The 50,785-nt window shown below is 62.5% G+C and carries 52 protein-coding genes; 18 read left to right on the top strand and 34 right to left on the bottom strand.

All coding sequences use genetic code 11. The features are described 5' to 3' along the window. Nucleotides 1-256 precede the first annotated feature (256 nt). Nucleotides 257-937 carry a response regulator transcription factor gene (locus tag NKH28_RS21945; protein ID WP_352980394.1) on the bottom strand — a complete coding sequence of 227 codons (681 nt, stop codon included), beginning with the start codon at nt 935-937 and terminating at the stop codon, nt 257-259. Continuing rightward, nucleotides 915-2,519 (bottom strand): sensor histidine kinase, encoded by a 1,605-nt coding sequence (locus NKH28_RS21940; protein ID WP_352980393.1) that lies wholly within the window; start codon nt 2,517-2,519, stop codon nt 915-917. The genes NKH28_RS21945 and NKH28_RS21940 overlap by 23 nt, the downstream gene beginning before the upstream one ends. Before the next feature lie 208 nt (nt 2,520-2,727). Here NKH28_RS21940 and NKH28_RS21935 point away from each other — a divergent pair, with 208 nt between their 5' ends. Both NKH28_RS21935 and NKH28_RS21930 read left to right on the top strand, forming a co-directional pair. Further along, nucleotides 2,728-4,152, top strand: a complete 1,425-nt coding sequence (locus tag NKH28_RS21935) for an SLC13 family permease (protein WP_352980392.1) — start codon at nt 2,728-2,730, stop codon at nt 4,150-4,152. A gap of 1 nt (nt 4,153) precedes the next feature. After that, nucleotides 4,154-5,344, top strand: coding sequence for a glycerate kinase family protein (locus NKH28_RS21930; protein ID WP_352980391.1), 1,191 nt, complete (start codon nt 4,154-4,156; stop codon nt 5,342-5,344). 123 nt (nt 5,345-5,467) lie between these two features. Here NKH28_RS21930 and NKH28_RS21925 read toward each other — a convergent pair whose 3' ends face one another. Continuing rightward, a complete protein-coding gene (locus tag NKH28_RS21925; RefSeq protein ID WP_352980390.1) occupies nt 5,468-6,718 on the bottom strand; it encodes an MFS transporter in 1,251 nt (416 codons plus the stop codon). Between the two features lie 128 nt (nt 6,719-6,846). Between NKH28_RS21925 and NKH28_RS21920 the strand changes: the two genes are divergently transcribed. Further along, nucleotides 6,847-7,728, top strand: a complete 882-nt coding sequence (locus NKH28_RS21920) for an AraC family transcriptional regulator (RefSeq protein WP_352980389.1) — start codon at nt 6,847-6,849, stop codon at nt 7,726-7,728. 99 nt (nt 7,729-7,827) lie between these two features. Here the strand turns inward: NKH28_RS21920 and NKH28_RS21915 are convergent, their stop codons facing one another. The 6 genes from NKH28_RS21915 to lgt form a co-directional block, all read right to left on the bottom strand. Next, nucleotides 7,828-8,763 (bottom strand): ribose-phosphate pyrophosphokinase, encoded by a 936-nt coding sequence (locus tag NKH28_RS21915; protein WP_023678427.1) that lies wholly within the window; start codon nt 8,761-8,763, stop codon nt 7,828-7,830. 251 nt (nt 8,764-9,014) lie between these two features. Then, nucleotides 9,015-9,635 (bottom strand): hypothetical protein, encoded by a 621-nt coding sequence (locus tag NKH28_RS21910; RefSeq protein WP_023678426.1) that lies wholly within the window; start codon nt 9,633-9,635, stop codon nt 9,015-9,017. Between the two features lie 54 nt (nt 9,636-9,689). Beyond that, the gene (locus NKH28_RS21905; protein ID WP_023678425.1) at nt 9,690-10,841 is read right to left on the bottom strand and encodes a M24 family metallopeptidase; all 1,152 of its coding nucleotides are present in this window, start codon (nt 10,839-10,841) and stop codon (nt 9,690-9,692) included. Next, nucleotides 10,841-11,629, bottom strand: a complete 789-nt coding sequence (gene pgeF, locus NKH28_RS21900) for a peptidoglycan editing factor PgeF (RefSeq protein WP_352833448.1) — start codon at nt 11,627-11,629, stop codon at nt 10,841-10,843. Before pgeF ends, NKH28_RS21905 begins: the two co-directional genes overlap by 1 nt. 138 nt (nt 11,630-11,767) lie before the next feature. Next, complete coding sequence (locus NKH28_RS21895) at nt 11,768-12,856, bottom strand: class I SAM-dependent methyltransferase (RefSeq protein WP_352469753.1); 1,089 nt, start codon at nt 12,854-12,856, stop codon at nt 11,768-11,770. Next, a complete protein-coding gene (gene lgt, locus NKH28_RS21890; protein WP_352980388.1) occupies nt 12,853-13,704 on the bottom strand; it encodes a prolipoprotein diacylglyceryl transferase in 852 nt (283 codons plus the stop codon). The genes NKH28_RS21895 and lgt overlap by 4 nt, the downstream gene beginning before the upstream one ends. A gap of 131 nt (nt 13,705-13,835) precedes the next feature. Here lgt and NKH28_RS21885 point away from each other — a divergent pair, with 131 nt between their 5' ends. From NKH28_RS21885 to NKH28_RS21875, 3 genes are all read left to right on the top strand, one after another. Beyond that, on the top strand, nt 13,836-14,138 hold the full coding sequence (locus NKH28_RS21885; protein WP_352469829.1) for an accessory factor UbiK family protein: 303 nt from the start codon (nt 13,836-13,838) through the stop codon (nt 14,136-14,138). Between the two features lie 331 nt (nt 14,139-14,469). Then, complete coding sequence (locus NKH28_RS21880; protein ID WP_023678420.1) at nt 14,470-14,970, top strand: type III secretion system chaperone family protein; 501 nt, start codon at nt 14,470-14,472, stop codon at nt 14,968-14,970. Between the two features lie 6 nt (nt 14,971-14,976). Then, nucleotides 14,977-15,336: a tRNA-binding protein gene (locus NKH28_RS21875; protein ID WP_352980387.1), complete on the top strand. Its 360-nt coding sequence runs from the start codon at nt 14,977-14,979 to the stop codon at nt 15,334-15,336. 12 nt (nt 15,337-15,348) lie between these two features. On the opposite strand, the gene NKH28_RS21870 is transcribed toward NKH28_RS21875, so the two are convergent. The 4 genes from NKH28_RS21870 to NKH28_RS21855 all read right to left on the bottom strand — a co-directional run bounded on the left by NKH28_RS21870 (nt 15,349) and on the right by NKH28_RS21855 (nt 19,276). Next, nucleotides 15,349-16,371: a glycosyltransferase family 4 protein gene (locus NKH28_RS21870; protein ID WP_352980386.1), complete on the bottom strand. Its 1,023-nt coding sequence runs from the start codon at nt 16,369-16,371 to the stop codon at nt 15,349-15,351. Between the two features lie 205 nt (nt 16,372-16,576). After that, nucleotides 16,577-17,992 (bottom strand): ATP-binding protein, encoded by a 1,416-nt coding sequence (locus NKH28_RS21865; RefSeq protein ID WP_352541020.1) that lies wholly within the window; start codon nt 17,990-17,992, stop codon nt 16,577-16,579. Nucleotides 17,993-18,042: 50 nt separating this feature from the next. Then, nucleotides 18,043-18,762: a response regulator gene (locus NKH28_RS21860; RefSeq protein WP_023678415.1), complete on the bottom strand. Its 720-nt coding sequence runs from the start codon at nt 18,760-18,762 to the stop codon at nt 18,043-18,045. After that, a complete protein-coding gene (locus tag NKH28_RS21855; protein WP_352456926.1) occupies nt 18,749-19,276 on the bottom strand; it encodes a MarR family winged helix-turn-helix transcriptional regulator in 528 nt (175 codons plus the stop codon). The genes NKH28_RS21860 and NKH28_RS21855 overlap by 14 nt, the downstream gene beginning before the upstream one ends. A 249-nt stretch (nt 19,277-19,525) precedes the next feature. Between NKH28_RS21855 and NKH28_RS21850 the strand changes: the two genes are divergently transcribed. The 3 genes from NKH28_RS21850 to NKH28_RS21840 all read left to right on the top strand — a co-directional run bounded on the left by NKH28_RS21850 (nt 19,526) and on the right by NKH28_RS21840 (nt 21,694). Next, entirely contained in the window at nt 19,526-20,419 is an 894-nt protein-coding gene (locus tag NKH28_RS21850) for a branched-chain amino acid aminotransferase (protein WP_352450493.1), read from the top strand. Nucleotides 20,420-20,564: 145 nt separating this feature from the next. Then, nucleotides 20,565-20,876 (top strand): hypothetical protein, encoded by a 312-nt coding sequence (locus NKH28_RS21845; RefSeq protein WP_352450492.1) that lies wholly within the window; start codon nt 20,565-20,567, stop codon nt 20,874-20,876. 176 nt (nt 20,877-21,052) lie between these two features. Then, nucleotides 21,053-21,694 (top strand): MBL fold metallo-hydrolase, encoded by a 642-nt coding sequence (locus tag NKH28_RS21840; RefSeq protein WP_352450491.1) that lies wholly within the window; start codon nt 21,053-21,055, stop codon nt 21,692-21,694. A gap of 69 nt (nt 21,695-21,763) precedes the next feature. Here the strand turns inward: NKH28_RS21840 and NKH28_RS21835 are convergent, their stop codons facing one another. The 3 genes from NKH28_RS21835 to NKH28_RS21825 all read right to left on the bottom strand — a co-directional run bounded on the left by NKH28_RS21835 (nt 21,764) and on the right by NKH28_RS21825 (nt 23,020). Beyond that, complete coding sequence (locus NKH28_RS21835) at nt 21,764-22,174, bottom strand: BA14K family protein (RefSeq protein WP_023678410.1); 411 nt, start codon at nt 22,172-22,174, stop codon at nt 21,764-21,766. Nucleotides 22,175-22,365: 191 nt separating this feature from the next. Then, a complete protein-coding gene (locus NKH28_RS21830) occupies nt 22,366-22,578 on the bottom strand; it encodes a cold-shock protein (RefSeq protein WP_006202521.1) in 213 nt (70 codons plus the stop codon). 229 nt (nt 22,579-22,807) lie between these two features. Continuing rightward, the gene (locus tag NKH28_RS21825; RefSeq protein WP_006202520.1) at nt 22,808-23,020 is read right to left on the bottom strand and encodes a cold-shock protein; all 213 of its coding nucleotides are present in this window, start codon (nt 23,018-23,020) and stop codon (nt 22,808-22,810) included. A gap of 490 nt (nt 23,021-23,510) precedes the next feature. Here NKH28_RS21825 and NKH28_RS21820 point away from each other — a divergent pair, with 490 nt between their 5' ends. Continuing rightward, nucleotides 23,511-23,912, top strand: coding sequence for a Kazal-type serine protease inhibitor family protein (locus NKH28_RS21820; protein ID WP_023678409.1), 402 nt, complete (start codon nt 23,511-23,513; stop codon nt 23,910-23,912). 127 nt (nt 23,913-24,039) lie between these two features. On the opposite strand, the gene NKH28_RS21815 is transcribed toward NKH28_RS21820, so the two are convergent. After that, nucleotides 24,040-24,285 carry a hypothetical protein gene (locus NKH28_RS21815; RefSeq protein ID WP_023678408.1) on the bottom strand — a complete coding sequence of 82 codons (246 nt, stop codon included), beginning with the start codon at nt 24,283-24,285 and terminating at the stop codon, nt 24,040-24,042. Next, nucleotides 24,282-24,548: a hypothetical protein gene (locus tag NKH28_RS21810; protein WP_352469759.1), complete on the bottom strand. Its 267-nt coding sequence runs from the start codon at nt 24,546-24,548 to the stop codon at nt 24,282-24,284. Before NKH28_RS21810 ends, NKH28_RS21815 begins: the two co-directional genes overlap by 4 nt. A 368-nt stretch (nt 24,549-24,916) precedes the next feature. Here NKH28_RS21810 and NKH28_RS21805 point away from each other — a divergent pair, with 368 nt between their 5' ends. The 3 genes from NKH28_RS21805 to NKH28_RS21795 all read left to right on the top strand — a co-directional run bounded on the left by NKH28_RS21805 (nt 24,917) and on the right by NKH28_RS21795 (nt 27,213). Beyond that, complete coding sequence (locus NKH28_RS21805; protein WP_023678406.1) at nt 24,917-25,099, top strand: hypothetical protein; 183 nt, start codon at nt 24,917-24,919, stop codon at nt 25,097-25,099. Between the two features lie 10 nt (nt 25,100-25,109). Further along, nucleotides 25,110-25,376: a DUF1488 family protein gene (locus NKH28_RS21800; protein ID WP_352683477.1), complete on the top strand. Its 267-nt coding sequence runs from the start codon at nt 25,110-25,112 to the stop codon at nt 25,374-25,376. Between the two features lie 181 nt (nt 25,377-25,557). After that, on the top strand, nt 25,558-27,213 hold the full coding sequence (locus NKH28_RS21795; RefSeq protein WP_352770945.1) for a tetratricopeptide repeat-containing sulfotransferase family protein: 1,656 nt from the start codon (nt 25,558-25,560) through the stop codon (nt 27,211-27,213). Here the strand turns inward: NKH28_RS21795 and NKH28_RS21790 are convergent. The 6 genes from NKH28_RS21790 to NKH28_RS21765 all read right to left on the bottom strand — a co-directional run bounded on the left by NKH28_RS21790 (nt 27,200) and on the right by NKH28_RS21765 (nt 35,083). Then, the gene (locus NKH28_RS21790; protein ID WP_352683481.1) at nt 27,200-27,553 is read right to left on the bottom strand and encodes a DUF1428 domain-containing protein; all 354 of its coding nucleotides are present in this window, start codon (nt 27,551-27,553) and stop codon (nt 27,200-27,202) included. The genes NKH28_RS21795 and NKH28_RS21790 overlap by 14 nt on opposite strands. Before the next feature lie 77 nt (nt 27,554-27,630). Then, nucleotides 27,631-28,059: a VOC family protein gene (locus NKH28_RS21785; protein WP_352541022.1), complete on the bottom strand. Its 429-nt coding sequence runs from the start codon at nt 28,057-28,059 to the stop codon at nt 27,631-27,633. A gap of 127 nt (nt 28,060-28,186) precedes the next feature. Then, complete coding sequence (locus tag NKH28_RS21780) at nt 28,187-28,387, bottom strand: hypothetical protein (protein WP_352816210.1); 201 nt, start codon at nt 28,385-28,387, stop codon at nt 28,187-28,189. Nucleotides 28,388-28,462: 75 nt separating this feature from the next. Then, nucleotides 28,463-29,992: an ABC-F family ATP-binding cassette domain-containing protein gene (locus NKH28_RS21775; RefSeq protein ID WP_352980385.1), complete on the bottom strand. Its 1,530-nt coding sequence runs from the start codon at nt 29,990-29,992 to the stop codon at nt 28,463-28,465. Between the two features lie 432 nt (nt 29,993-30,424). Continuing rightward, entirely contained in the window at nt 30,425-33,715 is a 3,291-nt protein-coding gene (gene uvrB / locus NKH28_RS21770; RefSeq protein ID WP_352850323.1) for an excinuclease ABC subunit UvrB, read from the bottom strand. A 114-nt stretch (nt 33,716-33,829) separates the two neighbouring features. After that, nucleotides 33,830-35,083 (bottom strand): hypothetical protein, encoded by a 1,254-nt coding sequence (locus NKH28_RS21765; protein ID WP_352980384.1) that lies wholly within the window; start codon nt 35,081-35,083, stop codon nt 33,830-33,832. 141 nt (nt 35,084-35,224) lie between these two features. Here NKH28_RS21765 and NKH28_RS21760 point away from each other — a divergent pair, with 141 nt between their 5' ends. Continuing rightward, nucleotides 35,225-36,265: a CapA family protein gene (locus tag NKH28_RS21760; protein WP_352980383.1), complete on the top strand. Its 1,041-nt coding sequence runs from the start codon at nt 35,225-35,227 to the stop codon at nt 36,263-36,265. A 712-nt stretch (nt 36,266-36,977) separates the two neighbouring features. Then, nucleotides 36,978-37,307, top strand: coding sequence for a hypothetical protein (locus NKH28_RS21755; RefSeq protein ID WP_352980382.1), 330 nt, complete (start codon nt 36,978-36,980; stop codon nt 37,305-37,307). A gap of 26 nt (nt 37,308-37,333) precedes the next feature. Here NKH28_RS21755 and NKH28_RS21750 read toward each other — a convergent pair whose 3' ends face one another. After that, on the bottom strand, nt 37,334-37,819 hold the full coding sequence (locus NKH28_RS21750) for a YegJ family protein (protein ID WP_352980381.1): 486 nt from the start codon (nt 37,817-37,819) through the stop codon (nt 37,334-37,336). A 119-nt stretch (nt 37,820-37,938) separates the two neighbouring features. Between NKH28_RS21750 and NKH28_RS21745 the strand changes: the two genes are divergently transcribed. Further along, nucleotides 37,939-39,561: an FAD-binding protein gene (locus NKH28_RS21745; protein ID WP_352980380.1), complete on the top strand. Its 1,623-nt coding sequence runs from the start codon at nt 37,939-37,941 to the stop codon at nt 39,559-39,561. Nucleotides 39,562-39,569: 8 nt separating this feature from the next. On the opposite strand, the gene NKH28_RS21740 is transcribed toward NKH28_RS21745, so the two are convergent. The 3 genes from NKH28_RS21740 to NKH28_RS21730 form a co-directional block, all read right to left on the bottom strand. After that, complete coding sequence (locus tag NKH28_RS21740; RefSeq protein WP_352980379.1) at nt 39,570-40,085, bottom strand: hypothetical protein; 516 nt, start codon at nt 40,083-40,085, stop codon at nt 39,570-39,572. A gap of 160 nt (nt 40,086-40,245) precedes the next feature. Beyond that, nucleotides 40,246-41,376: a hypothetical protein gene (locus NKH28_RS21735; RefSeq protein ID WP_352836587.1), complete on the bottom strand. Its 1,131-nt coding sequence runs from the start codon at nt 41,374-41,376 to the stop codon at nt 40,246-40,248. Nucleotides 41,377-41,382: 6 nt separating this feature from the next. Further along, the gene (locus NKH28_RS21730) at nt 41,383-41,817 is read right to left on the bottom strand and encodes a hypothetical protein (RefSeq protein ID WP_352690658.1); all 435 of its coding nucleotides are present in this window, start codon (nt 41,815-41,817) and stop codon (nt 41,383-41,385) included. A gap of 737 nt (nt 41,818-42,554) precedes the next feature. Between NKH28_RS21730 and NKH28_RS21725 the strand changes: the two genes are divergently transcribed. Further along, complete coding sequence (locus NKH28_RS21725) at nt 42,555-43,493, top strand: diacylglycerol/lipid kinase family protein (RefSeq protein WP_352980396.1); 939 nt, start codon at nt 42,555-42,557, stop codon at nt 43,491-43,493. A gap of 92 nt (nt 43,494-43,585) precedes the next feature. Here NKH28_RS21725 and NKH28_RS21720 read toward each other — a convergent pair whose 3' ends face one another. The 6 genes from NKH28_RS21720 to NKH28_RS21695 all read right to left on the bottom strand — a co-directional run bounded on the left by NKH28_RS21720 (nt 43,586) and on the right by NKH28_RS21695 (nt 49,609). Next, nucleotides 43,586-44,509 carry an NAD(P)-dependent oxidoreductase gene (locus NKH28_RS21720; protein WP_352980378.1) on the bottom strand — a complete coding sequence of 308 codons (924 nt, stop codon included), beginning with the start codon at nt 44,507-44,509 and terminating at the stop codon, nt 43,586-43,588. Beyond that, nucleotides 44,506-45,717, bottom strand: coding sequence for a mandelate racemase/muconate lactonizing enzyme family protein (locus NKH28_RS21715; RefSeq protein WP_352980377.1), 1,212 nt, complete (start codon nt 45,715-45,717; stop codon nt 44,506-44,508). The genes NKH28_RS21720 and NKH28_RS21715 overlap by 4 nt, the downstream gene beginning before the upstream one ends. After that, nucleotides 45,714-47,330 carry a GMC family oxidoreductase gene (locus NKH28_RS21710; RefSeq protein ID WP_352774299.1) on the bottom strand — a complete coding sequence of 539 codons (1,617 nt, stop codon included), beginning with the start codon at nt 47,328-47,330 and terminating at the stop codon, nt 45,714-45,716. Before NKH28_RS21710 ends, NKH28_RS21715 begins: the two co-directional genes overlap by 4 nt. Nucleotides 47,331-47,479: 149 nt before the next feature. Further along, nucleotides 47,480-48,118 carry a hypothetical protein gene (locus tag NKH28_RS21705; RefSeq protein ID WP_352980376.1) on the bottom strand — a complete coding sequence of 213 codons (639 nt, stop codon included), beginning with the start codon at nt 48,116-48,118 and terminating at the stop codon, nt 47,480-47,482. Then, nucleotides 48,118-48,597, bottom strand: coding sequence for a GNAT family N-acetyltransferase (locus NKH28_RS21700; RefSeq protein ID WP_352980375.1), 480 nt, complete (start codon nt 48,595-48,597; stop codon nt 48,118-48,120). Before NKH28_RS21700 ends, NKH28_RS21705 begins: the two co-directional genes overlap by 1 nt. 220 nt (nt 48,598-48,817) lie before the next feature. Next, nucleotides 48,818-49,609, bottom strand: coding sequence for an alpha/beta fold hydrolase (locus NKH28_RS21695; protein WP_352774304.1), 792 nt, complete (start codon nt 49,607-49,609; stop codon nt 48,818-48,820). A 107-nt stretch (nt 49,610-49,716) separates the two neighbouring features. Between NKH28_RS21695 and NKH28_RS21690 the strand changes: the two genes are divergently transcribed. Beyond that, nucleotides 49,717-50,643, top strand: coding sequence for a LysR family transcriptional regulator (locus NKH28_RS21690; protein WP_352774306.1), 927 nt, complete (start codon nt 49,717-49,719; stop codon nt 50,641-50,643). Nucleotides 50,644-50,785 lie beyond the last annotated feature (142 nt).

The raw sequence follows: 50,785 nt of genomic DNA, 5'->3' as shown, positions 1-50,785 counted from the left end.
GCTCAGTCTAACGTCTCGATTGGTCATGGCACTTCCCCTTCCACGGGAATCGGTGATCGCAACGTCACCACCGTGCCATGGCCGCTCGCCCCTCAGAGCAAGCCCCGTTCTCTCTCCAAAACTTTTTGCAGAACCTTCAGCACACTATCAGCCGATGAACACCTATTCGGAAACAAGCGGTGGAAGCGGCGTTGCGGAAAGAGGAGGTTTCCAGCGAGTGGCGAGAACGGTGCGATAAAGAGTTTCGCTCTACCTTCTATGGCTTCCGCTCGACCAGCATGTAGCCGATCCCACGAACTGTCTGAATGCTGGCCGATGCATCCGGCCCGAGCTTCGCACGCAGATAGCGAATGTATACGTCCACGATCTTCGTCCCGGGTTCGAAGCTGTATGACCAGACATTGTTGAGGATGCGCTCGCGGCTAACCACTTTCCCCGCGTTGAGCATGAGAAAATGCAGAAGGTCGAATTCACGTCGGGTAAGGCTGATTTCCCGGTCGCCGTCCGCAAAACGACGAGCGCTCGTGTCGAGATTGAGGCGGCTCACTCGAAGCAATTGTCGATCCACTGCACCCTGACGGCGTCGGCGCAGCGCGTCAATCCTGGCCACCAGTTCATCAAACGCAAACGGTTTCGTCAGGTAATCGTCGGCACCGCCCTTGAGCCCATCTACGCGATCCTGAATTGTCTCCTTCGCGGTCAGCATCAGGATGAGAACCGGCCACTGCTCCAATCGCACGATCCGGCACAGCTCAAGGCCGTCCAGGTAGGGAAGCAGACGGTCCAGGATCACGAGATCGAATGGATCCGTACGAATAATGGCTAGTCCCTCGCGACCGTCCTCCGCGACACTCACGTGGAAGCCTTCGGCCTCCAACCCCCGGCGGAGAAAGTCGGAGACACGCCGGTCGTCTTCAACGATCAGGATTCGAATCATGGGTGCGATGTACCAGCGGCAGTCTGATTCTGAGGAGGGTTCCCGAAGGCTCAATTCCTTCAAGGCCGATTGTGCCATTGTGCCCGTCTATAATCTCCTTGGCGATCGCGAGGCCAACACCAAGGCCGTCGGCTGCGGACCTCCCGCCGACACGCCCGCGATAATATCGGTCAAACACGAACGGGAGATCGTTGGCATCGATCCCTGAACCGTTGTCGCGGATGGCGATCTCAAGCATTCCATGACGCTCAGCCATCTCGACTGCTATTGTCTGATACGGCTTTGAGTACTTTATGGCGTTGTCGAAGCCGATCAGCAGCGCTTGCTTTAGGCGCTGGGCGTCACCCCGAATGAGGCAATGGTCTGGGTTGAGCGACAGGTCAACGGATATCTGCTTGGGACCTGCGAGTACGGAAGCCTCCTGAACGGCCGCCTTCACAACCTCACCGGTATCGATGTTGCGCAAGGAGAACCTGAAATTTTCAGCTTCGGAGCGGGCGAATGCCAGAAGGTCCCCCAGGTTGCGAGCCATATCTTCAGCGCAATTGCGGATTCGGCTCAGAGCTTCGCGGTAAGATCGAACACGCGGTTGGCCGCGGAGGGCAACGTCGGCCTCTCCGCGGAGAATCGTCAACGGCGTGCGGAGTTCGTGGCTTGCCTCCGCAAAAAATTGTGTGCGTCGGCTATCGATCGCTCTCAGTTGCTCATTGGCTTTCCGCAGTTCACGGGTGCGCAACTGAACCTCCGCCTCCAAGCGGTCCTGTACCGAAATCAGAGCAGCACGTTCGATCTCGAGAGCCTCGGCCATGCTGTTGAAACTTCGCGAGAGGGAAGCGAACTCGTCGCGTCCGGTCGCGGAAACGCGATGGTCGAGCTTGCCTGCAGCGATGGCTTTGGCGCTTTCGTTCAGTTCACGCACAGGTGTGGCGATTGATCGTCGCAGGACCAGGCCGAACCCCAGACTGCCCAGCATGAGCAACGCAGCGAAGCCGCCGGTCAGCAGCAGCAGCCGCCATTGTGCGCCACGGACGCCGGCGAGTTCCTCTCCAACCTCCCTGCGCTCATCGTGCAAAGCGGCTTCAATCATTTCTTCAAGATCGTTCTCTAATCGGTGCTCCACATCGTTGCGGAAGGCGTCTACGATGCCCTTTGGATCCCCCTTTGTTCGCTGGCTGAACAGTCGCTGGGCGGTCCGATCGATCGCCTCAAACAGCGCCTTGACGCGACCGACGAATCTGAGTTCGGCCTCCTCCTGGCGTCTATCGCTCCAATATCCGAGAGCACCGAGTTCCTCGCGAGTGGCGCCCTCCAGCTTGTAGAATCCGGATTTCACTGCTTCTCGCGCCGCTTCGAAATCCGGCATTTGCTCGGGCCCAAGCAGCAAGACTTCAGCGAGTTGCTCGGTGTAATTGTTGGCTTGCCCATTGAGTTCGGCGAGCGCCTCGAACCGCCCGTGGACGCTGTCGATTCGGCGGACGAATTCCTCTGTCAGCTGGAGTGTTGCGAATGCCAGTCCTGAAATCAGTCCGACAAGGGCGAGAATGACGATTTGAAATAGGAAGATGCGGCCTCGAACGGTCATGCGGTAATCCTGCCGGCGATCGGATAATGCCTCTCACCAAATTCTAACCGGAGCCCTCGCAAGCGTCTAATCGGAACCTCCTAAGTTCGAGCGGAGGGTGTGCGACGCCCTCATCGCCACGTTGGCGACGAACTAGACGAGGTTTCGGTTGGCACAAGTAGATTTTCGGACCGACAGTGACGCCACCCTTCGGGAAAGGACACCGCCGGTGCTCTGGCCGATATGGCGAGCCGCACTGATCGGAACCTGTGTATCCCTGTGTGTGGCCATCATTGAATTCGGCCTCTCCGCGCTCCCGTCCGACGCCCGGCGCGCGCTCGAGATCCTGCTTGTCGCGATCATCGGGTGGACCCTGACGCCGTTCGACGACACCTTCGTTGCGATCGCCGCCGGGCTGGCAATGGCGCTGCTGGTCAACCGTGATCCAGGCGCGCTGTTTCATGCGCTCGGCGATGAGTTGATCTGGCTATTGCTTGCCTCCTTCATGTTGGCGGCCACCTTCAAGGCGAGTGGGGTCGCAGATCGCGTTCTCGGCCTCGTGACGGGGCGCATGCGATCGGTTCGCGCAATCGCCTATTCCTTGACGGCCGTCATGATCGCCACAGCCTTCGTCATTCCGTCGACCTCAGGTCGCGCAGCTTTGATGATCCCCGCCTTTCAGGCGATCGCGGGACGCTGTGGAAGCGCCCGGTTGCGAAGGGCCTTCGCGCTGCTGTTCCCCACTGTTATCCTGCTCTCGGCCATTGCATCGCCCGTCGGCGCCGGTGCCCATCTGCTGGCGATCGAAATGGTCGGCCGCCTCTCGGGTGTGAAAGTAAGCTATCTGGAATGGATCGCTTTCGGCCTGCCGTTTGCGGCCGTAAGCACCTTCCTTTCGGTCGAATGCCTGCTCCGGCTTTTCCTGTCGCCGGTCGAACGGCGGATGACCCTTTTGCAGCCAACGACGGTGACTAGTGGCGGTGCCGGATTGGCACGGCAGCCGATACTCTGGATCGCCGGCGGGGTTGTCATCGCGTGGCTGACCGAACCTGTCCACGGACTTGATGCCACCGTTGTCGCTCTTGGCGGCGCTCTCTTGGCCACACTTCCTAGAGTAGGCTCCGTGGCGTTTGGCGATGCAATCAAGAGTGCGGAGTGGAAGCTGCTCTTGTTTCTGGCGGCGACGATCTGCTTGGCAGACGGCCTGACGGCATCAGGCCTCAATCGGTGGTTGATCGAGACGACTGTCGATCCGCTGCGCGGCACCGGCTTGGGCCCGTTGGCGCTTATCTCCTTATTAGCCTTGCTTGGGCTTTTCAGTCATCTCGTGATCCACAGTCGCACGGCGCGTGTCTCGGTGCTGCTGCCCCCGGCGCTGATGCTCGCATCGACAGCGCGGCTCGACCCTCTCCTGGCAATGTTTGTCCTCGTCTCGGCGACCGGCTTTTGCCAAACCCTCGCGATCTGCGCGAAACCGGTGGCGCTTTTCGCGGGGGTCGACGAGGAAGGCTACGGCCCGAAAGACCTCGCCTTGCTCAGCTCAATCCTGCTGCCGATGCAGTTCATCCTCATCGTCGTGTTCGCGGTCACCGTGTGGCCAGCCACCGGAGCCCTGCTCAACACGCTCCATCTGCAACTTGTTGGAGAGCCGTAGAATGTCGAAAAAGAAAGGATTGACGAAACGAAGACGGCTTCGAGTATTGGTCGCACCCTCCGGCTTTAAGGAGAGCCTCGGCGTTCGTGATGTCATCGCTGCATTGGCGCGCGGCGTTCGCAATGCCGTTCCGACAGCAAAGATCCTGGGCCTTCCAATGGTGGATGGCGGCGAGGATTTTACGCGGACCCTTGTTGAATTGTCTGATGGCGAGCTGCATTCCGTCACAGTGACGGGACCGGTGGGACAACCCGTGGCGGCCAATGTCGGTTTTCTCGGGCGAAGAAAGAAACGGACTGCAGTTCTGGAAATCGCGGCGGCTGCCGGGCTCCGGCTCGTCCCCACTGACATGCGTGACCCGACCCGCACTACAAGTTATGGGGTTGGTGAGTTGATTCGTTTTGCGCTCGATCTTGGCGCGGAAAGAATTCTGATCGGCTGCGGTGACTCGGGTGTCAACGATGCAGGAACCGGCATGGCCCAAGCATTAGGCGTGCGTCTGCTCGATGGCCGCGGCCGTCCCATTTCGGGGAGCGGCTCGGCCCTCTCATCGCTAGCTCGTGTCGATCTTTCCAGTCGTGATCATCGCCTTTCGAATGTTCGTGTCGACGTCGCGGTAAATCCCTACAACATGCTGCTCGGCGAGAGAGGCGTCGCTCGGGTGTTCGGCCCGCAAAAGGGTGCAACACCTGATCAGGTGGTTTTGCTCGAGCAGGGCATGGAAAATGTCGCTCACGTCGTTCGCCGCGACCTCGGCGTCGACGTGACGCCGCTTGTCGGCGGAGGAGCTTCCGGGGGACTCGGCGCCGGACTTCACGCCTTTGCTGGAGCCCGGCTGCATCCGCGCTTCGACCTGATCCTGCGGTATATGGATCTCGATCATCGGCTGTCAAACGCCGACATCGTCATGACAGCCGAGGGTGGCCTGGATGGTCAGACGAGCTTTGGAAAGATACCAGCCGAGATTGCCCGGCGCGCGAAACGTCACAATCTGCCCGTCATCGCCTTGGCCGGAACGATCGGAGCAGGTGCAGAGGCGACCCACGACATCGGCATCGATGCCTTCTTCAGCATTCTGTGCCGACCGTGTTCCCTCGAAGACGCGATCCGTGACGCCGACACGCTGCTGGCGAACGCTGCCGAGCAGGCATTCCGGCTGATGCGGGCGACGCGTGCTTTCAAGTTCAGATGACGGAGCGTGTCAGCCAATGGCCGCGATGTCGCCACGCTGCGGCCCTGACCGGCTCGAAGTCTATGTCGAGAACCGAATTTCGCGCTGCCCGGTGGGCGGGGAAGCCGAAGTCCAACCCAAACTTCACCCGATCGTGGTCCCCGCCTCCACCTTCCTCGCTTCCTTCATGTTAGGCAGGAGGACCGTCAGCAGCCCGAGCAGCGGCAAATACGAGCAGACCTGGAAGACGAAATCGATGCCCTTCATGTCGGCGACGACGCCAAGCACGGCGGCCGCGATGCCGCCCATGCCGAAGGCGAAGCCGAAAAAGATGCCGGCGATCATGCCGACCCGGCCGGGCACCAGTTCCTGCGCGAAGACGACGATGTTCGAGAAGGCCGAGGACAGGATCAGGCCGATCAGCACGGTGAGAACCATTGTCCACTCGAAATTGGCGTAGGGCAGGGCCAGGGTGAAGGGCAGCACGCCGACGATCGAGAACCAGATCATCGCCTTCTGTCCGTAGCGGTCGCCGAACGGGCCGCCGAGCAGGATGCCCAGGGCCGAGGCGCCGAGGAACAGGAACAGCATGACCTGCGACATCTGCACCGAAACGCCGAATTTATGGATGGCATAGAAGGTGTAGTAGCTGGACAGGCTGGCCATGTAGGCGTTCTTGGTCAATACCAGCAAGGTCAGCACCGCCAGCGCGCCCAGGACCTTGCGGCGCGGGAAAGGCGAAACGAAGCGTGCCGCCTTGCGGGTGCCCTGTGCGGCGCGCAGGCGGCTGTACCAGCCGCCAACCTGCCACAGCACGATGATGCCGATCAGCGAGCCGCCGGCAAACCAGGCGATGCTGGTCTGGCCGAAGGGCACGACGATGAAGGCTGCCAGCAGCGGCCCCATCGCTTGGCCGAAATTGCCGCCGACTTGGAACAGCGACTGCGCAAGACCGAACCGGCCACCGGAGGCGAAGCGGGCGATGCGTGAGGATTCCGGGTGGAAGATCGCTGAGCCGATGCCGATCAGCGAGGCGCCGATGAGGAGCAGCGAGTAATGTCCGGCATAGGCCAGCACGACCAGCCCGATCAGCGAAGAAGCCATGCCGTAGGGCAGCGAATAAGGCATCGGCCGCTTGTCGGTAATCATGCCGATCACCGGCTGCAGCAAGGATGCCGTCACCTGGAAGGTAAAAGTCAAAAGGCCGATCTGCCAGAAATCGAGACCGTAATTGTCCTTCAGCAGCGGATAGATCGCCGACAGCAGCGACTGCATGATATCGTTGATGCAATGGCAGAAGCTCACCGCCAGGATGACGGTGAAGGCCGTCGCCTGAGCTGAAATGTGGCTGGCCGCTGCCGGCTTGGCGTCGGCGGTTGCTGTGGTATCGGTCAAGGCAGGCTCCGTGGTCTTTTTGGCGGGCGCTCCCGCAGGCGGTCTTATAGGGCGCAGCCTTATACGTTGCTTGTCACGCGACTTCTTTCGTGGTTTGGTCCAATAGTTTCGCAAGTGGGCCATAGCTGATGCCGCATGGCAGGGAAATGTTCAGAGCGGGCGACACCGATCTCGGGCTGTTGCATGAGCGTCGCTGGCAATGGCTGGAGCAGGCCGTAGGGCCGGCAGTGGCGCTGCCGACCGAATATCCGGACGGCTACCATGTGCCACCGCACCATCATAGCCGCAGCCAGTTGCTGCACGCGCTGGTCGGTGTCGTGCTGGTGAAGACGCGGCATGGGCGCTGGATGGTGCCTCCGGACCACGCGATGTGGATCCCCGCCGGCACCGAACATTCCGTCGAGATGCTGGGCGACGTCAGCATGCGGTCCGTCTATGTGATGCCGGAGGCCATTCCCGGCCTGCCGGACGGGTTGCGTGTCGTCGGCATCACCGACCTGATGCACAGCCTGATCGTGGAATCGGAAAAGCTGCCGCAAGGCGCCGAGCTGAAGGGGCGGAGTGGACTGATCATGAAGCTCCTGCTGCACGAAATCCCGAACCTGCCGGAACGGCCGCTCGGCCTTCCGTTCCCGTCCGATGCAAGGTTGGCGACGCTGTGCCGGCGCTTCGTGTCGGCACCGTCACCGCATGCGACGATCGACGAGTGGGCTGCTATCGTCGGCATGAGCCGCCGCTCTTTCACCCGCGCGTTCCACCGCCAGACCGGATTGTCGCTGTCGACCTGGCGTCAGCAGGCCTGTCTGTTCGCGGCGCTGCCACGGCTGGCCGACGGCGAGCCGATCACGAGGGTGGCGCTTGATCTCGGCTATGACAGCGTGCCGGCGTTCATCACCATGTTCAAGCGCATGCTGGGAGCCTCGCCACGCGGTTACATGCGGGGCGCCCGTGATGCTGGCGAAGGTGTGCGACGAACAAGTGGTCCGGCTCGGCCTGAGGCGCAGCCCTGAAGGGCGTCGCGTTCGACCGGCCTCATGCGACACGCTTTGGGTTCTTGTTGTATGCATGTCGTTATCGCAAAACCGCTGCACAGTTTTGCGCGACACGCATTAATCGAACAGGCTCGACACCGATTCCTCGGTCGCCGTGCGCGAGATCGCCTCGCCCATCAGTTCGGCGATGGAGATGACGCGGATATTGGCGGCGTCCAGCACTGCCTGGGTCGGCTGGATGGAATCGGTGATGACCAGTTCCTGCAGTTTCGAGGCGCCGATGCGGGCGATGGCGCCGCCGGACAAAACGCCATGGGTAGTATAGGCGGTCACACTGGTGGCGCCATCGGCAAGCAGCGCATCGGCCGCATTGCACAGCGTGCCGCCCGAATCGATGATGTCGTCGATCAACAGGCAATCCTTGCCGCGCACGTCACCGATGACGTTCATGACTTCCGATTCGCCGGGGCGCTCGCGGCGCTTGTCGACGATGGCAAGCTGGGCGTCGATGCGCTTGGCGAGCGCGCGGGCGCGGACCACGCCGCCGACGTCCGGCGACACCACCATGACATTGGCAAGCTGCTTGTATTTCGCCTTTACGTCGCGGGCCATGACCGGCACGGAAAACAGATTGTCGGTCGGGATGTCGAAGAAGCCTTGAATCTGGCCGGCATGGAGATCCAGGGTCAGCACCCGGTTGACGCCCGCCCTGGTGATCATGTTGGCGACCAGCTTGGCCGAGATCGGTGTGCGGCCCGAGGCACGGCGATCCTGCCTGGCATAGCCGAAATAAGGAATAACCGCAGTGATGCGCTTGGCCGAAGAGCGCATGAAGGCGTCGATCATGATGAGCAGTTCCATCAAATGATCGTTGGTCGGGAACGAGGTGGACTGCAGGATGAAGACGTCCTCGCCGCGCACATTCTCCTGGATCTCGACGAAGATTTCCTGGTCGGCGAAGCGCCTGACGCTGGCCTTGCCCAGCGGAATGTTGAGGTAGCGGGCGACTGATTCGGCCAGCACCCTGTTGGAATTGCCCGCGAAGAGCTTCATGCACCGTTCCTGGCGAAGGATTGAGAGACTCCGATAGCACTCCAGCCTCTTAGTCGGGCTTTTAGCGGCCCGCGCCGGTATTGCAAGCGTCGTGAATGGGAATCCGCCGGCTAATCTCAATAAACGCTTACGGCTTGACGATGCGGCGATAGGTCCACTTCGACGCCGACGGAATCGGCATAGCTCTATCTTCCAGTCTGAGTATGATCTTTTCCGAAAACCGGATTTCACTTTCGGAATTATGCTCCAGGTCAGCCGGCGCCGCCGCCAAGCCAGGTGGCGAACTGGTCGATTGTCTGGTCGGCAATTGCCTGCATGGTCGCAGGCGCGACCGCCGTCCAGCCTTCGCCGCCGCCAACAGACGGCGCCTTCTGCTGGCCGTTGATGCGATGCAGCCGGTTGCCGGCCGGGTCATAGATGTCCCAGACATAGATGACGGTAGTGTCCTTGCCTTCCGTCATGGTCGAGAAATAGCCCTTGAGCACATGTGTTGGGGTCTGGTCGGTGCTGCCGGCCAAGGTGATGCCGCGCTGCCTGGCGCGTGTCTGAAGCTCGGCGGTCAGCGGTGTCGCGGCTTCTACCGAGGCGCCGACGATCGGCGCCACCTGCAGCCGGGTCCGCGCAATGGCAGCCGCGCTTTTGGCGGGCGGCACGGCTGCTGCAGCGGAAGGCTGCGCCGTATCTGCAGTTTGCGCGGTGCCGGCAGGCTGAGCCGGAGTTGCGGGGGGCGTCGCGGCACCTCCGGCTCCGGAGAGGGATTGCGTCGATTGCGGGGCAATGGCCGAGGGTTCGAGAACGTCCTTCGCATTGGTGCAGGCCGCCAGTGCCAGCGCCACGAGCAATGACACGGTCGTCACATGCGATCGTCTCATTAGCCTGAAAACTCCTTGGCGACGAACGCCCCTCACACTCTCTCCATTATGGATTCACTGCACGATCAAGTCGAGATCATGGCGGGACAGCGGCTTCGGCTGGGATTCGGTGGTCAGATAGGTGCGGCCAAGCGTCATCGCGGTTTCGGTTTCGGAGTCCATGATGATCATATGGGCGAACAGCGTCATGTTCGGCGCAATCGGTTCGGGATTACCCTGATAGAACATCGGCATATCCATCCAGGACGGGGTGAAGCGGGCGCCGAGCGAATAGCCGCAGGCATTGAGCCGGTGCTTGGTCAAGTTGTGGGCTTCGAGGGTGCGGGCATGGGCGTCGAACACGTCGCCGAACGTATTGCCGGGCGTCATCGCCTTCTCGACTGCAAGTAGCGCGGCGCGGGCGGCATCGAACAATTCCTGGTGGCGTTTCGATACCTTGCCGGTCAACACCGTGCGCATCATCGCCGCATGGTAGTGGTGGAAGACACCGGCCCATTCGAGCGTCAGCTGGTCGTTCTTGGTGAGCTTGCGGCGACCGGCCTTGTAGCGGCAAAGCAGGGCGTCGACTCCGGAGCCGATGATGAACTCGTTGGCCGGATAATCGCCGCCGCCGGCAAAGATCGCACCTTGCATGGCGGCGAGGATCAGCGCCTCATCGCCACCCTGCTTGATCAGCGGCAGTGCTGCGTCCAGCGCGTCGTCGGCCAGATTTGCGGCTTTTTCCGCCTTGGCGATTTCTGCCGGGCTCTTGAATAGCCGTAGCCGGCTGACAATGCCGGAGGCATCCGCGATCTGCCCGAAGGTCTGCAACTGCTCGTCGAGGCGCCGGCCATTATAGGCGGTCAGGCCGTGGGTGTCGTATTCGACGCCGATCCGGGCGCCGAGCAGGTCAAGCTCGTTGAGCAGATTGCGCAGATCTACCGCCGGATTGGCGCCGTTGCGGTCCGTCCACAAAACGATGTTGTCGATGATCGAGGTGTGGCGCGCCTGGCGCAAGTCGGCCGAACGCGTCAGCAGCACCATCGAGCCGTCGGCCTTGACCACCAGGCACTGGAAAAAGCAGAAGCCGAAGGTGTCGTAGCCGGTTAGCCAATACATGCTTTCCTGGGCAAACAGCAGGACGGCGTCGAGCTTCTTTTCGGCGATCTCGATCATCAGTCGATCGCGCCGCGCATCGAATTCCGAGCGTTCGAAATGCAGCGCCATCAGTCAGCCTCCAAAACGATTGCCGAAACCTGCCGCCCGTAGTCGGGCTCGTTGCGATGCGTGCTGCGCCGATAGGAGTAGAAAAGCTCTTCCTCGGCATAGGTGCAGCGGCCAAGTCCTTCGGCATTGACGCCAGCCTTGGTCAGCCGGTCGACCGTGTAGCGGTTGAGATCGAACATCGCGTGTCCGGCATTTGCGGAGGGCGCGAAATAGCGGGCACTGCCGGCATCGGCGTCGACGAAACGGGCGACGAATTCCGGTCCGACTTCGTAATTCCGTGGGCCGATCGAAGGACCGAGCACTGCGACGATGCGGTCGCGCCGGGCGCCGAGGCTTTCCATTGCCGCGATGGTGTTTTCCAGCACTCCGGTGAAAGCGCCTTTCCAGCCGGCATGGGCGGCGCCGATAATGCGCGCCTCGGCGTCGGCGAAGAGGACCGGTCCGCAGTCGGCGGTCGAGGCACCGACGGCAATGCCCGGCCGGTCGGTGACAATGGCGTCGGCCTTGGGCCGCTCGCCGGCAAAAGGCTCCCTGGCAATGACGACGTCCGGCGAATGAACCTGGTGAGCGGTCAGCAGATGGTTTGCAGGCACGCCCATCCATTCGGCGACCCGGCGGCGATTCTCGCGCACCAGCGTCTGGTCGTCGTTCGAGCCGGTGCCGATGTTGAGGCCCCGGTAGATGCCGCTGGAAATGCCGCCGACGCGCGTGAAGTAGCCGTGGCGGATGCCTTGCGCCGTTTCCAGCAAGGGCGACCGAACGGGATCCGGTTTGGTCTGATTCAGCATGGCGGCTTTGTTGTCCGTATGGGCGATTTCGTCAAGCGAGTTGAAGGGCGCAGTTGAAGGCTGGTCAGTTTAAGGCTGGCGCAGTTGATGTCGGCCGCTAGTCGGAGATGGGAGAGTGGGAGAGGCGGCAGCGAAAAGTCAATCCATGCTTGGAAACGGCGGAACGGCAATGCCGGCGGGGAGGACGGCAAGCACCTTGAAGAGTTCGCCCATGGCCAGCGGGCCGGCGAGGCGCTCGACGTCGGCCGCGATCTTTTCGCGAGCTGCCTCATCGGCATTGGCGCCGAGCCGGCCAGCTCGTTCGAGAAGCCCCATCTTGAGCAGGAATTCACCTTGCGTTGAGAGGTGGGCATCGAGGCTGTGTGCCCGAACGGTTGCCGCGAGGGCAGCGAAATCGACATGGGCTGTGAGATCGGCCCGCCCCGGATTGGCCAGCACGTCCTCATGACGGTGCTTGCGCAAGGCCTGCAAGGTGTCGCCGATCCCGGGCTGGAGGTGACCGTAGTCGAGAAACAGGCCGGCGCCGCCAAATCCGGCAAGTCGCCCGGCGATGGCCGCCATCAGGGCGGCGCGGGCTGGCGCCACCTCGACGATCGCACCTTCCGGCGCATTCTCGGCACCCTCCGGCAGCAGCATCGGGTCGAGCGAGCCGGCGCCGACGAAAAAGCGCAGCCGGTTCGCATCGTCGAGACCGATCATCCGCTCGCGCCAGCCGGCTCCGGCGCGGACGAACTGGCGGATGGGCACCGCGTCAAACAGCTCATTACCAACAATCAGAAGCGGCGCCTGCGGTAGTGTGTCCACGGCCTCATGCCAGGCGACGGTGGCCGACGTCCCGGCAAGCGTTCGTTTCTGGACCTCGGTCAACCGCGGACTGGTCTCGATCAAGGCGAACGATGCGCTGGCGGTAAGCGTCGGATCGAGCCGCGAAAGCGTGCGCAGCATATCTCTCATCAGCGTGCCGCGGCCGGGGCCTATTTCGGCGATGGCGACCGGCGTCGGCCGGTCGATCGCCAGCCACGCCTGGTAGAGCCAGATGGCGACCAGTTCGCCGAACATCTGGCTGACCTCCGGCGCGGTGACGAAGTCGCCGGCGGCGCCGAACGGCTCACGTGTCGTATAATAGCCGTCCTGCGGATCGAACAGGCAGAGCGCCATGTATTCGCTGATGGGGATCGGTCCCACCGCACCGATCAGCTCGGCGATGCGGGTCTCCAGCCGCGTCATGCCGGCTGCGGTTTTGTCACCGGCTTGGCTGTAGCCATCGCCCAGATGCCGGCCAGCACCATCGGCAGTGACAGCACCATTCCCATGGTCAGCCAGCTCGTGCCAAGGAGGTAGCCAAGCTGCTGGTCGGGCTCGCGAAAGAATTCGACGAAGATGCGCGAGGCGCCATAGCCGGCGATGAAGGCGCCGCCGATGAAGCGCGGCGTCTTCAGCTTGAGCCGCGAATGGGTGAGGAAGCGCAGGATAAGGAACAACACCAGCCCTTCGAGCAGCGCCTCGTAGATCTGGCTCGGATGGCGTGCAAACGGACCGCCATTGGGGAATTCGAATGCCCATGGAACGTCGGTCGGCCGGCCCCATAGTTCGGAATTGATGAAGTTTGCCAGGCGAACGAGGCCAAGCCCCACCGGCACGCCGGCGGCAACCACGTCGAACAGCGACCATGTGCGGATGCCGCGAGACCGGGAAAACAGCGTCATTGCGACAATGACGCCGATCAGACCGCCATGAAACGACATGCCGCCCTGCCAGACGGCGACGATATCGAGCGGATTGGCGATGTAGCGCGGCAGGTCGTAGAACAGCACGTAGCCGGTGCGTCCGCCGAGCACCACACCGATGGCTGCCCAGACGATGAAGTCGTCGAGGTCGACGGGCTTCATCGGCAGGGTGCCGTCGGGCCACAGTTTTGGGTTGGTGACGAGGCGCTTGGCATACCACCAGGCGAACAGAATGCCGACGATGTAGCCGACGCCGTACCAATGCACCGCCAGCGGTCCGATCCGGACGATGACCGGGTCGATGTTGGGAAAGGGCAGGGCGGCCAGCGGCAGCAAATATTCGCTCAACAGGGTCTCCGGGTTCCCAATCAGGTTCGGGCGCGGACCATGCGGCAGGCTTTTGGCGGGGTCAAGGCAAGCATATGCTTGCATTCCGAATCGCGCGCCACTACGTCAATTCGACCAAGCGAGGATTTGCCATGGCGACCGGACCGAACCGCATTCTCGATGAATTCGCCAAGCTGATGACCGATGCAGCCGGTGCCGCGCAAGGCGTGCGGCGCGAGGTGGAGACCGCCTTCAGGGGCCAGGCCGAGCGCATACTCAACTCCATGGACGTGGTGCAGCGCGAGGAATTCGAGGCCGCTCGCGACATGGCGGCGAAGGCCAGGGAAGAAAACACCCGCCTCGCCGCTCGCATCGAGGCGCTCGAGGCCAGGCTTGCCGAATTGACCGGTCAACCAGCGCCTGCGGCTGCGTCAAAGCCGCGTGCAAAAAAATAACAAGAAATAAATCGTTAAACTTTTCCACAAAGCCGGATCGCAAAAAGCGCTTTGTCGTGAATCGCTTACCGGTACTGCGTGAATCTTTGTGACAGCGCCTTTCCACATGCGAATGACGCAGTGCGAAAAATTTGGCTGGTCACGCGACTCCCGATCAATAGACTGAATTTGTTGCATGATTCGGAGCAGGGTCATGCGCCGGGCGGTGGGGTCCGGTCCGGGGTCTTTGCGTTGACGAAGTCCTGGCCGTCCGAGTTCTAGGCAGAATTGTTCGAGTGTGCCTCTCCCGCGGAGCGTGTGGTGGCGCTCCCAGAACGACAGGAAGCATTTCATGGAACTTCTCGAACTCGAATTTTCCCGCGAAATCCATCCGGTGGATGTTATCGAGCAGGTGGCGCACAATAACGATTGGTCCTTCGAGCGGGCCGGCGACGACGAGATCTCGATCTCGGTTGCCGGAAGCTGGACCGACTACCACGTTTCATTCTCCTGGATGGAGGACTACGAGGCGCTGCACCTGGCCTGCGCCTTCGACATCAAGGTCCCGGAGGCGCGCGCGCTCGAGGTGATGCGGCTGCTTTCGCTGATCAACGAGCAGATGCTGTTTGGCCATTTCGATCTCTGGGAGCAGGAAGGCGCCATCATGTTCCGCCAGTCGCTGCTGCTGGCTGGTGGGGTCGAGCCGTCGAGCCAGCAGGTCGAGGTGCTGCTGTCGTCGGCGCTGGAGGCCTGCGAATGCTATTTCCAGGCGTTCCAGTTCGTCGTCTGGTCGGGAACTTCGGCCAAGGATGCGTTGGCCGGCGTGCTGTTCGAAACTTACGGAAACGCCTGACCGTCGATGGTTTCGAGCAACGCGCGAAAACCCGAGATCAGCTTTGCCGATTTCGACCGCGTCGACATCCGCGCCGGCACGATCGTCGAGGCAGAGCCTTTTCCCGAGGCGCGCAAGCCGGCGATCAAGTTGAAAATCGATTTCGGTCCCGTGATCGGGGTGAAGAAGTCCTCGGCCCAGATCACGAAATACTATTTGCCCGAAACCCTGATCGGCCGGCAGGTGTTCGCTGTGGTCAATTTCCCGCCGCGTCAGATCGGGCCATTCATGTCGGAAGTGCTGACGCTCGGCTTTCCCGATGAAGAGGGCGCGGTGGTGCTTGGGGCAATCGAACGCAAAGTGCCGGACGGCGGCAGGTTGTTCTAGCTGCGCTGTTGTTCACGCAGCCAGTTTACGCCTGGTACCCAGCGCTTCTTCGACCGTTTCCATGAACATTTCCGCGCAGGCGTTCCAGCTGTAGCGCACAGCGCGTTGCCGCGCCTCGGCGCGGTCTACGCAAAGGGCGGCGAGCGCTGCTTGCCGCAGGTCGTCCGACACTGCGCCGCCGATGCCGTCACCCACAATATCGATGGGTCCGGTGACGGGATAGGCTGCGACCGGCGTGCCGCTGGCCAGCGCCTCGATGATGACGTTGCCGAACGTGTCGGTACGGCTGGGGAAGACGAAAGCATCGGCCGAGGCGTAGATCTCGGCCAGTTCGTCGTTCGGACGATGGCCAAGGAAATGGGCATCGTGATATCTGGCCTTCAGCTTCGCCAATTCCGGCCCTTCGCCTACGACCAACTTGCTGCCAGGCAGGTCGAGGTCTAGGAAGGCCGGCAGGTTCTTTTCGATCGCGACGCGGCCGACGCAGAGGAAGATCGGTCCGGGAAATCCCAGGTCCTTTCTTTTGTCCGGCCGAAAATGGTCGGTGTCGACGCCGCGCGTCCACGGCCGGAGCTTGGTGAAGCCGCGCGCCGCAAGATCGTCGGCAAGCGACTGGGTGGCAACCAGCGTGCCCTGTCCTGAATTGTGGAAATCACGCAGCCAGCGATAGGCCCATGCTTCAGGCACCGGCAGGCGCGCGCTCAGATATTCCGGAAAACGTGTGTGATAGCTGGTCGTGAACGGGCGGCCGGCGTTGCGGCAGTAGCGCCGGGCCATAATGCCGAGCGGTCCTTCGGTGACGATATGGATGTGGTCCACCTTGCGTGCCTCGATCAGCTGCGCCACGCGGTGCGGCGTCGTCAGCGCCAGCCTGATATCGGGATAGGTCGGCAGAGGCAGGGTGCGAAAGATATTCGGCGTCAGGAAGTCCGTCTCGATATCGAAGGATTTCAGGGTCTCCGAGAGACGCTCTAGCGTGTGGACGACGCCGTTGACTTGCGGGCGCCAGGCGTCGGTGACCATCAGGATGCGCATGGCGGTCCCTTGGCGGCAAGCTTGATTGTCTCGCCGCGACGCCTGAGCGGCGACCACGCCGCAGCTCGGGCGTCGCACCAGCGCACCCGGGCAGGCGCGGGGTCGAAATGAGGCCGCAGGGCCGAATCAATCAGGATCGCGCGCTTCATTGGCGCTCTTCACCATGGTTTCATGACGGGCCGATGAAGGCCGGGTGTCGCTGCCGTCAAGCGGGGACCTTGATCACCGCCCGAAGGCCGCCGAGCGGGCTGCGTTCGAGGACAATGTCGCCGCCATGGCTGCGGGCAATGTCTCGTGCGATGGAGAGGCCAAGGCCGGTGCCGCTGGCGTCGAGGTTGCGGGCCTCGTCCAGCCGCACGAACGGCTTGAATACATCCTCTCGCTTTTCGGGCGGAATTCCCGGGCCGTCATCGTCGATGGTGACGAGCAGCGAACCGCGCCCATGATTGGCATTGATCTCCACCGTCTTGGCATAGCGGAATGCATTGCCGACGACGTTGGACAGCAGCCGCGCAAATGCATTGGGGCGCACGTGCACATGCGGATCGCCGACAAGCACGGTCGACAGCTTGCGCTTGCGCAGCGCGGCTTCCTCGCGAAGCTTGTCGAAGAAGGCTTCGAGATCGAACTGACCGGCATCTTCCGAAGCTTCGCCGCGTGCAAAGGCAAGGTAGCCTTCCAGCATCGACTGCATGTCGTCGATGTCCTGGTCGAGTGCCTGGGTATCGGCCGCCTTGGTCCCGGCAAGCGCCAATTGCAGCTTGAAGCGGGTGAGGATGGTCCTCAGATCGTGGCTGACGCCGCTCAGCATGGCGGTACGCTGCTCGAGCTGGCGTTCGATGCGTTCGCGCATCTGGATGAAGGCAAAGCCGGCGCGGCGGACTTCCTCGGCGCCGCGTGGGCGAAAATCGCGCGGCATCGGCCGGCCCTTGCCGAAGCTCTCGGCCGCCTCGGCCAGCGTCAGAATCGGCCGGATCTGGTTGCGCAGGAAGGGAATGGCGATCATCAGCAGCACCAGCGAGGTGCCGACCATCCAGATCAGGAAAATATGGGTGTTCGATGCATAGGCCTGGCTGCGGCGCACGAAGACGCGCAGCACCTTGTTCTCGAGCTGGACGCGGACCTCGACGATATTGGAATTGCCGACCGTATCGATCCAGAACGGACGGTTGATCTGGCGGGTGATCTCGGACGAAAGGATCTCGTCGAGGATCGAGAAGAACGGCTTTGGCCCGGGAGGCGGCAGCGGGTCGGGCGGGAGGAGGTCGACCTTCAGCTGCATGCGATCCTGGGCGATGCGGATGACGTTGGCGTAGTCGGCGTCGTGAGGATAGGTCTCTATCAGGTCGATGATGGCGGCGATGTCGCGCACCGTGGCCTGCGACAGGCGTTGCGTCACGGTCTGCCAGTGGCGCTCCATGAAGACAAAGGCGACGACCGACTGCAGCATGATCATTGGCGCGATGACGATGATCAGCGAGCGGGCATAGAGCCGCTTCGGCATGTAAAGCGACACCAGGCGCCAGAAACGGTTCCAGGCGCGCGGCACGGCCTTGAGCGCCCGCGTCGCGCGGGCGCTGAAGCCGCCATCTCCCGGCCGTTCGAGTTGCGTGGTCGCCATTCGTCCTTTCGCTCACCGGGACCCGGCAAAGGGCCGCTGTCGGCGGCATTCTATTCCACGCTGAGCCGATACCCAATACCGCGCACGGTCTGCAGCCAGACCGGATTGGACGGATCGCGTTCGATCTTGCGGCGCAGCCGGTTGATCTGGACGTCGATCGTGCGCTCGCCGACCTCGGATTCATCGCCGACAAGCTCATGCCGCGGTATCGTTTCGCCGGCACGCGCAGCGAAGATCGCCAGGATTTCCTGCTCGCGGTCGGTCAGCTTGAGCGCCTCGCCGCCGCGCTTCAGCTCACGCCTGGCGATCTGGAACGTATAGGGGCCAAAGACCAGCTGTTCGACCTTGGGCGTCGTCGCGGGGCCGCCGCGGCGCAGGATATTGTTGATGCGCAGGATCAGCTCGCGCGGGTCGAACGGTTTAGGCAGATAGTCGTCGGCACCGGCCTCGAGCCCGGTGATCCGGCTGTCGGTTTCGGACAGTGCGGTGAGCATCAGGATCGGCACGTTTTTCTCGGCCCGCAGCGCCTTGGTGAGATCGACGCCGCTTTCACCCGGCATCATGACGTCGAGCACGATCAGATCGAAGTCGAGGCCGGCGAGCTTGCGCCTCGCCTCGCCGGAATTTCCGGCGACGGTGACGCGAAAACCGTTTTCGGTCAGATACTGTTTCAGAAGATTGCGGATACGGGTGTCGTCGTCGACCACCAGCAGATGCGGCGCGTCGTCTTCCGGTGCTGTCGGATGATCAACCCTCTCAATGGTCTCCATGGTTTTTCCCTGACATCTTTGCGGGCACAATGTCGATCTGCGCCCTTAGTTCCGGATTTACCATCGCTTCAAGGAACCGTTCGATAACGGCGCGTTCGGTGGCTCCGGAATCTTCCAATGCAGCATGGATGCGGCGCGACTGTGGCCGCGCCAGTGCCAGCGCCAGAGCACGGCCCTTGGCCGTCGGATAAAGCTCGCGCTGGCGGCGGTCGCGGGGGCCCTGCAATTGCACGATATGGTCGGTGTCGATCAGTTGCTTGAGCACGCGCGCCAGGCTCTGCTTGGTGATCTTGAGCACATCGAGGAGCTCGGCGACCGTCAGGCCGGGCCGGCGATTGACAAAATGCAACACCCGATGATGGGCGCGGCCAAAACCGTAATCGGCTAGGATCTGGTCCGGATCGGAGGTAAAGTCGCGATAGGCGAAGAAGAACAACTCGATGATGGCGAAATCGATGCCGTCCTCGTCGGTGATCGCTGTCCTGATCGGCTCTGCGGCTGCGTGGCTCGTCATCTTTTCTCCGTGTGAAGCAGGAAATTATGTCAGCACTATTGACGTATTTTCCGCGCGATGGTAATTTTTGGCAAGCTTTTCGGCGGATTGCGAACGAAAAGGCAAGCGAAGCCGTTTTTTCCGGAACTTCCTGAGTTTGCCAGACCTTAAATATCCGCCTACGCTTTGAGACAATGGCCGCCCGCAGCGGCCGAGGCGAAACACGCAACGACACAATGATGTGCGGGCTGCCGCCCGCGGGAGGTTACCATGGCATCCGTTCCCTTCGACCAACTGGACGGCTTTATCTGGATGAACGGCGAATTCGTCAAATGGGCCGACGCCAAGATCCACGTCTTGACCCACGGGCTGCACTACGCCAGCGCGGTATTCGAGGGCGAGCGCGCTTATGGGGGCGAAATTTTCAAGCTGACCGACCACACCGAACGCCTGCATGAATCGGCGCGCCTGCTTGGCTTCAAGATACCCTACTCGGTCGCCGAGATCGACGACGCCTGCCGCACGCTGTTGAAGAAGCAAGGTTTCCAGGACGCCTATGTCCGGCCGATCGCGTGGCGCGGCAGCGAACAGATGGGCGTTTCCGCACAGAACAGTCGGATCAACTGCGCCATCGCCATCTGGCAGTGGCCAAGCTATTTCGACCCGGCGCAGAAGCTCAAGGGGATCCGCCTCGACATGGCCGAATGGCGCCGCCCCGACCCGCGCACCGCACCGTCGAAATCGAAGGCGGCCGGCCTCTACATGATCTGCACCATGTCCAAGCATGCCGCCGAGGCCAAGGGCTATGCCGACGCCATGATGCTCGACTGGCGTGGCCAGGTGGCGGAAGCGACAGGCGCCAACATCTTCTTCGTCAAGGACGGCAAGATCCATACGCCCAAGCCTGATTGCTTCCTCGACGGCATCACCCGCCGCACGGTTATCGGCCTTGCCAAGGACCGCGGTTTGGAGGTGATCGAGCGCGCCATCATGCCGGATGAGCTTGAAGGCTTCCAGCAGTGCTTCCTCACCGGGACGGCAGCCGAGGTGACGCCTGTTTCGGAGATCGGTCCATACCGATTCGAGGTCGGCGAAATCGCCAAGACGCTGATGAATGACTATTCTGCGGCCGTTCAGCCCAAGCACGCAATCGCTGCAGAATAACGAAAGTCACAGCTTTTTTAACTAGTAAGGGCGGTTTTCGGGCCGCCCGTTTTATTTAAGCGCTTCTGCATTTGACTTTCACACAATTCGGCGTCTCATGATGGGGTCGGCCCGGGAGGCTGGCAGCTATGGAGGGACTGGAAATATGGATATGAACACGCTTCTTCCGATCATTATTCAGGTGATTACGGGTATCATCGGTGGTCAGGCGGTTGGCGCGGCTATCAAGACTGCGGCGATGGGGCAGCTTACCAAAATCCTGGGCGGCGCTGTCGGCGGCGTCGGCGGTGCGGCCATCCTCAACAGTCTGCTGGGTGGCTCGGTCGATCCGGCAGCCGCCGCCACGGCGGCAGGGGCCGGCAGCGCGTTGAACATTTCAAATATCGTTGGCGGTGCCGGCGGCGGCGCCATCCTGACCGGCATCATCGGTGCGGTCATGAACGCGATGAAGAAATAAGCTTTGACGTTTCAGGTTTTCAAATGGGCGGCTTCGGCCGCCCATTTCGTTTGCCGTTTGTGGGAGCGGTGGACGCCGTTCGCGTGTGTCTCTACATCAGGGCCTGGTTCAAGGTTGGAGCTCTCCTGACGCGTTCGAGGGGACGCGCAGCGCTCCGACAGCGTGAAAGGACGAATATGGGTCAGCTCAACGCCGGCATCGTGCCGGTCACGCCGTTCCAGCAGAACTGCACCATCCTCTTCGACATGGACGACAGGCAAGGCGTTGTCGTCGATCCGGGCGGCGACATCGACAAGGTGCTGGCGGCGCTCGAGGACAATGCGATCACTGCCGGCGCGATCTGGATTACGCACGGCCATATCGACCATGCCGGCGGGGCCATGGAACTGAAGGAGGCGCTCGGTATCGAGATCATCGGTCCGCATGCCGCCGACCGGCCGCTGCTCGCCAATCTCGAGAACCAGGCAAAGCGCTACGGCATCACCGATCCCGTGCGCAACTGTGTCCCCGACCGGTTCCTTGCCGAAGGCGAGACCGTTTCGTTCGGCTCGCACGTGTTCGAGGTGCTCCATTGTCCGGGCCATGCACCCGGCCACGTCGTCTACTATAGCCGGGCTGCGAAGTTCGCCCATGTCGGCGACGTGCTGTTCCGCGGTTCGGTCGGCCGCACCGATCTGCCGGGCGGCAACCACGCCGCGCTGATCGCCTCGATCAAGGAGAAGCTTTTGCCGTTGGGCGACGACATCGGCTTTATCTGCGGCCATGGTCCCGGCGGCCGTTTTGGTGAGGAGCGGCGGAGCAATCCTTTTCTGGTCTGAAACCGCTTGCCGGAAACAAAAAGCGCGGCCTGTGCGACCGCGCTTTTTTCCGACGGGAAACTGCCTCCGCTAATTGGCGGTACAGAAATGCTGTTCGCCGTCATAGCCGGTGAACGTGCCGGTACGGGCGTTGAAGCTCCGGTAGCGGTCCGAGCAGTATTCGTACCAGCCGCGGGTCCACGGCTCCGCATAGCTTTCGGCATAGGCCACGCGCGGCTGCACGTAATAACGGCGCACCGGGGCAGGCCTGTAGTATTCATCATCATAGGCCGGGTCGTAATAGCGGGGCTGCGGGCTGGCGAGCGCACCGCCGATCAGGGCACCGGCCGCAAGGCCGAGCACGCCGGCCGCAACGGCGTCGCCGTGGCCGTGGTGGCGGCGGTGATGGCGCCATTCGTCGGCATTGGCCGCGGGCAAGGTCGCAAGCGTGGTCGCAACGACCGCGGCGGACAGGATGGCAGTCTTGAAAATTCGGTTCATGTCAGTCTCCTTCGTGCCGGCCCGGGTCGTTTTCGGGGATGCGGTCCGGCTTTAACGAAGATTAATATGCGACCGTGGCTGAACGGGGGCTGAACGAAATTTGACCAGGCGGTTCATCTAACTGGGCGGTTCAAGCGTGCGGCAAACACCGCGGGCCAGACCGGCCCACGTCCATTCTGTCCGGGGGTGGTTCAGCCGATCGACAGGTTGACGGCTTTCGGACCCTTGCCGCGCTTGTCCGGCTCGGTGTCGAATGTCACTTTCTGCCCATCCTCAAGACCGGGAAGACCCGACGCCTGCACGGCCGAAATATGGACGAAGACATCCTTTGCCCCGTCGTCCGGCGTGATGAAGCCGAAGCCCTTGGCGTGATTGAAGAATTTGACGGTGCCGGTCTGCGGCATGGGAAGCTCCTTTGATCCCACAAGTCCAGTCTCGGGCCGGCAAATGCCCGGACGGAAATTTGTCCTTTATTTTAGTGCCATCGGCAAGAGAAAGTTTTGCGGGTGCCGGCAAGCATCCCGGAACACAAAAGGCGCGACGAAAACCGCCGCGCCTTTACAGAATTCAAGTTCACTCCAAAAGCCTTGCAGCATCCTCACACCCCGAAAGGACGCGCGGCACGCTGTGGTTTCAGGCAGCGCGGAGATTGACCGCTTTCGGACCCTTGCCCATACGGTCGGGCTCGACATCGAAGGTGACCTTCTGACCGTCGACGAGCGTGCGCAGCCCGGAAGCCTCGATCGCCGAGATGTGGACGAACACATCCTTGGCGCCGCCATCGGGCGTGATGAAGCCGAAGCCTTTGGTAGCGTTGAAGAATTTAACGGTGCCGGTCTGGGCCATTGGGGAAACTCCTTCACCCGTGTCAGTCTTGGTGGTTCCGCCCGCCGCCTGGCGCCGTGGGCAAGTCCCGGTGGTTGCTTCGGCAGTCATGCATTGGCGCATGGTAAAACCCCCCGCCGAAAACGGGGCTGTCAGAGATTCACAGTATCGGGGAAAGGTCGTCCAAAACGTTCCGCTCTCCGGGTCGCAAATGCCCGAACACAAAATTTATCGCACGGAAACGTGATGCTTGCAAGACACAGCCGCGGGCGGCCCCAACAGGCGCATCCCGACGCATCGCACCGATAGTCCCGGTTCTCTGCGCGGTCATCGGCCAGACTTCACCCAGGCATGGTCCAGCCAGCGGGGCAGGTGCTGTCTTGGCTTGCGCCGGCATACCGCCCTGGCTCGCCAGTTGCAAACAGGGGTTGCATCTGGCAGCGGAATGACGAGGATTGGCCTGACCCAGGCACCATTTGTGCAGGCAGGAGTTTCGAGGGAGAGAACATTCATGCGGTTTCTTGCGGCAATCTTTCCGCGGCAGGTTTTTTCCATCCTGTTCCTGTCGGCAATTCTCGCAGCCTGCACCGTCGTGGTGGATGATGAGGGGCCGGGGCCGCGCCCGCCACGGCCGGGGCCGCAATTCTGCACTAGGCAATATGACCCGGTCTGTGCCCGGCGCGGCGGCGACCGCCAGACCTTCGCCAATGCCTGCCTTGCCGAACGGGCCGGATACCGCATCATTCGCGAGGGCGAGTGCCGCGGCGGTGGTGGTGGCGGTGAGGAGCAGACATTCTGCACCCGCGAATACCGCCCAGTCTGTGCCCGTCGCCATGGCGAACTGCGCACATTCCCCAACGAATGCGAAGCCCGCGCGGCGGATTATCGCGTCGTCGATGACGGGCCCTGCTAGCGCACCGACCTACAGCCTGGCCGGATAAGCACCATCTGGGGGCCGGCGTAGAGCTCAGCGCCGTTCCCGTTGGAGATGCGGATCTGCGGCATTATCAGCATGTGAAGCAGCGTTGTGGCGCGTCGGCTCAGTTGGCCGGGTTGTCGACCGGTTCGAGATTGTCTTCCGTGGTGACCCGCTCATAGGTCTCCTGATCGCTGCGGATGCGATATTGCGGCGAGCCGTCCTTGACCGGCAGCCGGCTCTTGATCTGGAACAGCTCCGCGGTCTTTTGGGCAAGGCCGGTGCGGCTCTTCATGCGGACGGTCTGGCCGACGGTGAAGATATGCGCCGGCGTGTCCGTGCGCCGCGCATTCTGCTGGAAGCGGATCATGTGACATTCTCCTGGTCGTGCCGAAGCGCTGCGTCGAGCTCGGCATGGTCAATGGCGACAAGCTGGCTGGTCGCGCTTTTCACTGTCCTTGCCGGCAGATGGATGAAAGTGGCGACGCGGCGCCAGGCAGGCCAGGACATGCCGTCGATCAGTTCTTCGTCGTGGTCGATGTCATAGTCGCCGGCCGGCTGCATGCCATCCAGCCCGCCAAGCACGAAAGGTGCCGCGAAATGCGCTATGGAATGGGTGGTGCGAGCAGACATTCTTGTGCGCCTCGAAGTTCTCGCTTGTGCCTTGAAGTTCTCGTGCCTTGAAGTTTCTTTCCGGCCTGCCCCGGAAGCGGAGCCTGCATTGCGGTACCAGGTGTCGGCGATTTGGATAAGTTTGGCGGGCCGAGAATCCCTGACACCGCGGGGCCAAGCATGACCCAAACGGTTTCATACCTCTAGTCTGAAAATACGACTTATTCAAGAAGTTTTCGGCCTCTTACCCCTACCAACGTCAAATTACTTTTCTATAGTTATCCGCAGAACGATGATACGGTCCCGGTGCACCTCAAAAATTGTTTGAAGAACTTCCGAAAAAATTCCTCCGGCATTTGTATTTATCTAGCAATGGAAGGAAGAGAGTCATGAACTCCGCAAGAACACCGGATGTCCCGACAGTTGCAGTCAGTCCTGTCGCAAAGCCGATAAAGGTCTTGTCGCCGCGTCTCACGATAAGAAGCGACGAGGCGGCAAGGCGAAGGATTGCCGACACCGACGGCACGGCGCGGCGGGCGCGCCAGCTTGCCGAAAGCAACCGCCTGATTTGACGCGCAAGCCATGACGCTCAATTTTCCCAATCCCAGCCGCTCCTATGACCCGGCGGCCAAGCGCATTCGTTTCGTCGGCCATGACGGCATGCTCGAAGTCCCGTTCTTTGTCGAGGTCGCGGCACTTTCGGCGGCAAACCCGGCAGCAAGCGGAGCCGAGGCCGAATTTCTCAGCGCCTTCGACGCCAAGCGTTCGTCGATCCACGAGATTGCGCGCCAAGCCTACTCGCACGGCCGCAGGAACATGTATGTGCTGACGCCGGCCGACTTTCGGTAGCTCGGTGGGTTCCGAGGTTCGCTCCCTTGCGACCGCCTCTGCTCTTGCACGCGCCGCAGCGATGGCCTAGATCGCGGCAGGCGGACAACACGGCAGGTTTCCCATCAACAGAGATCCGAGACAACCGGCAGGCGCACGTTACGGCTCAGGCGGGCAGCCACCACTGGGGCTCGACCAGTACGTGCAGCAGGCGCTGCAGCTGCACCAGGCGGGGCGCCGGCAGGAAGCCGAGGCGCTTTACCGACAGGTGCTGGCGCAAAAGGCCAACCACCCGGCTGCTGCGCATTTCCTTGGGCTTCTGCTGCACCAGACCGGGCGCAGCGCCGAGGGGCTGGCGCTGATCGAACAATCGGTGCGTCTGCAACCGAACAACCCGGATTTCCTCAACAATCTCGGCACCGTGCTGCGCGACCTCGGCCGGGTCGCGGCCGCCGCCGATCTCTTCCGCAAGGTGGTGGCGATTCGGCCGGACCAGCTGGCGGCGCGTGACAATCTCGGCTCGTCGCTGAAGCAGCTCGGCCAATTCGAAGGCGCCGAGGATATTTATCGCGGCACGATCGGCCGTAACCCGTTCCATGTCCGCGCCCGCGTCGGGCTTGCCGAAACGCTGCAGGAAGCGGGCCGGCTGGATGAGGCACTGGCTGTTTTTCGCGAGGCGCTGACGATCCGGCCGAAGGATGCCGATCTTTTGCACGGCCTGGGTGTCGGGCTGATGGAAAAGGGCAATCTCGACGAGGCTGCGGATCTTTTCAGGCAGGCGCTGGCTGTGGACCCCGGCATGGCGAGGGCCTGGCTGATGCTTACCCAGGTCAAGCGCCAGAAGGAGCGCGATGCCGAGCTTGCCCGCATGGAGGCGGAGCACGCCAAGGCGCCGCAAGGCAGCCTGGCGCGCATGCAGCTTTCCTTCGGTCTCGGCAAGGCCAACGACGACCTCAGGGATTATGGCCGCGCCTTCGACTATTTCGCCGAAGGCAACGCGATCCGCCGACAGGGCATAGACTACGACGCCGGCAAGACGCGCGGCGAGTTCGAGGCGATGAAGGCGGTGTTCGACAAGGCCTTTTTTGAAAGGCACAGGCCAGGCGGGATAGCCGACGCCACGCCGATCTTCGTCGTCGGCATGCCGCGTTCCGGCACCACGCTGGTCGAGCAGATCATCGCCAGCCATCCGCAGGTCTATGGCGCCGGCGAGCTCAGCATTTTAAAGACGGCGGTCGGCAAGCAGTTTCCGCTCAGCATGAAGGGCGGCTTTCCCTGGGGCATCGCCGACATGCCCGACAAGGCCTATGCCGAGGCCGGCCAGGCCTATCTCGACATGCTGCACGCCCGCTATCCGGGTTTTCGGCACGTCACCGACAAGATGCCCGGCAATTTCCTCTTGGTCGGCTTCATCCATATGATGCTGCCGAAGGCCAAGATCATCCATTGCGCGCGCGATGCGGCGGCGACCTGCCTGTCGATCTATAAGGTGCACTTCCGCGGCGACAGCCATCGCTACGGCTACGATCTCGACGAGCTCGCCGATTTCCACAATCTGTACACCGACATCATGGCGCACTGGCACGCCGTGCTGCCTGATGTCGTGCACGACGTTCGCTACGAGGATTTCGTCGCCGACCAGGAAGGCCAGTCGCGGGCGCTGATCGCCCATCTCGGCCTGCCGTGGGACGACGCCGTGCTGTCGTTCCACCAGACCGACCGGCCGGTGCGAACGGCGTCGGCTGCGCAAGTGCGCCAGCCGATGTATCAGGGCTCGGTCGACCTGTGGAAGCGCTATGGCGACCGGCTGAAGCCGCTGCTCAATAAACTTGATCGAGGGGCGCCTACAGCTCGATGAAGGGCTGAAAACCGCCAAAGATCATGCGCTTGCCGTCGAACGGCATGGTCTCCCAGTCCTGCTTGAGACGAGGATCGGCCATCACCTTGGCCATCACCGCGTCGCGGCTCTGGCGCGATTCGTAGACCACCCATGAGAAGATGACGACCTCGTCGTCCTTGGCCTGCACGGCGCGCGGGAACGAGGTGAGCTCGCCATAAGGGACGTCGTCGCCGACGCATTCGACGTAGGCAAGAGCACCGTGCTCCTTCCAGACGGCGCCGCCGGTTTCCGCCAGCTTCTTGTAAGCATCGAGCTTTGCTTTCGGTACGGCAAGTACGAAACCGTCGACATAGGACATCTGATTTCCTCCATGCGATCGTTTTCCTCTCCCTCTGGAGCGGGAGAGGTGATTTCAGACACAGCCTGTGTGGAATGCTAAGCTGCTTTCACCGGTGCGTTCATTGCCCATTCGACGCCGAACGGATCACGCATATTGCCCCAGCGATCACCCCAGAACATCACTTGCAACGGCACGACTTCCTCGCAGCCCGCCTCGATGGCCCGCTGCCACCAGGCGTCGATGTCGTCGCTGCCGAGATGGAGCTGCATGGTGTAGCCCTGCGGCTTCACAGCGGCCATTCCATGCTCGGGATAGAAGTCGGAAAGCATCAGGGTCGAACCGTTGATGTGGAGATGGATATGCATGGTACGGCCCTGTTCGTCCGGCGGATAGGCAAAGACCTGCTCGGCACCGAAGGCCTTTCGGTAAAATTCGGCGGCTTTGAAAGCGCCATCCAACTGAAGGTAGGGCGTCAATCCGCCAAGCACTTTGGCGGCGGGCTGGGTCTGCGGCTGGTCATTCATGTCATGCTCCTCTTTGCGTCTGGTTTGCCTTTGCGAACCACAGGACGAACGGAACGGCGACGATCCTACACGGCCGATGTTTTTTGGATTCGAAATGGCGCCTGCCGCGACGGCCAACTGCCACCTTTCAACCTTCCATGCGAATCCGCGGGCTGTTTTGCGCGTCGACGACGATTTCCGGCCAGCCAATATCTTTGCGCAGTTCGATCGGCAATGAAAGGATGGCGCGTTCGCTGCGATAACGGGCGCGAGCCGCCGAGTAACGCGTCACGGCGTGACCTATGGATGACAGAATAGACATTGCTTTCTCCTCAATTGGCGCCGGCATCACCGTGTCGGCAACCCAAGGACGTGGCATGCGATCATCAACCGACAGAGCGCCGGAATTTTTTTCCGCAAGCCTTCAGCCGCCGGCTTCGGCAACCTCCCGGAAGAACTCCTCCGGGCTATCGATCTCGGTCAGCCGCCGTTTCTCGATCAGCCAGAAGCGGTTGCCAACCGCGCGGATGAAGGAGCGGTCGTGCGAGGCAAGCAGGCAGCTCGCCTGACGTTCCAGCAATTCCGCTTCCAGCGCTTCCTGGCCATCGATATCGAAATGATTGGTCGGCTCGTCGAGCAAATAGAAATTGGGATTGGCGAGCCTGAGCGCCAGCATCATCAGCCGCGCCTTCTGCCCGCCCGACAGCACGCCGATCCTGCGCTCCTGCATGTCGATGCTGACGCCGGCGCCCGCCAGCAGCGAGCGGGCGCGCTGCTCGCCGACATCGAATCTGCGCGAGAGTATCGCCAGCGGCGTGTCGTCGCCGCCGATGCCCGACAATGCCTGGTCGCTATAGCCGAGCACCGTCGACGGCGTCACCTTCAGGCTTTGCGCCGCCGTTTCCGGCTCGACGATGGCGTTCCGGATCAGGCCGATCAGCCGTGACTTGCCGACGCCGTTACGGCCGAGCAGGACGATGCGGTCGCCTTGGCAGATGTGGCGCTTGCCGGTGCTGAACAGAACCGTGCCGTCAGGTGTTCCGACCACCAAATCGTCGAGCGTGATCAGCACCTTGGCATGGCTGCCGCGATTGGCGAGCTTGATCGCGCCCGCCGATCTTTCGCGGTGTGCCGGCGCTGCCGCTTCTTCCAGACGCTCTGCCCGCTGGTTGAGCTGCTTGGTCTTGACCGTCAAAAGGTCGCTGCCGGAATTGATGCCGATATTGTTGAGCTTGGTCGCTTGCCGGCGCAGCTGTTGCGCCACCTTCATGTCGCGCTGGAACTTGCGTTCGGTCGAGGTGTCGACCTCGTCCAGCGCAAGCCTCGCCCGCGAATAGGGCAGCGAAAACACCGGCGATTGTTCGGGGCGCAGGAACAGCGTGCGGTTGGTCGTAGCATCGAGAAAAGCGCGGTCGTGGCTGGCAATCACCACCGGCACCTCCCGCGGCAGCGCCTTCAGCCAGGTCTCGAGCTGGCTGATCTTGCCGAGGTCGAGATGGTTGGTCGGCTCGTCGAGAAGCAGGACGTCGGGGTCGGTGACCCAGACGCGGGCGATCAACGCCAGCCTTTGCCAGCCGCCGCTCAGCGCCTGCATTGGCCGCCCGCGCATCGGTTCTGGCACGTCAAGCGAGTCAAGAACCACATCGACGCGCCATTGTTCGCTTTCGACCTGTCCGGCCGGCAAGGCATCAGCGACCACCTGCTGGAAGCTGCGCCCGGCCAGCGCTGCCGGGACGACTTGCTCGACATAGCCGACGCGCAGGCCGCGCGTACGGGTGATGTCGCCTGATGTCGGCTCCAGCTCGCCGGTCAGGCACTTCAGCAAAGTGGATTTGCCGCGCCCATTGGCGGCGACGATGCCGAGCCGGTCGCCGGTGCCGATGGTGAGGTCGAGGTTGGAAAACAGCGGCGCATTCAGGGTGACGCCGAGGGATTTGAGGCTGATCAGGGCCATTTTGATTTCTCTGGTCTTGCCGGAGCCCGGCTCAATGCACTTTGACGGTGCACGTGCCAGCCATTAGGCTCGGCATTGCGCACCACGAAGGGCAGACCAAAAAATCGAAGCGGGGAAAAACCCGGACCGTCCCTGGTCAGCCCTGCAAGCTAGCTCGCAGGGCAAAGACAGGGCCGCGCTGACGGTGGTGAGAAAATAACACGCAGCCCTCCTTTCAAGACGTTCGAGTTGTAGAAACTGGCTACACCAAGGCTAGGGCCGATGGCAAGTGGCTAGGCTCCCCCTTCTCCACTTGTGGGAGAAGGTGGCCGCGAAGCGGTCGGATGAGGGGTGCTCCAGCTTGGCACCGACGGCGATCCGTCCAGCACCCCTCAACCGTCTCGGCGCTGCGCGCCGATCCACCTTCTCCCCCAAGGGGAGAAGGGAAGCTCGCTAGCGTCCCGGGCGCCCCGTCTTGCCGGGGCGGCGCTTTTCACGGCGGGCGTCGGCCGGGTCTTCGTAGGAGCCGATACCGCTGCGCTGGCGGACAATGGGTTTGGCGGAATCGTTGCGTTCCTTTGCGCCCCCCTCTGCCCTGCCGCGCATCTCCCCCACACGGGGGGAGATCGGCTGTGGTTTCGCTGGCACCTTTCCTTCGACCGGCTTTTCCGTCCGCCGCACGGTCATCTCGTCGAGCGAGTTCTTCTTGAATAGCGGCTTGGTCGGTTCGCCCGGGATGCCGAAGTCGGAGCCGTGCGCCTCTTCGGCCGACTGCTTCTTGAACAGCGAACGCGACACTGCGCCGGCCGGGGTCGGCATATCCGTGCCCGGCCCCATGGCGTCGAGCGAGGGCTTCGAAAACAGCGGCTTCTTCACCGGCACGGCGCCGTCGGCGCCCATCTCGTCGAGTGCCGGCTTGCGGAAGAGGTTGGGCCGGGCCGCCTCTTCGGCCGAACGTGCCTCGTCGAGCTTGCGGAAACGCTCCTGTTCCTCCGATGTACGGTGTTTGGCCACGCCCTTGTTGTGCTTGCCCTTTTCGCGGCCCGAGACCGGGCTTTCCATGTCGGCATATTTGGCCAGCGGATCGTCGGAGATGGACAGCTCCATCTCGCGCAGCCGCTTGATCTCGTCGCGGATACGGGCTGCCTTCTCGAAATCGAGATTGGCGGCGGCATCGCGCATCTGCTTGTCCAGGGCGTCGAGATGCGCTTTCAGATTGTTGCCCATCATCGCGCCGGCGCTGTCGGTGAACTGCGAGATATCGGCGCGGACATGATCTTTTTCGTAGACCGAGTCCAGGATGTCCGAAATGCGCGACTTGACCGATTCCGGGGTGATGCCGTTGGCCGCGTTCCACTCCATCTGCTTTTCGCGACGGCGGTTGGTCTCGGCCATTGCCCGCTCCATCGAGCCGGTGATCTGGTCGGCATAGAGGATGACCTTGCCGTCGACGTTTCTGGCGGCGCGGCCGATCGTCTGGATCAGCGATGTCTCGGAGCGCAGGAAACCTTCCTTGTCGGCATCGAGAATGGCGACGAAACCGCATTCGGGAATGTCGAGGCCTTCGCGCAACAGGTTGATGCCGACGAGCACGTCGAAGGCGCCGAGGCGCAGGTCGCGCAGGATCTCGATGCGCTCCAGCGTGTCGATGTCGGAGTGCATATAGCGCACGCGTATGCCTTGCTCATGCAGATATTCGGTCAAATCCTCGGCCATGCGCTTGGTCAGCACGGTCACCAGCGTGCGGTAGCCGGCCTTCGTGGTTTCGCGGATTTCGCCGACGACGTCGTCGACCTGCGTCTTGGCCGGGCGTACTTCGACCGGCGGGTCGATGAGGCCGGTCGGGCGGATGACCTGCTCGGCGAAGACGCCGCCGGACTGCTCCATCTCCCAGGCGCCGGGCGTCGCCGAAACCGCGACGGAGAGCGGGCGCATGGCGTCCCATTCCTCGAAGCGCAGCGGCCGGTTGTCCATGCAGGACGGGAGGCGGAAACCATACTCGGCCAGCGTCGCCTTGCGACGAAAGTCGCCGCGATACATGCCGCCGATCTGCGGTATGGTGACGTGACTTTCGTCGACGAAGACCAGCGCATTGTCGGGTATGTATTCGAACAAGGTTGGAGGCGGATCGCCCGGCTGGCGGCCGGTCAGATAGCGCGAATAGTTCTCGATGCCGGCGCAGGACCCGGTCGCCTCCAGCATCTCCAGGTCGAAGCGGGTGCGCTGCTCAAGCCGCTGCGCCTCAAGCAGGCGGCCAGCCTTTTCAAGCTCTTGCAGGCGATACTTCAGTTCTTCCTTGATCGACTTGATGGCTTGATTCAAGGTCGGGCGCGGTGTGACATAGTGCGAATTGGCGTAGATCTTGACGCTCTTCAGCTCGCCGGTCTTCTGGCCGGTCAGCGGATCGAACTCGGTGATCGCCTCGATCTCGTCGCCGAACAGCGAGATGCGCCAGGCGCGGTCCTCGAGGTGGGCCGGGAAGATCTCGATCGTGTCGCCGCGCACCCGGAACGAGCCGCGGACGAAGTTGATGTCCTGGCGCTTGTATTGCTGGGCGACGAGGTCGGCGAGCAACGCGCGCTGGTCGAGCCGGTCGCCGATCTGCATCTGGAAGGTCATCGCCGTATAGGTCTCGACCGAGCCGATACCGTAGATGCAGGACACCGAGGCGACGATGATGACGTCGTCGCGCTCGAGCAGTGAGCGCGTCGCCGAATGGCGCATGCGGTCGATCTGCTCGTTGATCGAGGATTCCTTCTCGATGTAGGTGTCGGTCCGGGGCACATAGGCCTCAGGCTGGTAGTAGTCGTAGTAGCTGACGAAATACTCGACGGCGTTTTCCGGGAAGAATTTCTTGAACTCGGAGTAGAGCTGCGCGGCCAACGTCTTGTTGGGCGCCAGGATCAGAGCGGGGCGCTGCGTCTCCTCGATCACCTTGGCCATGGTGAAGGTCTTGCCCGAGCCGGTGACGCCGAGCAGCACCTGGGTACGGTCGTTGCTGGTGACCCCCTCGACGAGATCCTTGATCGCCGTCGGCTGGTCGCCGGCCGGCTCGAAATCCGAGACCATCCTGATGGCGATGCCACCTTCGGATTTCTCAGGCCGGGCAGGGCGGTGCGGCGTCCACAGCACGCCGTCCTTGTGCAGCGGATTGCCGGATTCGATCAGCGCCGACAGCGCCGCGACGGTCGCGGTGACGCCGCCCGAGGCCATGGTCTCGGCCTCTTCCAGGGAGACATCGAGGCCAGCGACAGGGTTGAGACCGGCCGCAGTGCGCTCCCGCGCCGAAGCCGCGCCGCCCATCGAGGTGCCGCGTGCCGTACGGCCGGGAGAAGAGGAGCGCTCCGGGATTTTCTTGGCAGACTTGGCGCCTTCCCTCCCCCTCGAGGGGAGGGTGGCGGCGGAGCCGCCGGGTGGGGTCGGTGCGGCAGTGCTCGGCGACCCTTGATGCCGAGCGCTTCCTTTGCCGACCCCCTCTGTCGCCTTCGGCGACATCTCCCCCTCGAGGGGGGAGATTTGACGCCCTTCCTTCTCGGCTTCCTGCTCGATCTGTTCGGCCCAGTCGGCGATCGAGCCGGTCAGCGGCGCGCCGGTGAACTCGGCCTGCGGCGCCTCGGCAAAGCCGCCCTTGTACAGGGGCTCCGACGCATCGAGGAAATCGGTCAGCGGACTGCGCCGCTTGGGCGGCGAAGCGCGCTCGTCATTCGCCGGCGGCGGCGTTTTCTTGTCGGAGAGTCTGGCCATGGCCCCGAATATGGGAGGTATCGGCCAAAATGGAAAGAGCGGAGTGGTGAAGGGTGCCGCGCGCAATTTGGCTGCTGACAGCAGGCTGTCAGGAGCAACGTCGAAGTGCGCCGCTCAATTAAACCAAAGCGCGAACGTCAGAAACCCGGCGCCGCCGAACTGGCGCTGGATCTGGTTGAACTCCTCGCTGGTGAGAGTCTTGCCGCGCTCGAGATAGGGCGCGATGGCCGGGCCGGTGATCGACAGCACCAGGTCGAAGGTTTTTGGCTCATCAAAGAAGCGCTTCATGTTGATGCCTTTGTCGGCGATGCGGAAATGCGGCAGCAAGGTGCGGCCTTCCAGAAGATCCTCGGCCATATCAAGGGCGGCGAGCCAGGCCTGTACCTGCTGCTCACCAACTTCGAGACCGGTCAGCGGGCTGGTGCCTTTCTGCTGCGGCCCCGGCAGCCATTCGCGGTCATTGTCGGTTTCGGCGCGGATGGCTTTCCAGTCCTCGCGCGACAGCCGGATCATTTCCATGAGATGGCGGCGTGCCGCTTGCCGGCGCTCTGGCTCGACCACTTGCCAGTTAATGAGATGCACCAGGGAGATAAAGTCGGCTAGTCGCCATTCGGACGTCAGGATGCCGCCATTCGTGCCACCGTCCAGCGGCACGAGCGTATCCTGCAGCGGCAGTTTTGCGCGCGGGAACAGCATGTGGAAGGAGCCGTCGAACGTGTTTCTGAAATCATGCGCCAGCCAGAAGTCGGCCTGCGCCATCAGGAACTCGGCATAGCCCTGCAGCCAATAGCCGTCGGCGCGGTCGAAGCGGAAGGTGAGGGCGGGTGCGGCCGCGTCTGGCGCACCACCGCCGCGTGACAGAGACGCCATGATCGCGGCGGCGCTCTCGTCCGGCGCGATCGTGCCGTCCTCGTTGACGTCGATGCCGAGACGGGTGAGGTCGATGACCATGCCGATGTCGGCGTCGGGGGGTACCGAACCGAGCGTGGCTGCGGATTTCTCCAGCCGGTCGCGGAAGGCGACGAGAATGGCGCGGAATTGTTCGTAGGTCAGCGGCTCGGGATTGGCATTGTCCGGCACCGGCAGCCGCATCAGCGGCAGCATGAAGGATTGCGGGCTGTCGAAACCGTGGCGGTGCAGGCCGCCGGCCAGGGTCTCCAGCGCGGTGAAGAATTCGCCGGCGCCGGCGGCGTAGGCGGCTGCCGGATCGCCTGGCGCGGCGGCTTCCAGAGCGGCAAGAGCGCTGTCGCGTTCGGCTACGATTTTTGCCTCGAACAGGGCCGCCGCTTCGGGAGCCGCGGCGCTGGGTGAAGCCAGCGGCAGGAGAAGAATGATGGCGCACGCCACCAGCCTGGAAAAACGCGTCATCGTGATCGCCCCTTTGTCGCTCCGCAGTGGATCATACACGCATTTGGTTCGCTGCGCCTGTGGCCTGCGGTTCACCCACAACAGTCGACGCTTCAATCAATCCGGCGGACGGTCTACACAAGGCAAACGATGGGGCGTCGCGTGTCGAACTATCCGCTTTCCTACAAACTGTCGTGGCTGCCGCGTTTTCTCCGGCCTTCGCTCAATGGCGACGCGCGCGGCTTTGCTCCGGCGGCCGCAGCCCTGCTCGAACCACTGCCGGCGCGGACGGTGCGGCTGGCTTTCGTCGGCGATATCTCGGCGGTGGCCAATCGCCGCGCGCCAGACTGCGATCCGGCGATTGCGGCACTGCTTGCCTCGGCCGATCTGGTGGTCGGCAATTGCGAAAGCCCGGTGGTGGAGCGGCCGAGCGCTGTTTGGGGCACCAGGCTCGGCACGCACCACGCGATGAGCGAGCGGTTCCTTGCCGAGGCGCTGGCCGCCGCCGGCATTTCGCGTGAAAAACTGGTGCTGTCGCTGGCCAACAACCATGTGCTCGACCAGGGTATTGCCGGCTTCGACGAGACCGTCGCCGCGCTGGAGCAATTAGGCATCCGCACGATCGGCAGTGCGGCTCCGGTCGAGCGGTTTGCGGTTGGTTCGCTGACCATAGGCCTTGCCGCCTTTACCTTGTGGCGCAATACCGACGAGGCTCAGTTGGCGGGCCGAGTCTCGATGCAAGCCGATCCGACGCAATGGCCGCACGCTGCCGCTTCGGGTGTCGACCTCCTCTGCGCGGTGCCGCATTGGGATTGGGAATTCCGGCATTTTCCACGTGCGAAAACGCGGGCAATGGCGCGACTTCTGGCCGAACATGGCGTCGGCCTGGTCGCCGGGCATCATGCCCATGTCGTGCAGCCGATCGAGCGGATCGGCAAGACGCTCGTCGCCTATGGGCTCGGCGATTTCATCGGCACCGCCTTCGCGCGCCAGCCATGGCCCGGCCGCATCGGCGCCATTCTCGTCGTCGACATCAGCGACGATCCCGGCACGCGCGGGGCCATTGCCGCCTACCGGCTGCATGCCTTCATGCGGCTGCGCGCCGGCGATCACGAGCGGCTGATGCCGGTTGAAACGCTGGCGGGAAAATCCAGGCAAAGGGTTCTGGCCCGCCTCGATGCAATCTTCGGTGCCGGGCGCTGACAGCTGCGCTGACGCGGTCCACCAAACCGGCTATCATGCCCAACGCGGGCGGGCTTGTGGGGCGGGTGGGTGATGGAAACTGCGGATTTCTTGCCGAGCGAAGCGGTGATCGCCGGCCTCAGGAAGGACATCGAGGCCTACGAGGCGCAAAGGGCTTCGGCCTATCGCCGGACGCACTGGCGGGTGCCACTTTTCATCGGATCGGTGGTTGTCTTCGTGGCGCTGGTGGCCTGGCTCTTCAACGCGGTTGCCGACCCCAACGAGCAGTGGTTCTCGACCCCGCATGTGTTCCTCTATATCGGCGGGTTCCTGGCGGCGATCCTGCTCTATCTCCAGGCGATCAGGCCGGCGCGCAAATTGCAGCAGACTTTCCGCAACAGTTTGCTGCCGATCGTCTTCGGCTTCATCCAGGACGTGCGCTATCAGCATGGCGTAACGCCGAACTCCTTCGATCGGCTGCCGCGCGAGACGATTGGCGTGTTCAACCGTTCGTATTTCGAGGACGTCGTCTCCGGTCGGTATGAAGGCTTTGCCTTCGAGCTCTATGAGGTGACGCTGCTGGAGAGGAACGGCAAGACCACATCTCAGGCGTTCAAGGGCGTCATTATCGCGTTCGACACCATTGCGCCGTTCCCGGGAATCTTGGTGGCGGCGCGCCGTGCCAATATGGTGGTCGGTTTCTTCCGAGGCATGTTCGGCAGCAAGACGGAACGTGTCATGCGGCGTACCCGAACTCGACGCCGCCTACGAGTTCCACACCGACAACATCGAAGCGGCGCGGCCGCTGGTGACCGGCCGGCTGGCGCAGGCGCTCGAATGGCTTGGCGAAACATGGCCGAAGGAACCGGCACGCGTCGCGCTCAACGGCAGCGACGGCTTTCTGCTGCTTCCGCAGACGAAGAACTTCTTCGAACTGCCGGACATCTCTGTGCCGCTCGACTATGCCAAGCATGTTGCGCCGATGATCGCCGACATGGCCACGATCCTGGCGACCGCGGCACTGGTCCGCAAGATCGGGGCGCAGGACGAGGAGGCGGGGTAGCGGCTAAAGCGCCTCGCGCTCGGACATTAGCAGTCGAAGCCGTAATTGTCGCGGAGATAGTCCGCGTCTTCCTTCGACATCTTCTTGAGCATCACACAGACGGTAAAGCTGCCCACCTGATGGCCGTTCTTGGTGTATCCCCAGTCCGAAATTTCGTCCCGGGTGAATTCGATCTCCTGGCCGGCGACGACGTTGTGCACTGCCTGCGGCTCGTTTGCTAAAATTCCGGCAAATCCGCTCGCCGTTCGGTGAAAGGGAATGATCCAGAAATGTTCCGTCGCGGTTCCGTCTTCGATCCTTACCTTCAATTTGAACGTGGCTGTTCCGGACGGCGGCGCCTCGGACAGGATCAGGAAGTCATCCAGGCTGGCGCGGGCCTGCTCAATCGCCGCCGCCATCTCCGGATCGTCACTTGCCACACCGAGGACTCCCTTCTCACCGCTTTGGGCGTCGGCTGAGACCGGAGCAAACGCGAGTAGCAGGGCAATCGTGGCACGGACGGCAAGCTTCATGGTGCGGCTGCTTTCGACGCTTTCGCCAGAACGATTGTGATCATCATTTGCCGAACGTCTGATGGCAACTGGTTTTTGTCTCCATCAGGCGCTATTCCTGGGGTAGCGGGGGTGGGGCTATGATCGAGGAACGCAAGGGGTTTCGCCTGTCGCGGCGGCTGCTGCTGGGTGCGGCGGTGGTCGGCGGCGCGATGCTCTGGGGCGGGACGACCGTGGCGCGCCTGGCTCGCGGTCCGTCGGGGCAGAAGAATTCCGGACGCATCGCCGACATTGATGGAATTGACCTGGCGCAGAAGCCGCTGGAGGGCCCGCCAGCCTACGATCCGTCGCTGCCATGGCTGACCAAGGGCGGCGACATCAACGATGCCAGCGGCCTGTCGAGGACACCGGTCTATGGCGTTATCGAAGTCAGCGAGGAAGACCACATCGCGAGCGCGCTGGCCTTTGCCCGCGCCAATAGCCTGAAGGTCTCGGTCGCGGCGGTGCGCCATTCGATGGGCGGCCACGCCTTCGACGACAACGCGCTGGTCCTCGACATGCGCAAATTCAACAAGCTCAGTATCGACCCGGCTGCAAAGACGATGACCTTGCAGCCGGGCGCGCGCTGGCACGACATCCAGAACCTTTTGCACCCGCGCTTCGCGGTGAAGGCGATGCAGTCGACCGACATCTTTTCGGTCGGCGGCTCGCTGTCGGTCAACGCGCATGGCATGGACCACCAGGCCGGCTCGGTCGCCGGCTCGATCCGATCGATGCGGGTGATGCTGGCGGACGGTTCGGTGACGACCTGCTCACCGGCCGAAAATACCGAGCTGTTCCGCCACGTCGTCGGCGGCTACGGCCTGTTCGGCGTGGTGCTGGAGGCGACACTCGACATCGTCGACAACGCCGTCTACCGGACCTCGCGCGAGATCATCAAATCGGACGATTTCCCGACGTTCTTCGCCGAGGTTCTGGAGCCAAACAGGGCGATCGGTCTGTTTTATGGGCATCTGTCGACTGCGCCGGGCAATTTCCTCGAGGATATGATCGTCTACCGCTATGACAAGGTCGCCGACCAGCCGCCGGCCGACCAGCCGGCAATCGGTGAACCGGGTTCGGTCGGGCTCAAGCGGGTGATCATCAACCTGGCGAAATGGGGCAGCCTGTTCCAGGAGCTGAAATGGTTCACCGAAAAGACGCTGGAGCCGCAATTCGAGAGCTGCACGGTGGCGCGGACGACGGCAATGGGCGAGGGCGAGGCCTGCCTCGTCACGCGCAACAATCCGATGCACGATTCAGTGCCCTATCTGTTCAACGATCTGCTCGACGAGACCGACATCCTGCACGAGTATTTCATCCCGCGGGCGGCCTATAACCCGTTCATCGCGGAAGCGCGCGAGATCCTGCGCAACCAGACCCTGCCGGTGCTCAACGCGTCGGTACGCATCGTCCACAAGGAGGATGTGGCGCTGAATTATGCGCCGGAGCCGGCCTATTCGCTGGTGCTCTACATCAATCAGCCGACAGACACCGACGGCAATGCCAGGATGCGGACGCTGACAAGGGCGCTGATCGACGTGACGATCAAGCATGGCGGGCGTTTTTTCCTGCCCTACCAGCTCCACTACACAGGCAAGGAACTGCTTGCCTCCTATCCGGAACTGCCGTCCTTCCTGGCGAAGAAGCTGCAATACGATCCGGGCGAGCTGTTTTCGTCGATTTTTTATCGCGCCGTCAAGGCACTGATCGGCACGGCCTGAAGCGGCGGCTACAGACCGTCAGGCAGCTTCGCCGCCAGCCAGTTCGCCGAACGCCTGGCGATGCCGATCGTTGCCGATGCGGCGCGGCCGAGATCGGTCTTGACCACGGCGTAGCCGGCCTTCGTGCGGTAGAGCACGGCGCGGCCGCCATCGACCGCCGCTTCATAGGCGACCGGCCGGACGGCTTCCGTTTCCGTCGCCGTGGCCTGCGTTCCGACCGCAGCACTGGGCCGATGGCTCAGTTCCGGTGGCAGCGGGTCTGTCGCGGCCGTACTGGCCGTCGTCAATTCAGGCTCGGAAGCGGTCGCAGCGAGCTGCGATGACGAAGACGAGTTCTGTGTCCGGCAGATGCCGGAGACCAGCGGATAGTCGAAATTGCGCTCGTGCAGCATCTGGCTTTTCATCGCCGCTTCGCATTCGGCGATGCTCGACCATTTGGCGGGCGTCTCGCCGATATATTCGCAAAGCCTGGCGTCGCAATCGCAGCCGACGATGGTCATGGCGACAAGGGCGGTCTTGATCACGGTCGTGTCCCTCCGAGTTGCCTGGCACATGTGCGCAAGACAACGTGTCTACGGCATCATCAATCGTTGCGGAACAAGGCGGGATTTGGCCGCGATTGTGGAATGAGCGTGACGGAGCATCACGCAACGTCCTGCCGAGGCCGACTGTGACCGAAAGGCCTCAGTAATCGTAGACATGCTCGAGCCTGGCGCCCGCCGTCATCAGCGCCGGCAGCACGATGTGCAGCTTGCGCACGGCGACGGTCAGGCCGGTGCGGCGCGTCGAAGGTTGCGCCGGAAGCGGGTAGCTGAACAAGGTGCGTGCACCTTCGGGAACATTGATCTCGTCATTGGAAAGCATGGTGACCATGATCTCGTCATTGCCGCCGATCTCGACGAAGGAGACGCCCTTGCCGATCAGGCGCGGGATCATGTCGGTGAACACCTGATAGCGTCTGGTGACGAAGATCGCGCCGTCGGCGCCGAGATCGCGCTCCAGCAAGGTGTCGGGTTCGTTGCGCGTCACCTCGCCGACCGGACCCTTGGCCCAGACATGAATATCGAGCAAGGCGGGATCGGTGGTGGCGGCGAGCGCCGACTTGATCAGATCGGCATAGCCCTGCTTGATCGTGTCGGCGAGGCCGAAAGCGAGCTTGCGTTCGCTGGTGCGGACGGCGCTGTCGTCCGCTGCCGGCTGGACGGCAAACAGGCCGGCACGCTTTTCGGCATAGGGAAACTGGTACCACGGCACCTGGTCGAGAAAACCGGCATAATCGGCCGCCACCTTGGCCTGGTAGATGTCGACGGCGGTGCGCTTGCCGGCTGTCGCTTCGGTGACGCGGCCGATCGTATTTTCATAGGCCCACTGGATGGCGTGCTCGATCGTGTGGCTGGTGCCGATGACCACCAGCATCTGGTGGTTGTCGAGGTTGAACTTGTAGGTGGAGCTGGCGCGGATGACCATCGCATAGTCCTGCCAGAAGCGGCCGATATAGGAGAGATAGGGAAAACCGCTCGGCTGGTTCTTGTCGACGAAGCCGGCATATTCGCGGGCGGCGTAGACGATGGCCCATTCCGGATAGGTAAGAAAGGTCGATTCCTCCGGCCGCTGGTAGCCGGGGATCTCGGCACGGATCTTGTCGGCCAGCGCCTTTGGCGGGGCACCCTCGGCGACGCCCGGCAATGGCGTTGTGTCCAGCGACGGCGTCGTGAGAAAGCCGTAGGCCAGCCCGGCGATCGGGATCAACACGACAATGACGACGAGCCAGAGGATCGCCTTGATGATGCGCTTCAGCCAGCGGAACAGGAACATGGCCGGTCAGGCCGTGGCGAAATGGTCGTACACACGTTTCGACAGCCAGAACCCGACGTAGACGGCGAAGCCGCCGATGAAGATGTGCGGCAGGTTGGCGAAGAAGCGGGCCGGGAATTCGATGTCGTTCAGGGAGCGGAAGCCGTTGATGAAGATGCCGCCATCGAGGCAGCCGGAACCGGTGACCAGGCCGAGCACGCCGTCGAACAGATAGACCGAGCCGAACAGCTTGAAATAGAACACCGCCTGGCGGTGCGAGATGAAGGCGGCGGCCAGCGCCCAGACGCCGGAGAAGGCGTGCAGCAAATCGTCGTACCATTGCAGCGAGAACAGGCCGAACAGATTGCCGCCGGCGTCGTTGAAAGCCGGCACATAGCCGATGGCAACAACGCCGAAGAACAGGAAAGCATAGGCAACAGCAAGCTTCTGGATGAGCGTCATGAAATGTCCCCCTGCCGTCAGCCCCTTTAAACGGCCCCCGACGACAAATGGATAGTAGCTGATTTTGGCGCAGCGTGAAGCGTCGCCGGCAAAATCGTCAGGCGGGGCCACAAAGACAGTCGGCGCCGGGATTTCTCCCAGCGCCTCCCTGTCAGATCAGGACACGGTCGCGGCAGCAACTCCCGAAAGATGTCGCGCCATGCCGGCCTTGATTTTGACGGTCCTGCCAGTCGCCACCCGAGGGCAGCGTCCGTTCCGGACCACGCCGGTCTCCACTCTTGCGAGCTTTGCCCAGCGCGCCATCGAAGGTTTTTGCCGTCCTTCATGGCAGCATCGGTCCGCCGTCGGCGTTCGCACGCTTTCCGCGGCCCCGTAGGTCTCGGCGTCCATCCCTCCAACAAGCAAGCCTGTTCTCGTTCAGGGCCGTACGGGCCTCAGGAAATCCGCCGTTCCGCTTTGCCTTTCGGCGTGGCGATCGGTAGCCGCCTGAGATGGGTTTTAACGTACGTCGGATAAGCGTTTGGCGGAACTGCCGCATGCCTGTGGATAGCGGGATTATCGGGGACTGACCCTGCCAAAATAGCGACTTTCCGATCTCTGCCGCCGCCGGTCGGGATTTGCCGCCTCGATGCCGAAGCCGCATTGTCGGGTAATCGACCCTTGCCCCGCAGGCCGGCGCGGGCTTCAATGCCGGCAAATGATTGGAAGGCGTGTTCGATGGCCTTGGGGAGGCAGGCTTGAAGGTCGCGGTGGTTCTCAATCCGATCGCCGGCGGCGGCAGGCTCAAGCGGCATTGGCCCGAGGTTGCGGCTTCGCTGAAAAGACATTTCGGTGATTTCGAGCTGCGTGAAACGCAGGCCGAGGGGGATGCCGAACGGCTGGCGCTCGACCTTGCCGCCATCGGCTTCGAGCTGGTGATCGCGGCCGGCGGCGACGGCACCGCCAGCGAAGTCGCCGACGGGCTGCTGAAGGCTTTCCGGGAAAGCGGCCGGATGGCCGAATTTGGGCTGCTGCCTTGCGGCACCGGCATCGACTTTGCCCGCGGGCTCGGCCTGTCGAACAATGTCGATCTGACGCTGAAGCGGATTGCCGAGGCCAAGCCGCGCAAGGTCGATGCCGGCTGCATCAGCTATGTCGACGACCATGGCGCACTGGCCAGCCGCCATTTCATCAACATCGCCAGCCTCGGGCTTTCCGGCGCTACCGACCGTGCCGTCAACGCCGACAGGCGCAAGGGCAAGGTTTCGGCCAAGGCACTGTTCTACTGGCGCACGGTCTGGGAATTCCTCCGCTATCGGTTCCAGGAGGTTGCGATCACCATCGACGACGGTGCCCCGGTTGAGGCGCGCATGGCATTGGTGGCGGTGGCCAACGGCAAATTCTTCGGCGGCGGCATGATGATCGCGCCCGACGCCGAGCTTAATGACGGCGAGTTCGACATCGTCATCCTGCGCGCCGCCGGCAAGCTGAAGCTGATCTGGGACATCCGCCTGCTCTATGGCGCGCGGCACCGCAACCATCCTGCGATCACCATCCTGCGCGGCAAGAAAGTGGTTGTCGAGCCGCTCGGCGATGTGCAAAAGAACGCCGCGCTGATCGACATAGACGGCGAATCGCCGGGTCGCATACCAGCGACTTTCGAGATCCTGCCCGGCGCATTGACGCTGAGATATTGAATCAAGGCGTTGAGACTTTGATTCAGTTGACTGCGGCTCTGGTTCCGGCGATCTCTCCAATCGACTGAAATCGATTGATAATCCGGCCAATATCAACTTGCGAGTTTAGCCGGGAAACCGGGTGCGCGCAGGTCGGTGCCGACGGCATCCTCGAGCAGTTTCACGATCATCGTCGACCAGGCGCTGCCGCCATAGGCCTGCTTGCCTTGCCTGAAGATTGCGTCGACGCGCGAGGCAAGCTCGAGCGGAACGCCGAATTTTTCACCCATGCCGAGGGCGAAGCCGAGATCCTTTAACGCCAGGTCCATGGTGAAGCCGATGTCGTAGGAGCCGTTCAGCACCAGCTGGCTTTCGGTCTCATGGACGAAGCTGTTGCCGGAGGAGGCGACGATGGCGTGATGGGACTGGGCAAGGTCGAGCCCGCCCTTTTTGGCCAGCATCAGCGCTTCGCCGGCGGCGACCAGATGGATGAAGGCCAGCATGTTGGTGATGACCTTGATCACCGCCGCCGAGCCGACCGGACCCATCAGGAACGAGCGCGCGCACATCGCCTCGACGGCAGGGCGGTGGCGCGCATAAAGCGCTGCGTCGCCGCCGACCAGCGCGGTGATCTGTCCGACGGCTGCCAGATGCACGCCGCCGGTGACCGGGCATTCGAGCGTCTCGACGCCTCTTGCCGAGGCGAGGGATGCAAGGCGCAAGATCTCGTCTTGGCCATTGGTCGACATCTCGATCCAACTGCCGCCTGCGGGCAGGCCTTCGAGCAATCCGCCGGGGCCGGCCAGCACCGCCTCGCTGACTTTTGGCGAGGGCAGGCAGGTGATGGCATTGCCGGTGCGGCCAGCGGCATCAGCAGGGCTGTTGGCGGCATCGGCACCAAGCATCACCAGCCGCTCGACGGCCGCCTGGTCGCGGTCGAATACGGTGACGGCAAAGCCGTTGTGGATCAGGTTGGCGGCGAGCTGGCCGCCGAGATGGCCAAGACCGACGAAGGCATAGCTCTGACGCGCGCTCACGGCATCAGCGGCGTCTGCATCATCTGCAAATGCAGGTCCTTGCCGGTCCAGGGATGCGCCTCGCAGACGGCTTCGTCGAGTTCGACACCGAGGCCTGGCTCCTTCGACGGGATGACGTTGCCGTCCCGCCATTCGATCTTCTTCTTGAGCAGCTTCGCGTGAAAACCGTCCCACTGTTTCAGCGATTCCAGAATGAGGAAATTGGGCAGCGTCACCGCAAGCTGGATGTTGGCGGCGCCGACGATCGGTCCGCAGTAGCAGTGCGGCGCGACCTGGATGTGGTAGGCTTCGGCCATGGCGGCGATCTTTTTGGTTTCGAGAATGCCGCCGGAGCGGCCAAGGTCGGGCTGAAGAATGGTCGCCGCACGGTTCTCGATGACGCGGGCGAACTCAAATTTGGTTGTTAGCCGCTCGCCGGTGGCAATCGGGATCGAGGTCGCGCGGGCGACCTGCGCCATCACCTCGGGCATGTCGGGCGGCACCGGCTCCTCGAACCACAGCGGATCATAGGGCTCGATGGCGCGGGCGAGGCGCAGCGCGCCCGATGCGGTGAACTGGCCGTGCGTACCGAACAGGATGTCGGCCCTGGTGCCGACCGCCTCGCGGATCGCCTTGACCATGCGGGCGGAGAGGTCGATGTCGACGAGGCGCGGCTGGTGGCCGTCGAAGGCGGTGTAGGGGCCGGCTGGGTCAAGCTTGACCGCATTGAAACCCTGCTCGACATATTCGAGCGCGCAGGCGGCGGCCAGATCTGGGTCGTTGTAGACGTTCTTGCCGCGGGCGTCCTCCGAATGGACGCTGCCGCTGTGCGGGTAGAGGTAGGTATAGGAACGCAGCGTTTCGTGTACCTGGCCGCCAAGCAGCTTGTAGACCGGCTTGCCGGCCTCCTTGCCGATAATGTCCCAGCAGGCGATTTCCAGCGCCGAGAAACAGCCCATGCCCGACACGTCGGGCCTCTGGGTGAAGCCGGATGAATAGGCGCGGCGGAAGAAGGTCTCGATATCGTGCGGGTCGCGGCCGATCAGATAACGCTCGGCCATGTCCTCGACCATTTTCGCCGTGACATGGGCCGAGAAGGTGGCGTTGTAGGCCTCGCCATAGCCGACGACGCCGCCATCCGTGGTGAGCTTGACGAAGATGAAATACTTGCCGCCGATGCCGGGCGGCGGATTGCCGACCACCCAGGTCTTGACGTCGGTGATTTTCATTTCTGATCCTCCAGAACCAGTTCGGCGCCCTTCCATCCGGTCATGATCGCGGCGGCGTTGGTGTTGCCGGTTATGTTGTCGGGAAAGATCGAGGCATCGATGACGCGCAACGCCTGGATGCCGTGTACCTTGAGGCGCGGATCGACGACGGCGTGCGCCGCGTCCGGCCCCATGCGGCAGGTCGAGACCGGGTGATAGACGGTGCCCGAGCGCTTCCTGAAATCCTGAATGAGATCCGCGTCGGAGGTGATCGAGGGACCGGGCAAAACCTCTTCCTCGATGATCTCGGCCATCGCCGGCATCGAGGCGATCTTCCTGACGAATTTCACCGCCGCCAGCATTTCAGCGACGTCCGCCTCGGTCGAAAAGGCATTGGCGACGATTTTGGGATAATCGCGCGGATTGGCGGAACGGATCATGATTTCGCCGCGGCTCGACGGACGGCAATTGGACAGCCCGATGGAAAAGCCCGGCCATGGATCGGGCGTCAGGATCGGGCGTTCGCCGCTCTTCGGAATGACGGTTGAAAACGCCTGGAAATAGAGCTGCATGTTGGGCCGTGCCGTGGCCGGATCGGTGCGAAAGAAGCCGCCGGCATTGTTCATCGACAGCGACAGCGGGCCTGAGCGCAAAAACACGTATTGCATGCCGACCAGCAGCTTGCCCCACCACGGGCGCAGGATCTGGTTGAGCGTCGGCAGCCTGCCCTTGAACGTGTAGTTGATGCCGACATGGTCCTGCAGGTTTGCCCCGACATTCTCGTTGGCGTGAACGACGGGAATGCCGAGCGCGCCAAGAAGCGCCGACGGGCCGACACCGGAAAGCTGGAGAAGTTGAGGCGAATTGACCGAACCGCCCGACAGGATGATCTCGCGGCCGGCGCGGGCGGTTTTCGTCGCGCCATTCTGGAGATATTCGATGCCGACGGCGCGTTTGCCCTCGAACAGGATTTTTGTCGCTAGGGCGTTGATCTCGACGCGGACGTTTTTGCGCTTCATCGCCGGGCGCAGGAAGGCGCGCGCCGCCGACATGCGGCGGCCGTTCCTGGTGGTGATCTGGTAGGCGCCGACGCCTTCCTGCGAGGCGCCGTTGAAATCCGGGTTGAGCGGCAGGCCGGCCTGGTTGGCGGCGGCGAGATAGCGCTTGGTGAGCGGATGGACGGAGGTCGAGCAGTCGGTGACATGCAGCGGCCCGCCGACGCCGCGCCATTGGTCGGCGCCGGCCTGGTTATCCTCCAGCGCCTTGAACGCAGGCAGCAGGTCGTCGAAGCCCCAGCCGGGATTGCCGGCCGCTGCCCAAGCGTCGAAATCCTCACGCGCGCCCCTGATCCAGACCATGGCGTTGATCGAACTCGAGCCGCCGAGCAGCTTGCCGCGCGGCCAGTGGTCGGCATTGCCGGCCAGGCCGGGATCCGGCTCGGCCTTGTAGTTCCAGTTGACCGCCGGGTCGAAGAAGGTCTTGCCGTAGCCGAGCGGCATCTGCACGTAGAAGCGACGGTCGCTGCCGCCGGCCTCGAGCACCAGCACCGAGAAGCGGCCGGAAGCCGACAATCTTTCGGCCAGGACCGAGCCGGCCGAACCGGAGCCGACGATGATGAAATCATAGGTCTGCATGGTGGATACGGCTGGCTCCGGAATTCGGGCTCTACCCTAGACGCGGCAGATGCGTCACGTCGCCGGGCCTTCCGGCATCGCTTGTGAAAAAAGCGACTGGCAACTTCGTTTGAATTTCGACTTTCAGCGCCAAGAAGATTGATGAAGACCTAACTTGCCCACGCATCGAGTTGATTGAGGACAGCAATGGCTGGATAGGATTTCCGGTTGGGATAAGCACGCCTGTAATAGGCATTCCAATAGCTTGTGGCCTTGCTGCGCATTGCACGCATTACGTCTCGGTTCTGTCGGACAAAACTGGCATAGGCTGAAGCGTCCAGATCAGGTACTGCGGCGTAGATGTCTTCGGCGATTTCGACGACATATTCGCCCAACAGCAGAACGACGAAGGCGATGCTCCAACTTTCGTTCAGCGACAGGATCACCTTGGCTGATTTCTGCCGCAAAAAGTCATCTGTCGATCGTGTCAGCAGGCAATGCGACGGAAATGAAAAGCCAAGGTGATGCTCTCGCACGCTTGGCAGAAAATGTAACCGATAAGGAATATAGATGACCGCTCCATCAGAAATGAGATGTCGGGACGTCGTTCGGTAAGTGTCGTCGACAAAGGGCGTCAGCTCCTCCTCTGCCATGGTGGTCAACATGCTGAATGGGAAAGCTGACTTCGCAGCGCCCGAGAACGGCTTGCGTCGTGGGAACCAATCCACGTTGTGCCTCTGACCAAAAGTTGAAAACGATCCGGCTTCATTTCGAAGTGCCTGAGCTTCCTCGACAAGCGATCCAAGCATTACAGGCGATGATCGGCAATCTGCTTGAAATCATAGCGCATGATCGGGCGGGCCGGCGTTCTGCGAGCGACGACCCTGAACCCGGCGCGCGCGAAGGTGGAGGCATATCCGCTGCCGGAAGCACTCGGCGATACGTCGGCCTCGAAAGGATAGGCTTCGAGTGCCGGAGCATTTGCGCGCCTTGCGACTTCCAGTGCTTCCGCAATCAGCTGGAATGTTACGCCCCGCCTGCGGTATCGTTTTCGCACGTAGAGGCAGGACAGGGACCAGACCGGCTTGTCATCCACGCGCTTGAGCTGCCATAGCCGATCGAGCCAGGGCAGGGCATCTCGCGGCGTCACCCGGCACCAGCCGACAGCCGTATCGCCGTCGAAAGCGAGCAAACCCGGAGGCGGACCATGCTGGACGGCTTGCCGGAACGCGGCCTTGTTTTCCTCGCCGGGTCTCTTTCGGTAAGAACGACCGATCCGTCCGTACATACACCAACAGCGACTGCAGACGGCGCTGTCACCGAACAGGTTCTCGAGTGCGGGCCATAGATCGGACGTTAATGGGCGAAAGCCAAGTTCCATGTCAGCCGCCATCAGCTACCTACCTTGCCCAGTCTAGCCTGAGCTACGCGTTAGTGCATCATAGGTTGCGGTCCATGCGGGTGATGTTCGAAACGGGGTTCACTCAGCATCCCCGTCGTGCTCCAGCTCAGCGCAGAAAGCCAAGCACGGCCTCCATGAACTCGGTGGGGTACTCGACATTCGACAAGTGGACCGCGGGCAGGACAACCAGTTTCGCGCCCGGCACCGTCGCCGCGATCAGCTCGCTATGGCTGGCGGCTGTCACAGTGTCGTGCCGGCCGGCGATCACCAGCGTTGGCCTGGAAATCAGCGCAATGGTTCGGCGAAGGTCCGCATCGCGAACCGCCGCAAACAGACCAGCCAAGCCTTGCCGGTCGATGGCCAGCAGCATAGTGCGAAATTCTTCGATGACGGGTTCGTTGGCCGCCAGCATACGCGCAGGAAACCAGTTGCCCAGGAACATCTCGGCGGTTTCCGACATATCCGGCGCCTGCAGCACGGCGGCAATCCGCTCGTCAAACTGCTTTGCCGGTCCGAGGTAGGATGAGGTGTTGCTCAGGATCAAGCGCTCGATCCGCTCGGGCGCGTGGATGCCGAGCCACTGCCCGACGAAGCCGCCCAACGACAGACCGAGGAAGTGTACGCGTTCAATGCCCAGGGTGTCGAGCAACTCGATCACGTCGCGGCCAAGCCGGTCGAGCGAATAAGCGCCGGCCGGAACGCTCGACCCTCCGTGGCCGCGAAAATCATAGCGCAGAACACGGAAATGGTTCGACAGCTCGCCGACCTGCATGTCCCACATCCGCAGCGTGGTGGCGATGGAATTCGACAGCATCAGCACGGGTTTCCCGGCGTCGCCGTCGATGCGGTAGGCGATGCGTGTGCCATCGCCGACGGTCACGAAATCCAGCTCATTCATGGGTGAATACACCTTCCTTCTTGGAGCGTTGAATGTGGCAAAGCCTAGCTGCGGCGCGCTTTTGATGATATTACAAAGATGGGACCATCTCTGTAATAGAAGCTGACATGGCCGAATTCACCCTGCACGACCTGCAATGCTTCGATGCCGTGGTCCGCTGCGGCGGCTTTCAGCCTGCGGCGGCCATGCTGCATCGCTCGCACCCGGCTGTGTTCGCAGCCGTTGCAAAGCTGGAGCGGCAACTCGACCTCGTTCTTTTGGATCGCAGCGGCTATCGCGTGCGCCCCACCGAGGCAGGGCTGTCGTTCCATCGCAGGGCACAATCGCTGCTGCGCGAGCTCGAGGGCTTGCGGCTTCATGCTGCTCAGCTGTCAATGGGCGAAGAAAGCGAGATCCATGTGGTGATCGGCGACCTTTGCCCGCGTCCGCAGGCATTGGGCATGCTCGGACGGTTCTTCGCCCAGTGTCCGGGCACACGCCTGCATCTGCACTTCGAGGCGGTGGGCGGCCCGTGGGAGCGCCTCTTCGATGACGAAGCCGATTTGATCCTGCACTGGATCGACAAGACCGATCCGCGGGTGGAATGGATCGATCTGTGCAAGGTGCCCTTCGTCCCAGTAGTGGCGTCGGGCTTTCTACCGGAGCGGATCAAGCACCCCATCACGCCGGATCAGATGCACGCGTTCACCCAATGTGTCATGCGCGACACGGCCCGCCATTCACCCCAACAAGACTACTTCATGATCGAGGGTGCGCCGCAATGCATGGTGGCCGACCAGGGGATGAAGAAGGAAATCATCCTGCAGGGCCTCGCGTGGGGCCACATGCCCCGCTTCCTGATCGAGGATGAGCTGCGCGACGGACGCCTGCAATCCGTTGCCGGCCGTCATCTGCCAGGCCGCACCGAGGAGTTGGTGGTGGCGCGCCGCCGCGACCGGCCGCACGGGCCGATCTCGAACCGTCTGTGGGATCATATCGAGCAAGAGGCGCCGACGTTGCGCCGAGCGCTCGAACCCCGGCAACCTGTCCAGTAGGCGGCCAGCCGGGGCTCAGCGAGGCCGTTCGGAGGGCCAACCACCTGCTGCTCTTCACTGACGTAATTCACGCCTCCGCGCTGCAATTTGCGCATCCGGAATGGGCAATCGCCTTCGACGTGGACCAGGAGGCCGCAATCGC

Source organism: Mesorhizobium sp. M1227 (assembly GCF_040318315.1).
Taxonomy (GTDB): Bacteria; Pseudomonadota; Alphaproteobacteria; order Rhizobiales; family Rhizobiaceae; genus Mesorhizobium.
The sequence above is the reverse complement of the archived record's forward strand: the minus strand, read 5'-3'. Positions and strand labels throughout refer to the sequence as shown.

Coding starts and splice junctions, on each gene's coding strand:
- NKH28_RS21945 (WP_352980394.1), bottom strand. CDS start 937: ATGATTCGAATCCTGATCGTTGAAGACGACCGGCGTGTCTCCGACTTT.
- NKH28_RS21940 (WP_352980393.1), bottom strand. CDS start 2,519: ATGACCGTTCGAGGCCGCATCTTCCTATTTCAAATCGTCATTCTCGCC.
- NKH28_RS21930 (WP_352980391.1), top strand. CDS start 4,154: ATGTCGAAAAAGAAAGGATTGACGAAACGAAGACGGCTTCGAGTATTG.
- NKH28_RS21920 (WP_352980389.1), top strand. CDS start 6,847: ATGCCGCATGGCAGGGAAATGTTCAGAGCGGGCGACACCGATCTCGGG.
- NKH28_RS21915 (WP_023678427.1), bottom strand. CDS start 8,763: ATGAAGCTCTTCGCGGGCAATTCCAACAGGGTGCTGGCCGAATCAGTC.
- NKH28_RS21910 (WP_023678426.1), bottom strand. CDS start 9,635: ATGAGACGATCGCATGTGACGACCGTGTCATTGCTCGTGGCGCTGGCA.
- NKH28_RS21905 (WP_023678425.1), bottom strand. CDS start 10,841: ATGGCGCTGCATTTCGAACGCTCGGAATTCGATGCGCGGCGCGATCGA.
- pgeF (WP_352833448.1), bottom strand. CDS start 11,629: ATGCTGAATCAGACCAAACCGGATCCCGTTCGGTCGCCCTTGCTGGAA.
- NKH28_RS21895 (WP_352469753.1), bottom strand. CDS start 12,856: ATGACGCGGCTGGAGACCCGCATCGCCGAGCTGATCGGTGCGGTGGGA.
- NKH28_RS21885 (WP_352469829.1), top strand. CDS start 13,836: ATGGCGACCGGACCGAACCGCATTCTCGATGAATTCGCCAAGCTGATG.
- NKH28_RS21880 (WP_023678420.1), top strand. CDS start 14,470: ATGGAACTTCTCGAACTCGAATTTTCCCGCGAAATCCATCCGGTGGAT.
- NKH28_RS21875 (WP_352980387.1), top strand. CDS start 14,977: ATGGTTTCGAGCAACGCGCGAAAACCCGAGATCAGCTTTGCCGATTTC.
- NKH28_RS21870 (WP_352980386.1), bottom strand. CDS start 16,371: ATGCGCATCCTGATGGTCACCGACGCCTGGCGCCCGCAAGTCAACGGC.
- NKH28_RS21865 (WP_352541020.1), bottom strand. CDS start 17,992: ATGGCGACCACGCAACTCGAACGGCCGGGAGATGGCGGCTTCAGCGCC.
- NKH28_RS21860 (WP_023678415.1), bottom strand. CDS start 18,762: ATGGAGACCATTGAGAGGGTTGATCATCCGACAGCACCGGAAGACGAC.
- NKH28_RS21855 (WP_352456926.1), bottom strand. CDS start 19,276: ATGACGAGCCACGCAGCCGCAGAGCCGATCAGGACAGCGATCACCGAC.
- NKH28_RS21850 (WP_352450493.1), top strand. CDS start 19,526: ATGGCATCCGTTCCCTTCGACCAACTGGACGGCTTTATCTGGATGAAC.
- NKH28_RS21845 (WP_352450492.1), top strand. CDS start 20,565: ATGGATATGAACACGCTTCTTCCGATCATTATTCAGGTGATTACGGGT.
- NKH28_RS21840 (WP_352450491.1), top strand. CDS start 21,053: ATGGGTCAGCTCAACGCCGGCATCGTGCCGGTCACGCCGTTCCAGCAG.
- NKH28_RS21835 (WP_023678410.1), bottom strand. CDS start 22,174: ATGAACCGAATTTTCAAGACTGCCATCCTGTCCGCCGCGGTCGTTGCG.
- NKH28_RS21830 (WP_006202521.1), bottom strand. CDS start 22,578: ATGCCGCAGACCGGCACCGTCAAATTCTTCAATCACGCCAAGGGCTTC.
- NKH28_RS21825 (WP_006202520.1), bottom strand. CDS start 23,020: ATGGCCCAGACCGGCACCGTTAAATTCTTCAACGCTACCAAAGGCTTC.
- NKH28_RS21820 (WP_023678409.1), top strand. CDS start 23,511: ATGCGGTTTCTTGCGGCAATCTTTCCGCGGCAGGTTTTTTCCATCCTG.
- NKH28_RS21815 (WP_023678408.1), bottom strand. CDS start 24,285: ATGATCCGCTTCCAGCAGAATGCGCGGCGCACGGACACGCCGGCGCAT.
- NKH28_RS21810 (WP_352469759.1), bottom strand. CDS start 24,548: ATGTCTGCTCGCACCACCCATTCCATAGCGCATTTCGCGGCACCTTTC.
- NKH28_RS21805 (WP_023678406.1), top strand. CDS start 24,917: ATGAACTCCGCAAGAACACCGGATGTCCCGACAGTTGCAGTCAGTCCT.
- NKH28_RS21800 (WP_352683477.1), top strand. CDS start 25,110: ATGACGCTCAATTTTCCCAATCCCAGCCGCTCCTATGACCCGGCGGCC.
- NKH28_RS21790 (WP_352683481.1), bottom strand. CDS start 27,553: ATGTCCTATGTCGACGGTTTCGTACTTGCCGTACCGAAAGCAAAGCTC.
- NKH28_RS21785 (WP_352541022.1), bottom strand. CDS start 28,059: ATGAATGACCAGCCGCAGACCCAGCCCGCCGCCAAAGTGCTTGGCGGA.
- NKH28_RS21780 (WP_352816210.1), bottom strand. CDS start 28,387: ATGCCGGCGCCAATTGAGGAGAAAGCAATGTCTATTCTGTCATCCATA.
- NKH28_RS21775 (WP_352980385.1), bottom strand. CDS start 29,992: ATGGCCCTGATCAGCCTCAAATCCCTCGGCGTCACCCTGAATGCGCCG.
- uvrB (WP_352850323.1), bottom strand. CDS start 33,715: ATGGCCAGACTCTCCGACAAGAAAACGCCGCCGCCGGCGAATGACGAG.
- NKH28_RS21765 (WP_352980384.1), bottom strand. CDS start 35,083: ATGACGCGTTTTTCCAGGCTGGTGGCGTGCGCCATCATTCTTCTCCTG.
- NKH28_RS21750 (WP_352980381.1), bottom strand. CDS start 37,819: ATGAAGCTTGCCGTCCGTGCCACGATTGCCCTGCTACTCGCGTTTGCT.
- NKH28_RS21745 (WP_352980380.1), top strand. CDS start 37,939: ATGATCGAGGAACGCAAGGGGTTTCGCCTGTCGCGGCGGCTGCTGCTG.
- NKH28_RS21735 (WP_352836587.1), bottom strand. CDS start 41,376: ATGTTCCTGTTCCGCTGGCTGAAGCGCATCATCAAGGCGATCCTCTGG.
- NKH28_RS21730 (WP_352690658.1), bottom strand. CDS start 41,817: ATGACGCTCATCCAGAAGCTTGCTGTTGCCTATGCTTTCCTGTTCTTC.
- NKH28_RS21715 (WP_352980377.1), bottom strand. CDS start 45,717: ATGAAAATCACCGACGTCAAGACCTGGGTGGTCGGCAATCCGCCGCCC.
- NKH28_RS21710 (WP_352774299.1), bottom strand. CDS start 47,330: ATGCAGACCTATGATTTCATCATCGTCGGCTCCGGTTCGGCCGGCTCG.
- NKH28_RS21705 (WP_352980376.1), bottom strand. CDS start 48,118: ATGCTTGGATCGCTTGTCGAGGAAGCTCAGGCACTTCGAAATGAAGCC.
- NKH28_RS21700 (WP_352980375.1), bottom strand. CDS start 48,597: ATGTACGGACGGATCGGTCGTTCTTACCGAAAGAGACCCGGCGAGGAA.
- NKH28_RS21695 (WP_352774304.1), bottom strand. CDS start 49,609: ATGAATGAGCTGGATTTCGTGACCGTCGGCGATGGCACACGCATCGCC.
- NKH28_RS21690 (WP_352774306.1), top strand. CDS start 49,717: ATGGCCGAATTCACCCTGCACGACCTGCAATGCTTCGATGCCGTGGTC.